The following is a 57,128-nucleotide window of genomic DNA, read 5'->3' as shown; positions in this document are numbered from 1 at the left end:
TCAATCCAGTAGCCAACCCCCATCAGGATCGCGGCGGCAGGCAATACCGCTACCGGCACCATCAGGGCACGGCCGATCTTTTGCAAATAACCGAGAATGTTCACGGTTCCTCTCCTTAGTTAATGTTTTTCTAGAAATTAAGTGCTTATCACGTTTGACGCATAAGCCATCAAGGCTTGATTGGCAGTCTAGGGCTTTTATTTCGCTGCGCAAATTAATAAACCTGTAATCGTGATCATTATCACCCAAACGAGATAAAGGTAGCGGATACATGTGGCTTAGTTCGCAATCTTTATTTACGCTATAAAACAACTTGAATCCGTCCTAGCATATTTGCCGCCGACACCCCGGCAGCAACCCGTACAGAGGTATCTACAATGCGCCTGATCCCGTTGAAATCTGCCAGCCAAGTGGGTCTGTGGTCTGCCCGTTACATCGTTGACCGTATCAATGGGTTCAAACCCACGGCCGATCGCCCCTTCGTACTGGGCCTGCCCACCGGCGGCACCCCGCTCAACACCTACAAGCGCCTGATCGAGCTGCATAAAGCCGGTGAAGTAAGTTTCGAGCACGTGGTCACCTTCAACATGGACGAATATGTCGGCCTGCCGGAAGATCACCCCGAGAGCTACCACAGCTTCATGCACAACAACTTCTTCTGTCACATCGACATCCGTCCGGAGAACATCAACATCCTCAACGGCAACGCCGAGGATCTGGTGGCCGAATGCAAGCGCTATGAGGACAAGATCAAGTCCTATGGCAAGATCAACCTCTTCATGGGTGGCGTCGGCAATGACGGTCACATCGCCTTCAACGAACCGGCCTCCTCCCTCTCCTCCCGCACCCGGGTCAAGACCCTGACCGAGGACACCCGTATCGCCAACTCCCGCTTCTTCGGCGGTGACATGGAGCAGGTGCCCAAGCTGGCGCTGACCGTGGGTGTCGGCACCCTGATGGACGCCGAAGAGATCATGATCCTGGTCACTGGCCACGGCAAGGCCCAGGCCCTGCAAGCAGCAGTGGAAGGCAGCGTCAACCACATGTGGACCATCTCCACCCTGCAACTGCATCCGAAGGGAATGATGGTGTGCGACGAGCCCTCCACCATGGAGCTCAAGGTCAAGACGGTGCGTTACTTCCAGCAGCTCGAAGCCGCCAACATCGGCCGTCTGTAAGGAGCCACCATGTACGCATTGACCAATTGCACCCTCTACACCGGCAGCTGTGTGCTGACCGGTTACGGGGTCGTGATCGAGGGCGACAAGATTGTCGCCATCCAGCGTCAGGCCGAGCTGCCTGTCGGCATAGAGCGACATGATCTGCATGGCGCCAACCTCTGCGCCGGCTTTATCGACGTGCAGCTCAACGGCTGTGGCGGCGTCATGTTCAACACCGACATCTCCACAGAGACACTGGCGATCATGCAGGCCGCCAACCTCAAATCCGGTACCACCAGCTTCCTGCCGACCCTGATCACCAGCCCGGATGCGGACATGAAGCGGGCCGTCGCCGTGACCCGCGACTACATGGCCGCGCACCCGAATGAAGTGCTGGGCGTGCATCTGGAAGGCCCCTACACCAACCTCAAGCGCAAAGGCATACACCCGGCCGCCCAGATCCGTCAGCCCGCCGACGAGATGATCGACTTCTTCTGCGCCAACAGCGATGCCATCGCCAAGATCACCCTGGCACCGGAGCGCAACAAGCCCGAGCACATCCGTCAGCTGGTGGAGGCAGGCATACTGGTCTCCGCCGGCCATACCGCCGCCAACTACGATCAGGCCATGGCCGGCTTTGATGACGGCATCCGTTTTGCCACCCACCTCTACAACGCCATGACCCCGACCGTGAACGGCCGCGAGCCGGGTGTGGTGGGTGCCATCTATGATCGCAAGGATGTCTATGCCGGCGTCATCGTCGATGGACACCATGTGCACTGGGCCAACGTGCGCCTGGCCCACAAGATGCTGGGGGAGCGGCTGGTGCTGGTCACCGACGCGACCGCCCCTGCCGGCGCGCCGGAAGGCTTTGAGAAGTTTGATTTTTGTGGCGCAACCGTCTATTTCCGCGATGGTCAGTGCGTCGACGAGAATGGTACACTCGGCGGCTCTGCCCTCACCATGATTGAGGGGGTGGAGAATCTGGTCAAACAGGTCGGATTACCGCTCGATGAAGCACTGAGAATGGCCACTCTTTATCCCGCTCGCGCCATTGGATGGGACTCACGTCTCGGTAGTATCCAGGTCGGAAAAATAGCCAACCTGACTGTCTTTGATCAGACCTTCACGGTCTGCGGGACCGTGGTTAACGGACACTACACAACACAGTGACACTATGACTGGCGGACAAATAGCAAACGTAGATCTTATCAAGCAGGTCAACAGTGCAGCCGTATATCGGCTCATCGACCTGCAAGGCCCCATCTCGCGGGTCAAAATTGCCGAGTTGAGTCAGCTGGCCCCGGCCAGCGTGACCAAAATAACCCGGCAACTGATCGAGCATGGCCTGATCAAGGAGACCTCACCGCAAGCCTCTACCGGCGGGCGGCGCGCCATCTCCCTGACCACCATCAAGCATCGCTTTCAGTTTGTGTCCGCCAAGCTCGGCCGCGGCTATCTGCAGCTGAGCCTGTACGATCTCGATGGCAAGGAGCTCGATCAGCATGTCACCCAGGTGACCGAGATCGATCAACAGCCCGTGGTCGACATGCTGCTGCGGGAAATTGGTGCCTTCATGGACTCCCAGCAGGAGCGCAACCGCAACCTGATCAGCATAGCGCTGACCATGCCGGGTCTGGTCAATCCGGAATCGGGTATGGTCATCTATACCCCCAAGTACCAGATCCGCAATCTGGCCCTGGCCAAGCTGCTGGAAAACCACTTCAACCTCCCCTGCTACGTGGGCAACGACACCCGCTCGCTGGCACTGGCCGAACACTTCTTCGGCGAGTCCCGCGACTGCATGGACTCCATTCTGGTGAGCGTGCACCAGGGTGCCGGCTCCGGCATCATCACCAAGGGCAAGGTGTTCCTCGGTCAGAACCGCAACGTCGGCGAGATCGGCCACATCCAGGTCGAACCGCTCGGCAAGCGCTGCCACTGCGGCAACTTTGGCTGCCTGGAGACCATCGCCTCCAACGAGGCCATTGTCGACAAGGTAAAAGAGCTGATCAGTCGCGGTCACCTGAGCTCGCTGCAGGAGAAGCACATCACCATACAGGAGGTGTGCAAGGCGGCCATGGCCGGGGATGAGCTGGCACGCAGCGTGATCGAGAACGTGGGTGAGCACCTGGGACGGGCGGTGGCCATCACGGTCAACCTGTTCAACCCGCAGAAAGTGCTGATCGCAGGCGAAATCACCGCCGCCGAAGAGATCCTCTTCCCGGCCATTCGCCGCTGTGTCGAACACCAGTCACTGCCGAGCTTCCACCGTGGCCTGCCCATCGTGAAGGCCCGCTTCCAGAACCAACCCACCATAGGCGGCTTCGCCCTGGTGAAACGGGCCCTGCTGGAGGGTGATCTGTTGCAGATCATCATGGAGCAGAAGTAAGGCGCTGGCCTTGCGAGACAAAAAACGGCAGCCACTGGCTGCCGTTTTTTATTGTGCGCTTTTCGCCGGTTTATCCCGCCCGACAGGGCTTGAACAAGTCCAACGCACCGTCATAGACGCTGGTCTGCACATCCATGATCCCCAGCATTGAGTGGAACAGGTTGTCGTGGGAGAAGCGCTTGCTGCTCGCCTCCTGCTGCAGGCAATCCATGTTCAGCCGGCGATCCGCCTGCAACTGGGGGGAGAGCCAGGTCAGCAGCGGCACCCGTGTCTGATCGTCCGGCGCAAACTTGTAAGGGGTGCCGTGCAGGTAGAGCCCCATGGCACCGAGGGATTCGCCGTGATCGGAGAGATAGACCAACCCCACGTTGTAGTCGTTCTGCAGCGTCTTGAGCTTGGCGATCAGCCGTGCCACCACCTTGTCGGTGTAGCGGATGGTGTTGTCATAGGTGTTGACCAGCTCTTCATTGGTGCAGTTTTCGATGTCGCTGCGCGGACAGTCCGGCACGAAGAAACGCTCGGACGCGGGATAACGGCGATAGTAGGTCGGACCATGGCTGCCCATCAGATGAAAAGCCACCAGCTTGTTGCCCTGCTTGCCCTTCATGTCGGCAATCTGTCGGTCCAGCCCTTCCAGCATCACCTCGTCGTAGCATGAACCCTGCTGGCAATACTGCGGGAAGGCCTTGGCTTCGATATCTATGGTGGGCACATTCTTGCACACCCCCTTGCAGCCGCCATCGTTCTCCTTCCAGAGCACAGAGACACCTGCGTGTTGCAGCACATCCAGCATGCCGTCCCGGGACTGGGCCAGGGTGTCGTCATACCCGCGTCGGGTGAGATTGGAGAACATGCAGGGCACTGAGACAGCCGTGGCCGTACCGCAGGAGCGCACGTCCTTGAAGGAGATGACTCCCGCTTCCTGATCGGTGAAGCTGTTGGTCTGCTTGCGATAGCCGTTGAGGGAGTAATTCTGGCTACGCGCCGTCTCCCCCACCACCAGGAACATCAGGGTCGGCTTGTTCCCCTGCCCCACCACCCTGGCGTCCGTCCCCAGCGGCTGATAAGGAATGGGGGTGGCAAACAGTATATCTCTGGCATAGCGATAGAAGCCGTGTACATAGTTGGCTGGCACTATCTCCTTGCCAAGAGACTTGTTGTTGCGCCCGACCGAGGCGTAATCCTGATAATAGAGCGCAGCCACACCCACCAGAAACAGCAGTGACAGGGCGATGGAGCCAAATCGCAGGCCAAACCCTCTATACCAGGGGCTGGGATATTCAATCTTGACCCACAACAAGGCCAGCGCCGGCAGCACACCGGTCAGCAGAAACCAGAGCGCGACCGAACCATTGAGGTAGGCGCTCACCTCCCCCGTATTGGTCGCAACCATGTTCTGTACCATGTCCCTGTCGAAGATGACGCCATATTTGAGCATGGCGTAGCTGACCACAGAGCCCATCAGGATCAACAGCACGAAGAAGGGCTTGAGCAGATAGCGGAAGGTGAAGGGCAGAAACACCGCATTGAGCGCGGCCAGCAGCACCAAGGGGATAGAGAGGGCAAAGCCCGCCTTGACGTGCTCCAACTGGGTGAGAATGTGGTAAAAGTGCAGGAAGATGGGCCAGTTGAACACCAGTGCAAACAGCAGCACCAGCAACAGATTCACCTTCATCACTCCCAGGGTGATGCGCATAACGATACTCCGACAAACCAGGCAGGACTGGGGCCCCTGCATGGGGGCACCCGTTGTGAGTGCTCGCTTGCCGCGCACCTCTTCCGGAGGGCAAGCGCGGCAAGGGGCTGGGGCGCCCGGACACAGCAGGCAGCTTAAGTCGCCAAACTTAAGGGAAAATTAAGGCGGGCAATGCCATGGTCGGCACGATTTTCAGGTGCCAGCTCATCATAAGAAAAACGGCAGCCGAGGCTGCCGTTTTAGCGGGGGCGAACAGAGCGTAGCCACCTGAGTGTTCACGGACCGGATTACAGGGTCGCGGCGACTTCGTCGGAGATGGAGCCGTTGTGGTACACCTCCTGCACGTCGTCCAGATCTTCCAGCATGTCGATGAGACGCATCAGCTTGGGGGCGGTTTCCGCATCCAGCTCGGCTTCGGTGGAAGGGATCATGGTCACTTCGGCGTTCTGGGCCTTGAAGCCGGCGGCTTCCAGCGCATCCAGCACGGTACCGAAGTCGTTCGGGGTGGTGTACACCTCGATGGAACCATCTTCCTCGGTCACAACGTCATCGGCGCCCGCTTCCAGTGCCGCATCCATCAGGGCATCTTCATCGACACCGACGAAGGTCAGCAGCCCTTTCTTGCTGAACAGGTAGGCAACCGAGCCATCGGTCCCCAGGTTGCCGCCGCTCTTGCTGAAGGCATGACGCACTTCGGCAACTGTACGGTTACGGTTGTCGGTCAGACACTCCACCATGACGGCGGAGCCTGCCGGGCCGTAGCCTTCATACACTATGGTCTCGAGCTGCTCGCCGTCGCCACCACCGGCCCCACGCGCGATGGCGCGGTTGATGGTTTCGCGGGTCATGTTGCTGGTCAGGGCTGCCGTCACCGCCGCACGCAGGCGCGGGTTGTTGGCAGGATCCGGATCACCAATACGGGCCGAGGTGGTGATTTCACGGATCAGCTTGGTGAAGATCTTGCCGCGCTTGGCATCCTGAGCTGCCTTGCGGTGTTTGATGTTGGCCCATTTACTGTGACCTGCCATAGAGACTCTCCGTTATATTTTTTAGATTTCAATAACACAAAGTGACCGGGTAGGCCGCGCTGGACGCGGCCGGGACTGTGCCGGATGCCGGCTTATTCATCACCCTTGACGGTCGTCGCAATCGCCAGTTCGCTCATCTGCGCCTGGTTGGCAAAGCTGGGGGCGTCTGTCATCAGACAGGCGGCCGCCGTGGTTTTCGGGAAGGCAATCACGTCCCGGATGTTGTCGGTACCGGTCAGCAGCATGCTCAGACGGTCCAGGCCGAAGGCCAGACCGGCGTGCGGCGGGGTACCGTACTTCAGCGCATCCAGCAGGAAGCCGAACTTGAGGCGTTGCTCGGCAGGTGTGATGCCGAGGATGTCGAATACGGTGGCCTGCATTTCGCTGTTGTGGATACGCACAGAACCGCCACCCACTTCGTAGCCGTTGATGACCATGTCGTAGGCGTTGGCATAGGCGCTGAGCGGGTTGGCTTTCAGCTCGCTCGGACCCAGGTTGCTCGGGGCGGTGAAGGGATGGTGCATGGCCGCCAGGCCGCCTTCGCTGTCTTCCTCGAACATGGGGAAGTCGATGACCCACAGCGGCTTCCAGCTGTTTTCCATCAGACCCAGATCGCGGCCCACTTTCAGACGCAGGGCACCGATGGCATCAGCCACCACTTTCTTGCTGTCGGCACCGAAGAAGATGATGTCGCCGTCGGCGGCGCCGGTACGGGCCAGGATCTCGCGCACTATCTCATCGGAGAGGAACTTGGCAACCGGAGACTGCACGCCTTCGAGGCCATTGGCCGCTTCGTTGACCTTCATCCAGGCCAGGCCCTTGGCACCGTAGATGCCGACAAACTTGGTGTACTCGTCGATCTGCTTGCGGGACAGCTCGGCGCCGCCCGGCACTTTCAGGGCTGCCACACGGCCTTTCGGGTCGTTGGCGGGGCCGGCGAACACGGCAAACTCGACGGCGGTCAGCAGATCTGCCACATCGACCAGCTCCATCGGCAGACGCAGGTCCGGCTTGTCGGAGCCGAAACGGCGCATGGCTTCGTCGAAGGTCATGACAGGGAAGTCGCCCAGATCCACGTCCAGCACGTGTTGCCACAGGTTGCGGATCATCTCTTCCATCAGCTCGCGCACTTGGGGCGCCGTCATGAAAGAGGTCTCCACGTCTATCTGGGTGAATTCCGGCTGGCGATCGGCACGCAGGTCTTCGTCACGGAAGCACTTGACGATCTGGTAGTAGCGATCGAAGCCGGACATCATCAGCAACTGCTTGAACAGCTGCGGGGACTGCGGCAGGGCGTAGAACTTGCCCTTGTGCACCCGGCTCGGCACCAGATAGTCACGGGCACCTTCCGGGGTGGCCTTGGTCAGCATAGGGGTTTCGATGTCGAGGAAGCCATGCTCGTCCATGAAACGGCGTACGAAGGCACTGGCCTTGGCACGGGTCTTCAGGTACTTGGCCATTTCGGGGCGACGCAAGTCCAGATAACGGAACTTGAGGCGCTGCTCTTCACTATTGATCTGATTGAAGTCCAGCGGCAACGGCTCGGCGCGGTTGATGATGGTGAGCTCATGGGCGAACACTTCGATGGCACCTGTGGCCATGTCGCTGTTGCGCTGGGAGTCAGGACGGGTACGTACCACACCTGAAACCTGAATGCAGAACTCGCCGCGCAGTTCGGAGGCAAGGGCGAAGGCGTCCGGCTTGTCCGGATCGAAGAACACCTGCACGATCCCTTCCCGGTCACGCATGTCGATAAAGATCAAACCGCCGAGGTCGCGACGACGATGGACCCAACCGCACAATGTAATGGTCTGCCCGGCATGGGCCTCATTGACCTGTCCGCAATAGATAGAGCGCATGGACTTCTTCCTTCGAAATTGTAGAGAGACGGTTAACCTGAGCCGCCGGGCACGACTGGCAGCACAGTCCGTCTCACAGCTGGCCAGAGTCTTGTTCTTGCCCGGTTTGAAATCTGTCTCGTACCGTCCGACCCCCTGGATCGGACACCTGCCACCGATATCGGCTCGACCAGAGGCGGCTGGCAAGCGGCCGGGCAGTCGGTCAGAGGGCATCGGAAAGCATTGTTGTTTGGCCAATTCATGGCCGCTACCGTCGCCACAATATGCGCACAGCGGGGCGAGTCACAACAAATTGGCAAACAAAAGGGCTGGCATTATAGAGGAAAACCCCCATTTGGGTAAAATGGCCAGCAGCCTCCTTTGCCCTGTTTTTTGCGTCTCAAGGCAAAAAATGGGCATAAACCGAGATAAACACGCAGACAGGATCCGCCATGAGCCTCTTTTTGGGCCTGCCACAATGGTCGCACCCGGCCTGGCCCGGTCAATTATTGGGCGTGGGCGCCAAACCCGCCGAACATCTCGCTCACTACGCCCGGGTGTTCAACACAGTGGAAGGCAACACCACCTTTTACGCCTCGCCCACCCCTGACACAGTGCAGCGCTGGGCCGATGCGGTGCCTGCCCACTTTCGTTTCAGCTTCAAGTTTCCGAAAGAGATCAGCCACCAGAGCGATCTGGTGAGCGTAGACAAGCAGGTGACCGAGTTCATTCGCCTGCTCACCCCACTGCACGACAAGCTGGGACTGCTCAAGCTACAGCTGCCCGCGCGCTTCGGCCCGAGCGGCCTTCCCCGCCTCGCCGAATTCTTCAATCGGCTGCCGGCAACGTTTCGCTATGCCCTTGAGGTACGTCATCCCGATTTCTTCGCCAAAGGGGAAGCAGAGCGTAGCCTCAACCGCATGCTGATGGAAAAAGGCATCAACCGCATCATGCTCGACAGCCGGCCACTGTTTTCTGTGCCAGCCACCACGGCAGCCATGATAGATGCCCAGGGCAAGAAGCCCAGACTGCCGGTGCATCTGCTGGCTACCGCCAGCGCCCCCGTGGTGCGGCTCATCGGTCTGCCGGAACCGGCCGCCAATCACCCCTTTCTGCCGGGCTGGCTGCCCCACTGGCGTCAATGGCTGGTAGAGGGAAAGGATCTCTACCTCTTTATACATACCGCCGACAATGCCCAGTCACCCGAACTGGCCCGCCAGATAACGCACCTGTTGGGGCATGAGATGGCACCCTGGCCGGGGGAAAACGATCGCGCACGCCAGGGCGTGCTGCGCTTTTAGGCAGCCATTTCAACGGCCCTTCATCAGCCACAAAAAAAGCCACTTTTTTGTGGCTGGACAGGGCTCGGCGTCAAGACAAACGCCCATCAATCCTCTACACTAGCGCCCCAAGCAAGGGTCCGGAACATGGCCCATACGAACTGGGACGGCCCCAAGGAGCTCAAGGCCCCTCACCCCGTTCGTAAACAGGTGATAACTCTGCTCTGATGGGTATCACCCAACGACTCAATTGAACAATACAGCCGGATTACACACCGGCTGTCAGGTTGCGTAAGCATGCATACCAAAGACCAAATTTTTGCTGCCCCTATCGCCCGATTGGGGGACTTCTGCTTTGACGAACAGGTCGTCGACGTCTTCCCCGACATGATCCAGCGGTCTGTACCGGGCTACAGCAACATCATCTCCGCCATCGGCATGATGGCTGCCCGTTATGCCCAGCCAGAGAGTCGTCTGTACGATCTTGGCTGCTCCCTCGGCGCCGCCACCCAGGCCATGCGTCGCCACCTGACTCAACCGGGTTGCCACATCACGGCGGTGGATCTCTCTCACCCCATGATAGAACGCGCCCGTGCCCACCTTTCGGGTTTCAAATCCGAGGTGCCGGTGGAGCTGGTCGAGGCGGACATCTGCGACATAGCGATCGAAAACGCCTCTGTGGTGGTGCTCAACTTCACCCTGCAGTTCGTGGACCCCGAAAAACGGATGGCCCTTATCCAGCGCATCTTTGATGGTCTGCGTCCGGGCGGCATCCTGATCCTGAGCGAGAAGTTCCGCTTCGAGGATGAACCGGTCAACGATCTGCTCATCGAGCTGCACCTAGACTTCAAACGCGCCAATGGCTACAGCGAGCTGGAGATCAGCCAGAAACGCAACGCCCTCGAGAACGTGATGCGTACCGACAGCCTGGAGACCCACAGATCCCGCCTGCAAAGCGCCGGCTTTGTTCATCAGGATCTCTGGTTCCAGTGCTTCAACTTCGGTTCCATGATTGCCATCAAATCCAGCGACGCCAACTAAGCCATGATCGACTTTGCCAATTTTTATCAACTGATCGCCAAGAACCGGCTGAGCCACTGGTTGCATACCCTGCCCGCTCAGCTGCATGCCTGGCAGCACGACAACCTGCATGGGGACCTGCCGCGCTGGAATCGCGCCCTCAACAAGCTGCCCACCACAGCGCCCGGCCATATCGAGCTGCAACGGGGCGTCGAGATAGGCAATAGCCAGAGCTTGAGTGAAGGGGAGCGCAAAAAAGTCGAGAGTCTGCTGCGCCAATTCATGCCCTGGCGCAAGGGGCCCTTCATGGTCCACGGTATCCACATCGATACCGAGTGGCGCTCCGACTGGAAGTGGGCACGGGTATTGCCCCACATCAGCCCGCTGGCTGGCCGCTATGTGCTGGATGTGGGCTGCGGCAGCGGCTATCACCTCTGGCGCATGGTCGGCGAAGGAGCCAAACTGGCCGTCGGCATAGACCCGAGCCCGCTGTTCTTGTGCCAGTTCGAGGCCATTCGTCACTTCACCGGTGGCGATCAGCGCGCTCATCTGTTGCCACTGGGCATTCAGGAGTTGCCTGACCTGCGTGCCTTTGACACCGTCTTCTCCATGGGGGTGCTCTATCACCGCAAGTCCCCCATAGAGCACATAGAACAGTTGCGCAACCAGCTGAAAGACGACGGCGAGCTGGTGCTGGAGACGCTAGTGATAGATGGTGGCGTCAATGAGGTGCTGGTGCCCACCGACCGTTACGGCAAGATGCGCAACGTCTGGTTCATCCCCTCAAGCGCAGCGCTCAAACTCTGGGTGGAGCGCTGCGGATTTACCGATGTGCGGATCGTAGACGAGAATATGACCAGCACCGACGAACAGCGTCGTACCGACTGGATGATCAATGAATCCCTGAGCGACTATCTGGATCCTGCGGATCCCGCGCTCACGGTAGAAGGACACCCGGCGCCGAAACGTGCCGTACTGATTGCCAGAAAGGCCAAAGACTAGCCGATGGCGCCAGCGGAAGTTACACTGACCCAATTCCAGGAAGCACAGTTAAATGAATGACATGAAAAGCAAATTAAAAGGAATGACCCTGCTCTCCCTGCTCAGTCTCGGCGGGTGTGTCAGTGTGGATAAAGCGCCTCCGGTACCAACCTTGACGCTGGCAGAGCTTCGCGGCGAGATAAGCTTGAGCGAGCAACGCCTGCAAACATCCATGGAGCAGCAACAGAAGCAGTATGTGCAGCAACAGCACCTGCTGGTTCAGCTCAACACCGATGTCAACAACATGAAAGAGTCCGTGAAAAAAGTCGACAGCAAGCTCGAAAACCTGGCTCCCGAGCCACCCAAACCCATGGCGATCCCGACCGAGAAGTGTCAGGCCCCGAGCCAGGGCCACACCGTCGACGGCAAACTGCTGGTGGGTGAAGCCGAGTGGATCTGGGTTGATGCCGCCAATGACGCCTTCCAGGCGCGGGTCGATACCGGCGCGACCACCTCTTCCATCAGCGCCCAGGACATCACCATCTTCGAGCGCAACGGCAAGAACTGGGTGCGCTTCTTCCTGAGCCACCAGGAGATGGACGACAAGATCCAGATCGAAGCGCCGCTGGTACGCCACGTTCGTGTGCGCCAGGCGTCTGCCGACGATCTCGACCGTCGTCCCGTGGTGCGTCTGGCGGTGCGGATCGGTGACATGACCGAAAAGGCTGAATTTACCCTGAAAGATCGCAGCGACATGACCTTCCCCGTGCTGCTGGGTCGTGAATTTTTGAAAGACATCGCTGTGGTTGATGTGGCCCGCGAATATATCCAACCAAAACCCACGCTCAAGGATGTGAAATAATCCATGGTTTCCCGTAAGCCGTTCTATTTGCTGGTCGCCCTGCTGTTCATTGTCGGCCTGGGGATGACGTTTTATCACCACATAGCGTTGGATGTACCGCTGACGCCGGGTGAAAAACGCCAGATCTGGTCCATCGAGGCCAAGCTCGAATTTGAAGCCACCGGTGAGCCGGTGATCGCCTCCTTGGCCATTCCGGGCACCCAGCCCGGTTTCACCCTGATGAACGAGAACGCCGCGAGCCCGGGCTACGGCCTGTCATTTGTCGAGAAGGACGGGGATGCCCGCGCCGAGTGGTCGATCCGTTCCGCCTCCGGCCGCCAGGAGCTCTACTACCGCGTCGACATGATGGCTGACGACCATGCCAAACCGGCTGCCCTGGCAAAGCCTCCCGTCATCGAGAAGCAGATAGAGAGCGAGCCTTACGCCACTGCCATGAAGCAGATCTCCGAACGGGCCCAGGAACGCTCCGCCGACGGTTACACCCTGACCCGCGAGATCATCAAGGAAATAGAGAAACAGGAGCAGAACGCCGAGCTGCTGAAATCTCACAAGAGCCGGGCCAGCCTGATTGCAGAGCTGCTGAGCAACGCTGACGTCCCGGCGCGGGTGGTCCATGCCCTGAGTCTGGAAGACGGCCGTCGTCGCCAGGAGCTGGTGGATTACCTGCAGGTGTTCAACAGCCCAACCGACTACAAGCTGTTCAACCCGCAAACCGGTGAGCAGGGTCGCCCTGCCAACCTGCTGCTGTGGGAATATAACTCAGGCGCCCTGCTGGATGTCACCGGCGGCCACAACTCCCGGGTCACCTTCTCGATGATCGAGCAGGAACAACCGGTCAACGTGGCGCTGGCGCAGAAGTTCGAAAAGTCCGAGATGCAGAACTTCTCCATCCACAGTCTGCCGCTGGAAGAGCAGGCGCTGTTCAAAGGCTTGCTGCTGATCCCCATCGGCGTGCTGATGGTGGTGTTCCTGCGGGTTATCGTCGGTATCAAGACCTCGGGCACCTTCATGCCTGTGCTGATCGCGGTCGCCTTCATCCAGACCTCGCTGGTTACCGGCCTGGTCGGCTTCCTGCTGATCGTCGGCACGGGTCTGGTCATCCGCTCCTATCTGTCGCGGCTCAACCTGCTGCTGGTCGCCCGAATATCGGCGATCATCATAATGGTGATCTCGATGATCGGTATCTTCTCCGCCTTCGCTTTCAAGCTGGGACTGACCGACGGCATGAAGATCACCTTCTTCCCGATGATCATCCTCTCCTGGACCATAGAGCGGATGTCCATTCTGTGGGAAGAAGAAGGTCCGAAAGAGGTGGTGCGTCAGGGCGGTGGTTCCCTGCTGGTGGCGGTTATCGCCTACCTGGCCATGGATAACGAGCTGATCCGTCATCTGACCTTCAACTTCCTCGGCCTGCAGCTGGTGCTGATGGCGACCGTGCTGCTGCTGGGCAACTACACCGGCTACAAGCTGAGCGAGCTCAAGCGCTTCAAGCCGCTGGTGAACGAGATCAAGTCTGGCGCCACCCCGGGTAAGGACAAGTAACAGATGTGGTTCTGGGAAAAATACACCAGCCCGTGGAGCCTGTCTCAGGCAGGCATCCTCGGCATGAACAAGCGCAACCACTCCTACATCAGCCGCTACAACCCGCGTCGACTCTACCCGTTGGTGGATGACAAACTGCAGACCAAGCGCATAGCGCTGGATGCAGGTGTGACAGTGCCCGAGCTTATCGGCACCATCCGCGAGCAGCATGACGTTGGCCGCATTACCGAACTGGTAAAAGATTGGCCGGGCTTTTGTATCAAGCCGGCCCGTGGCTCCGGCGGCAAGGGGATCCTGGTGATCCTCCGCCAGGAAGAGGGTCTCTTCTTCAAACCGAATGGCAGCGCGTCTACCGGTCAGGATCTGGAGCGCCATGTCTCCAACATTCTGGCGGGGCTCTATTCCCTCGGCGGCAAGCCTGACGTGGCACTGGTAGAAGGCCTCATCAACTTTGATGATGTGTTCGACGGTTACTCGTTCGAAGGGGTGCCCGATGCACGGGTGATCATCTTCAAGGGCTTCCCTGTGATGGCCATGATGCGTCTCTCCACCGCCGCCTCCGACGGCAAGGCAAACCTGCACCAGGGCGCCGTGGGTGTGGGCCTGTGCCTGCGCACCGGCCGGGCGTTGCGGGCGGTACAGTTTGGCAATCCGCTGCGTCATCATCCGGATACCGGCCTCGATCTGTACGATCTCAAGGTGCCTCACTGGGATACCTTGCTGACGCTGGCAGCCTCCTGCTACGAGATGTCGGGTCTGGGTTACATAGGTACCGACATGGTGCTGGACAAGTTCCGCGGCCCCATGCTGCTGGAGCTCAACGCCCGTCCCGGCCTTGCCATCCAGATCGCCAACGGTCGCGGCCTGGTGCCCAATCTCAAGACCATCGAGAAGCTGGGTCAGGTCAAGATGAACGTGGAGCAGCGGGTCAGCTTCGCCAAGGATCACTTCGGTATCTTTGACGAGTAGCCCCTACCACCCTGATAGCAAAAGCGCGCCCCGAGGCGCGCTTTTTTATGGCTGGCATTCGGCCTTTTACATGATTTGGCTGGCGGCAGGCAGAAAAAAACCGATGCCTTGGCATCGGTTTTTCGGTATCCGGTACGCAGACCCGATTACAGGGAGGCAGCGTTCTCGGACAGGTACTTGGCAACGCCATCAGCAGACGCGGTCATGCCTTTTTTACCCTTCTCCCACTGGGCCGGGCACACTTCGCCATGCTCTTCGTGGAATTGCAGGGCATCGACCATGCGCAGCATCTCGTCGATGTTGCGGCCAAGGGGCAGATCGTTGACCACCTGATGACGCACCATGCCGTGGCTGTCGATCAGGAAGGAGCCACGGAAGGCCACACCGGCTTCCGGGTGCTCAACGTCATAGGCTTTGCAGATTTCGTGCTTCACGTCGGCGATCAGCGGGTATTTCACCTGACCGATACCGCCATCTTCCACCTTGGTGTTACGCCAGGCGTTGTGGGAGAACTGGGAATCGATGGAAACACCGATCACTTCCACACCGCGCTTCTGGAACTCTTCATAGCGGTGATCGAAGGCAATCAGCTCGGACGGACAGACGAAGGTGAAATCGAGGGGATAGAAGAACAGGACGGCTGCTTTGCCTTTGATGTGGGACGCCAGGTTGAAGGAGTCAACAATCTGGCCATTGCCCAGAACGGCAGCAGCGGTGAAATCAGGTGCGGGACGGCCTACCAATACCATATTCAATTCCTCATTATGTGAAGTGAACAATCCTGTCAGGATTGGGCTACCTAGAGCCAAGTCCGTCTAATTCAAGCGACAAACCCTATACCCAGTGGTAGATTAGTTAAATCAAATTAAATAGATAGCATTCATCGGGTTTTCCTATGCAACGTTGGCCCAGCCTGAAACAGCTGCAATATCTGGTCGCTCTCGACGAGCACAAGAACTTCAATCGCGCCGCCAAGGCCTGTCATGTCAGCCAGTCCACCCTGAGTACCGGGATCCAGACGCTGGAAGACATGATGAACCTGCAACTGGTGGAGCGGGACCACAAGAGCTTCATTATGACCCCGGTCGGCATGGAAATCGTCGAGCGAGCTCGCAATTTACTCTCGGACGCGCGAGATCTGATGGAGCTGGGGCAACATCAGGGCGGCGTCATGCACGGTACAGTCCGGCTCGGCTGCATCCCCACCATAGCCCCCTTCCTGCTCAGCAAGCTGCTGCAGGAGTGCGGCAAGGCTTATCCTGAACTGGAATTGTTGCTGCGTGAAGACACCACCACCAACCTGCTCAAGCAGCTGGAGCAGGGTCAGCTCGACTTGCTGATCCTGGCGTTGCCGGTGGAGATCGGCGGCTTCCACTGCAAGATGGTCGGCCAGGATCCCTTCCACATGGTGATGCCCGCCAGCATGGCGGCCGGTCTGCATACGCCGTTCGACTACAAGGAGCTGCCCAATCAGAGCATCTTCCTGCTGGAACGGGAGCACTGCCTCACCGAACATGCGGTCAGCGCCTGTCGGCTGCGGGACAAGAGCAAGATAAACCCCTTTGCCGCCACCAGCCTGCACACCCTGGTGCAGATGGTCGGTGCCGGGCTTGGCACCACCTTCCTGCCCCAGATGGCAATAGATTCCGGCATTCTCGACAACACCGACCTGGTGGCCATTCCCCTGCCGGGTGAAAAACCGTATCGCGAGATAGGCCTGGTGTGGCGCCCCAGCACCACACGGGTACAGACCTTCTACAAGCTGGCCGAGCTGCTCACTCCGCTCATCGAGCCCAAGACCTGAGTCACGTTCTGACCTACAAAAACGCCGGCAGCTTGCCGGCGTTTTCATTGGTTCAGACACATCGGCAGATCAGTTGCCGGCCGGAGGTCCGAAGATGCGGGTATAGGAGGTCAGGGTCCGTACGCTCACATCCGCCGGATTGCCATTCTCGTCATAGAGCGCCAGCTCACCGGTCTGCTTGTTGTGGCCGAGCAGCTGATGAGCACTCAGGTTGCTCAATGCATCGCTGTCCGCCTTCCACTCCCAGCGCTGGCCCAGACTCAGGCTGCAGCTCTGCAACTGGCCCAGGTTGTTGCCATCCAGGCAGCGACGGGTATCCAGCGCACTGACATAACGGCCGTACTGGTCATAGATAAAGGACTGGGCAGCCGAAGTCTCGTCACAGGTCACGGCGCTCAGGCCATGCTCGGCGCCGGCGCTCAGGCAACGGTTGTCAAAGCCCCCCAGCTGCAAGTTGACCGGGCGTCCGCCGGTGAATACCGGATGGTTCCAATCCACCTTGAAGCTGGTTGAGGCTGTCACCCGTCTGCGCTTGTCGACATCCTCGAACCCCTGGAAGGAGATATGCCCCCCCACCACGTAGTAGTGCTTGTAGATACCAGTGTAGATGGGGCGGATGTTGACCGAAGAGTCGATCTTGAACTCGGTACTGCCCGTCTCGTCGGGCGCCGCCTTGTAGATGACATCCAGATTCGGCACGAAGCCCTTGTAACTCAGCGGCTGGATGCGGTTGTGATCCACATCGTACCCCATGCCCCAGACGGTGGCGGTCTTGGAGGAGAGCAGTGACTCCGCCGTCGCGTATTGATCCCGCACCCAGCTGAAACTCACCTTCTGGGCACTCGGCGCCGAGCGTTCGACCCGATAATCCTGGGTGTTGTAGGCTAGCTGACGCTGCTGGCTGAACTTGGCTGACGCCTCCAGCTTGGCCTTGGGCCCATCCTTGTTCACTTCAACCCCGCCGGTCACCCCTACCTCGAAACCCGAGATCTCGCGATGCTCATACTTGCTGTTGAGGTTCGTCGGCAGACTCTTGAGCACAGCCGCCTTGGTGTTGGAAGCGTCGATGGTGAAGCGATAATCCTGGGCGATGGCATCGGTGGCATAGTCCCGCGCCCAGCCATCGAGCAGCAGATAATCTGCGATGTTCTCGCTCCAGGTGAGGTCCTCATTGAGCTGAATACCGGCACCTGCCGACTCGTCATCCAGCGAGATCCGCACTATCTTGGCATCCGGCGTAGCTGACCCCGTGTTGCCAAATTGCAGGGAGCGCTCCAGATTCACCCGATAGACCAGCGAGATGTTTGGCGAGTCACAAAAGAGGCGATCCCCCCGATCCCAGGTGCGTGAGCGCGGGAAGGTACACTCGCCATCGCTGATCTTGCGATTGACGTTGAGATAAAAAGCCACGTGAGGCAGGCCCGCTTCCGCCGTCGCGGTTTTCGTCAGGGAGCGCTTGTGGCGTTTTCCCTGCCCTGCCAGGGTGTCGATTCGCTCCATCACCTGATAGAAAGCAGGATCATCCGCGCCCCCCAGCGGGGTAAACAGCAGCTCCCCCTTGTAGGCGGAGACCAGCACCCAATTGGCATCAAACGAGATGCCTGCCAGCTGCTCCATGGCTTTTCTGGCCTGTTGCCGCTCGACCTTGTCAGTGATGCCGCTGAAATCGATGAAGATACGCTCCCCCTGCCCCAGCACACGCTCGCGCAACTGGTCACGGGTCAACGCCTTGGCGGCCTGTTGTTCATCCAGCCAGCTGCTGGCGTTGAGGTAGACGAGTCCCTGCTCCGATTGCAGGCTGGCCAGCATGGCGGTGCCCTGATCGGTGCGTTCACCTATGTCTTCGGCATGAACGCTGCCAGCCAGCAAGGCCAGCGCGAGCAGACTGAGGGCGGGAATATGAGTGACTAATTTGCGTGGTTTATTGTTTTTCATTGTTATCTCCTGATCGAATCCCGCCAGACTATTTCCCCATGCAGTGAAATAGCATAACCCTGTTATCAATGGTTATATGGAGGCGTTATTCTCTTTGCCAGCCAAGCTGTATCTTCCATTTTTTTCGCTGTGAATTAACAACGGATTGATGGGTGATATTTCATATGGCAGAGCAAGGACCGCAATGCAGTCCAGGGTGGACGACTCGGCGTTCGCCGATGCTATTACACGGTTGTCGCGCTCTGGTGTGCGCCCCATTTATGATGCGGGTGACATCGGTCATGAATCTCGCCATCACAGGTATGACATACTGGCCTGACTCATATGTCTATCGTGTCTGCCTTGCCTGTAACCCGGATTGCACGGGCGACAGGGTGCGAGGAAACACTGACTGCTATGGGCTGGCGATCATGATGCTGCCCTCCTCTTTGCTGGTGGAATTATTCCTCTGGCGCCATAATTAATCAATGCAAGCCAGGGGTTAATATTATTTACAGCCTGTTACAAAATAATCCCCTATATATCCAGCTTGATACTGTCATTTCCTCATTCAGGTAATCAGCATGACTATATATATTACGCAGGAGCATCATAACGAATTAACCTGAAATCAGAACGTGACACAGATCACGCAGTGACGTCAACAAGGATAATAATAAACTTATTTAAATCGGATTAGAATAAACGCGTTAATATTGAAATACTCATTCAAGTAAGCCGGATGACATTATTCAATTAGTGGTACTTGATGGTATAAATGAAATCCATACGACCCCCTTTATACTCGACATGCCTTGTTAAAATGGGTTTTATCACGGCCAAGGCTATGTTCGAGCCCCAAACCCCGTTTATGATGAGCAGGTTGTCGCATCGAGGGAGCCCCTATGGATTGCAAGTTACTGCTGCCCCTGCTGGCCCTGTTGCTGGCCGCCTGTTCCAGCACGCCCGAACCGCCGCCACCTCGTCAGAGCAGTGCCTTCGACAGCTTTTATCAGCAGTGGCGTGGTGTGCCCTATCGCATGGGCGGATCCAGCCGGACGGGCCTCGACTGCTCCGCCTTCACCCAGCTTGCCTACAGCCAGGTACTGGGTTTCAACCTGCCCAGAACCACAGAATCCCAGGCCAGTCTCGGCACGCCAGTCGATCGCTACCGGCTGCAACACGGGGATCTGGTCTTCTTCAAGACCGGCTGGCAGCAGTACCATGTCGGTGTCTATACCGGTGCCGGTGAGTTTATCCACGCCTCCACCAGCAAGGGCGTGATCCGCTCGCGCCTCGACAATGTCTACTGGAACAGCCGCTACTGGCAGGCTCGCCGCCTGACGCAGTGAGCCCCGCTCACCATGAGAAATGAGAAAGGCCCGTCACGGGCCTTTCTCATTGTCTGTGTGCCGACTCAGTGCTTGCGATGCCAGCGCGGCGAGGTGGCTTTCTCACCCCAGGGGGTCACGCATGGCAAGAGTGCCCCCTCGATCACCACATCGCTGCTGGCCAGCGCCTCGGCAATCTTCTGGTGCAGCACCCGCAACAGACGCCCCTCCTGCTCGGCCAGGGAGTGGCCCGCGGCAAAGAACTCGCGCTGATGTTGCAGTGCCAGCTTCTGGGCAAACTCATAGGTATTGAAGCAATCCGGCATCCGCTCGACCACATCATCAAGCCGGGCCAACAAGCTGTTCAGTTCCCTGGTCATATCGCTCACTCCTTGTAGGTTGATAACCAAAAACTACCCCTTATTGGATAAACCACCAACCCTCAAACCCTGAAAGTGTGGTGGGTCGCACAGTTAACAGGTGAGTCATCCGCGACCCTGTACCAAGCCAGATGAGATAACTTTACAGCCGGTTAACAAGCCGCTAGATTTAGACCGACCAATCAGTCGGTCAATTAACAAGCGGGGTAGGCCATGGACCTGGTTCAGTTGCAAGAGAGCACCACAGACAAGTTGTCGCTACCAAACAAGCTGGCCAGGCTCAGACAAGCCTGTCAGGCCAATCCCATGCCTGGCCTGAGTGAACGCAGAGCCCATCTGAATCAGCTCAAGCGCGCCCTGCTCGACCACAAGCAGCAACTGTGCGACGCCCTGGCCCGGGATTATGGCCAGCGCAGCGACTACGACAGCCTGATCGCCGATATCCTGCCCTGTGTCATGCAGATCAACTACACCCAGAAGCGGATCAAACGCTGGATGCGCCCTCATCGCCGCCATACCGGTCTGCTGCTGGCACCGGCCAGAGTCGAGGTGTTCTACCAGCCCCTTGGCGTAGTCGGCATCATAGTGCCTTGGAACTTCCCCGTGATGCTGAGCCTGGGACCTCTCATCAGCGCCATCGCCGCCGGCAACCGGGCCATGCTCAAGCTCTCCGAATTCACCCCTCACACCAATGCCGTGCTGCGCGAGCTGCTGGACGGCGTGTTCGACGAAGAGGAGGTGACGGTCGTCGAGGGGGATGCGCAAGTGGCCGCCGCGTTCAGCGCCCTCCCCTTCGATCACTTGCTGTTCACCGGCTCAACCGCAGTGGGCAAGCTGGTGATGGCCGCGGCCGCCCCCCAGCTCACCCCGCTCACCCTGGAGCTTGGCGGCAAGAGTCCCTGCCTTGTCGCTCCCGACATGCCCATCGCACTCGCGGTGGAACGGATGATCTTCGGCAAGAGCCTCAACGCCGGCCAGATCTGCGTGGCCCCCGACTATGTGTTGCTGCCACGGGGCCAGGAGCAGGCCTTCATCGAGGCCTATCGCAACCACTTTGCTCGCATTTATCCCAAGGGACTGGCCAGCCCGGATTACGGCTCCATCATCAATGGGCGCCAATATGAACGGATCACCGGCTGGCTGGCCGAGGCCGAACAGGCGGGTGCCCAGGTGCACCCCTGCGGCAACCCGGCCCGGGACGACATAGCCCACCGGCTGGTGCCCCATCTATTGACCGAGGTACCCAACCACTGTCAGGTGATGCAACAGGAGATCTTCGGCCCCCTGCTGCCGCTGGTGCCCTATGACAGCATCGACGAGGCACTCGCCTACATAGGTGCCCGCCCCCGCCCCCTCGCCTTCTATTTGATGAGCCTGGATCCGGCCCTGCAAGCCAGAGTAACCCGGGAGACCCACTCCGGCGGCATGGCCATCAACGAGAGCCTGTTCCAGGTGGCGGCCGATGATGTGCCCTTTGGCGGCATAGGTGCCTCCGGCATGGGCCACTACCACGGCCATGAAGGCTTTCTCACCTTCTCCAAGGCCAAAACCGTGCTCAGCCGTGGCAAATTCAGTACCGGCTCCCTGGTTCATCCCCCTTATCGGCGCTGGCACCAGCGGCTGATGATGGCACTGTTTTTACGCTAACCGCCCGTGACGAGGCCTGCATGAGCAAACCCATGACCGACAAACGCCGCCAGATCCTGGATGCCGCCCTTGCCCTGTGTGCCGAGGATGGGCTGCAAGGCGCCGCCACCGCCCGTATCGCCAAGACGGCAGGGGTGGCCAATGGCACCCTGTTTCACCACTTCCCCAGCAAGGAGGTGCTGATCCAGTGCCTCTATCAGGACATCAAACTGCGCCTCGGCGCCGCCATCACGGAGGCGGACGCCGCCCTGCCCCTGTGCGAGCAGGCCCGTCATTACTGGCAGCAAGCCATGCAGTGGATGCAGGCCCATCCCAACGAGCTCAAGTTCGTGCTGGGCTTCTTCCACTCTCCCCTGCTGGCGCGCTCCCTGCGCAGCCAGATCCTGAGCGAGACCTTGCGTTTTCTGCCGCAACTGCTGACCCAGGGCCAGGCCAGCGGGGTGCTGATGCAAGCCCCGCCGGCCCTGATGCTGGAGGTATGCCAGAGCCAGTTTCTGGCGTGCGCCTCCCTGTTTGTCGATCAACCTGAACTGGGGCAGGACGCCCACTGGCAAGCCAGTGCCTTCGCCCTCTTCTGGTCTGCCATCTCGGGAGTGAATCCTCATGCAAAACCGGACGCTTGAATCCCTGGCAGCCCTTGGCCGCCGTCTCTGGATCGCCACCCTGCTCTGGGTCATAGGGCGCACCCTGTGCCGCGCCGCCCGGGTCGATGAGGCGGTGCGGCGTGAACTCGCCCCTCTGCCCGACGGCCTCACCATACGGCTGGAGGTAGCGGGCCTCACCCAGGCGCTGATCATCCATAAAGCAGCTGGTCGCTGGCAATGCGGCGTACCAGCTCACGCCAGCGGCGATCTGCACCCGCTGCGGGTGCGCTTCAAACATCCGGGTATCGCCTTTCGTGCCCTCAGCTTTCGGCTCGGTGTCAATCAGGCGTTCAGTGAAAACCGCCTGCTGGTGGAAGGGGATCTCACCGTCGCCATGCACCTGGTACGGGCACTGGAGCAATTGCAGGCCCTGATCCTGCCCGCCTTCATAGCGCGGCCGCTGCTGCGCCACTATCCGAGCCCGCGCAACAAGCTGGCGCGTGCCTGCCACATCTACCTGGGTCTGCTGACCGGCTGAATAAAAGGATGAACAACATGAGTCGCTATTACGATTTCTTCTGTCCGGTCAAACTGATGGCGGGCGAGCAGGCGCTGGAACAGCTGGCTGGCGAATTGGCGGGTCTGGGGGCACGCCGTCCGCTGCTGCTCACTGACAAGGGGGTCAGCGGCACAGGGCTCGCCACCCTGCTGGCCAATGTGCTGGCCGAGGGGGAGCTGCCGGTCGCCGACATCTGGGACGAGATCCCGGCCGACTCCTCCACCGCCGTGGTGGAGAGGATCGCGGCCCGCTATCGGGAGCTCGAATGCGACAGCCTGGTGGCGCTGGGCGGCGGCTCCGTCATCGACACCGCCAAGGCGGTCAACATCCTCGCCTCCATGGGCGGGGATCGGCTGCTGGATTACGCCGGTGCAGGCTGTCTGACCAGGCCCCTGCAGCCACTGGCGGTGGTGCCCACCACGGCAGGTACGGGATCCGAGGTGACGCTGGTGGCAGTGATCAAGGATGAGGCGAGCGGGCGCAAAGTGCCCTTCACCTCCCCCTTCCTGCTGCCCCAGCTGGCGGTGCTGGATCCGCGCCTCACCCAGGGCTTGCCCCTCAACATCACGGCCGCCACCGCCATGGATGCCATGACCCACGCCATCGAGGCCTTCATCGGCAATGCCAAGAATCCGGTCAGCGACGCCCTGGCCCTGATGGCGATAGAGAAAATCGCCAACGCCTTGCCCAAGGTGCTGCAAAGCCCGCAGGACAAGCAGCTGCGGCTGCAACTGGCGGAAGGATCCACCCTGGCGGGGATGGCCTTTTCCAACTCCATGGTGGGGTTGGTGCATGCCCTCGGCCACAGCCTGGGGGCCCGCTGTCACCTGCCCCATGGTCTGTGCATGAACCTCTTCCTGCCGACCGTGCTCGACTACAACCGCCCAGGCATAGACCCTGAGCTGGCCCGCCTGCTGCTGCCCCTGGTCGGTGCCGAGCGCTTTGCGGCAACCCCGGCCACAGAACGGGCCCAGGCGGCCATCCAGGCGCTGTGCGCCCTGCGCGATAGCCTGTGGCAGGCGGTGAAGCTGCCGCGCACCTTGCGTGAGGCAGGCGTCACCGACAAGGGGTTGCTGCCCGAGATCCGGGATCTCGCCATCAATGACGGCGCCCTGCTCTATAACCGCAAGGATGCCGACCGGGCTCAACTGCTCGACCTGCTGGAACGGGCGTGGGAGTAATCAGGCTGAGGGCCACGCATCGCAGGGCCCTCAGTTACCAGCGGATGGTGGCACCGGCGCCGTAGTTGCCGCTCTCTTCAGGCGTTTTTTCGCGCCAGATGGACTCCTTGTTGCGGCGGATGGCCTCTTCCCGCTCCTGGTTGCGCTCCCAGACGGGTTTCATCTCATCCTGCGGCCGCTCATGTTTCTCCCCCTTGTGATCGATGACGGAGCAGTGCTTTTCGCCGCACTGGTAGGCGTAGGGTTCGACGGCGCAGCCTGTCAGGGCCAGGCTCAAACCAATAAGGGAAATGCTCAGAGAGGAAGGCAAGATCATGTGACGCTCCTGTTTGCATCGGTGACGAGAGGGCGCCGAGTGTCAAACAGGAGAGAGAGGGATTCAAACTTGCGAACAGGATGGATTGTTACAAGTTGTACATGAAGAAAATTATCAGCAAGGTACTGATTAATAACATCTTGGTGTCAGGAAGCACCGAGCGCCACGCTAGGTGGCCACCTGCTCTGGCGGCGTGAAGACCCCAGTGGAGAGGTAGCGGTCCCCCCGATCACAGATGATGGCCACCACCACCCCCTGCTTGATCTCTGACGCCACCCGCAGGGCACCGGCCACGGCACCACCTGAGCTGACTCCGCAGCAGATCCCCTCCTCCCGCGCCAGTCGGCGCATCATGACCAGCGCCTCCTCTTGCGTCACATCCAGCACCCGATCGACCCTTTGTGGCTCGAAGATGGCGGGCAGATAGGCTGCAGGCCAACGGCGAATGCCCGGGATCTGGCTCCCCTCTGCCGGTTGCAGGCCTATCACCTGCACCGCCGGGTTCTGCTCCTTCAGATAACGGGAGACCCCCATTATGGTGCCAGTGGTGCCCATGGCGGAGACGAAGTGAGTGACCGCCCCCTCGCTCTGGCGCCAAATTTCGGGGCCGGTCGACTGGTAGTGGGCATCCGAGTTGGCCGGGTTGTTGAACTGATCGAGCACCAGCCCCTCGCCGCGGGCCTCCATGGCCAGCGCCAGATCCCGCGCCTCTTCCATGCCGTTCTCCACCAGCACCAGCTCGGCGCCATAGGCCTGCATGGCATCTCGCCGCTCCTGGCTCATGGTACGCGGCATAATGAGCCGCATCCGGTAACCTCGCGCCGCCGCCACCATGGCAAGGGCGATGCCTGTGTTGCCGGAGGTGGCCTCGATGAGCCGGGCTCCCGGCAGCAAGCGACCGCTCGCTTCGGCGCTCTTGATGAGGTTCAGCGCCGGCCTGTCCTTGACCGAACCGGCAGGATTGTTGCCCTCCAGCTTTACCAGCAGGGTGACGTCGGGCCAGGGATTGATGCGGCTCAGCGCCAGCAGGGGGGTATTGCCAATCAGATCTTCCAGCGTGGCGAAGGCCATAATGGGATCCATCCTCTGTTAACTGTTCTATACCTTGGCTAGCGGGTATGCACCCGATGGGGTTCGCAGTGTAAGCGAGCCCGCACAGTTGGCAAAGGGTTGCCAACATGGTCAGATAGCCCCATCCCCCGTATCGAGGAGCAAGCATGAGCGAGATCATTCATCAGGCCAACCAGCAACAATTCATCTGTGTGGTGGATGGCAAGGAGTCCAGGCTGCGTTACCGCCGGCTCGATGCCAAGACCATAGATGCCTACAGCACCTTTGTCCCGCCAGAACTCAGGATACAGGGCATCGCCGATCAGCTGGCGCGCACCTTCTACGACTGGACCCAGGCCGAGGGGCTCACCATAGTGCCCAGCTGCAGCTACATAGACGTCTGGCTGCGCCGCAATGCAGGTTGAGGCGCTGGCCCCGTTGGCACTAGACGACGCTGACTTGAAAGCGCAGACAGAACGCCTGCTGCGGGCCGATCGCCAGCGGATGGCATGTTTGCAGGCCGCCGCCGAGCTGGCCCTGCCCGACTGGGCGCTGGGGGCCGGTTTTATCCGCAACCTCATCTGGGATCACCTGCACGGCAAAGCCGTACCTACCCCACTCAACGATATCGATCTCATCTACCTCGACCCCCTTGACCCGCAAGGGTTGGCAGAGTCTGAACATGAGCAGTGGCTGACGGCCCGCCTGCCCGGCCAGCGCTGGGAAGTGCGCAATCAGGCCCGGATGCACCAGCGCCAGCGGGTTTCCCCCTTTGTCAGCAGTCTGGAAGCCCTCAGCCACTGGGTGGAGGTACCTACCTGCATCGGGGTCAGGCTGCTGCCAGACGAGGAGTTCGAGTGGCTGGCCCCCTACGGTTTTGCCCACAACTGGTCCCTGCAGGTGAGTGCCAATCCGCGCTGTCGTCAGGAGAGCCTGGTGTTTGTGCAGCGCATCCAGGAAAAACGTTGGCTGAGCATCTGGCCTGACCTTGTAGTGAACTGGCCATAACCGCATTGCAATGTTTCGGCAACCTTGGGCACACTAGGGAAAAGCTGTTTGTAACTCAATGGGTTAAATAATGCGCGACTTCTTCTCTCTCGAACGCTGGCTACCGGGCCTCGCCGCCCTGCTGCAATACCAGCGGGCCTGGCTGATGCCGGATGTGCGCGCTGGACTGTCGGTGGCGGCCGTGGCGCTGCCCGTGGCCATCGCCTATGCCGAACTCGCCGGCGTGGGGCCCCTGGTTGGCCTCTACTCCTGCATACTGCCCATGCTGGTCTATGCCCTGTTTGGCACCTCCCGCCAGCTCATTGTCGGCCCGGATGCCGCTACCTGCGCCGTCATCGCCGCCGTGGTGACCCCGCTCGCCGCCGGTGATGCTACCCGCCACTGGCAACTGGTGATGACAATGACCGCCATGACAGGCTTCTGGTGCCTCATCGCCAGCCGCTTCAAGCTGGGGGTGCTGGCGGACTTTCTCTCCCGTCCCATACTGATGGGGCTGCTCAACGGGGTGGCCATCACCATCATGGTGGGGCAGCTCTCCAAGATCTTCGGATTTACCTTCGATGAGCGTTACCTCATAGAGCGGATCGCCAGCGGGGCCTACTACATCACTCAAACCCATCTGCCGACCCTGGCCATGAGCCTGACCGCCTTGCTCACCCTGCTGCTGGCCAAACGTTACAAGCCTGCCTGGCCCTCCTCCATGGTGGCCATGGTGGTGACAGCGGGACTGGTGTGGGCGCTCGATCTCGGCCAGTTCGGCATCGCCACCCTGGGCGCCATCGGCTCGGGCCTGCCCGCCTTCCAGATGCCGGAGTTTCCCCCCGGTCTGATGCGGGAACTGGTGCTGCCGGCGCTCAACCTGGCCATGGTGAGCTTCGTCTCCATGATGCTGACCGCCCGCAGCTTTGCCGCCAAGAACGGCTACGAGATCGATGCGGACAAGGAGTTTCGGGCCCTCGGCATGGCCAACCTGGCGGCGGCGGCCTCTCAGGGCTTTGCCATCAGCGGTGCGGATTCGCGCACCGCGGTCAACGACGCCAACGGCGGCAAGAGCCAGCTGGTCTCCATCATAGCCGCCGCCGTCATCGCCCTGGTCACCTTCTACCTGACGGCGCCGCTGCAATACATCCCCACCGCCGCCCTCGGCGTGGTGCTGGTGATGGCGTCTTTGTCCCTCACCGACTTTCGCGGCCTGTGGGCCCTGCGCCACTCAGACAGCGCCGCCTTCTGGCTGGCGCTCATCACCTTCATCAGCGTGCTGGCCATGGGGGTCATTCCGGGCATCACCCTCGCGGTGCTGCTGGGGCTGTTCCAGTTCCTGCGCAACGTGATGCGCCCCACCGACCAACTGCTCGGCATGGATGACGAAGGGGTAGTGCGCACCCTGGGGGACAACGAACAGGCCAAGGCCATTCCCGGCATCCTGGTCTATCGCTTCAACTCGCCGCTCACCTACTTCAACGCCCCCTACTTCAAACGGCGGGTATTGGCGCTGCTGGTGCAGGATCCCCACAATCCCAAATGCCTGGTGGTGGATGCGGTGGCCTGTTTCACCCATCAGGACATCAGCGTGATGAGCATGGTGGGGGAGCTGCACAGGGATCTGAAACGGCGCGGCATTCACATGGTGATGGCCGGTCGCCACGGCCAGATGAGCCAGTGGCTCAAGCAGGCGGGGATCCGGGTGGGCGACGAGGGTGTCATCCTCTGCCCCGACATGTATCAGGCGCTGCGCATGACCCGCTGCTACCGCGAGCCCGTGTTCAAGGATGACACCGTGGTGGAGAGCACCACGGACGCCATCCTCTCCCACTGGCCCCAGGATGATGCCCTGCCCGATTCGGCGCGCCTCACCTTGCCAAGCGAACAAGAAGCGGGCGCCACCCCGGCCTGATCCCGAGCGGGCCCTGCCCATGGCGGCAGGGCCCGCGCTCTCTTCCCCTGCTTGGTCACCGCCACGATTGCGCCTCGCCCCCGCTTGGTGTTAAATGCCCGTCCAGATGGCGCTGACGAGGGCCATCCCCAGTATTTGGACATCCCATGCAAACTCAAACCCACGCGGGCCCGGGCACACTTTTCTCCCTGACCTGGCCGCTGTTTATCGATCTCGCCCTGCACTTTCTGACCGGGGCCCTCAACACCTTCATGGTGGGCCACGTCTCCTATCAGGGCGTCGCCGCACTGGCGGTCGGCAACCAGGTGTTCGATCTCGCCATCACCCTGTTCAGCTTCGTCAGCATAGGCACCAGCGTGGTGATCACCCAGTATCTGGGGGCTGGCGATCGGGAAAAAGCCCGCATCGTCATCCACACCGCCATCGGCTTCAACCTGCTGGTGGGGCTGGTGGCCGCGGTCGGCGTGCTCGCCGGTGCCAGCACCATGCTCTCCCTGATGAACCTGCCCGCCCACCTGATGGGCGATGCCACCCTTTACTTGCAGATCATAGGTCTGTGCCTGCTGCCGGAGGCGGCGGCGCTCTGTCTGGCCGCCACCCTGCGCGCCCACGGTCATACCCGTCAGGCCATGTACGTGACCCTGACCGTCAACCTCATCACCTTCGTCGGCAACCTGCTGCTGCTCTACGGCTGGTTCGGCCTGCCCCAGCTTGGGGTGGCCGGGGTTGCCATCAGCACTGTGGCGGGTCGCATCGTTGGCGTAGTGCTGCTGGTGTGGCTGGTGACGCGCAAGACAGGCATCCGCTTGCGTCTGCCCGAGATTGTCCGTCCCAGCAAGGTCATGCTGGACAAGGTGCTGCACATAGGCCTGCCGGCGGCGGGGGAGAACCTCTCCTGGATGCTGCAGTTCATGGTGGTCACCGCCTTCGTCGGCCTGCTCGGTGACAAGGCGCTGGCGACCCAGTCCTACTTCTTCCAGATCTGCCTGTTCATTCTGCTGTTCGGCCTCTCCATCGGCCTTGGCAACGAGATCATCATCGGCCATCTGGCGGGAGCGCGCCGCTTCGAACAGGCCTATAACCAGCTGATGAAGAGCCTCAAGTTGGGCCTCATCGTCACTACCCTGATCGCCATCGCCGCCGCCCTGAACGGCCGCGCCATCATCAGCCTGTTCACCGACGATCCGGACATCATCACCCAGGTGGCACAGCTGTTTCTCATCAGCCTCATCCTCGAACCCGGCCGCACCTTCAATCTGGTGGTGATCAACGCCCTGCGTGCCACCGGGGATGCCCGTTTCCCGCTCTACATGGCGCTCGTCTCCATGTGGGGGATTGCCGTTCCGCTCGCCTATTTCCTTGGTATCATGCAGGGTTATGGACTGGTCGGCATCTGGTTGGCGCTCGCCTGCGATGAGTGGGTGCGCGGACTGGCCATGTTCTGGCGTTGGCGCAGTCGTCGCTGGCAAAACAAAATTCTTGTTGAAACATAAGCGGAATCACAATGAAGAAAATCGGACTCTTGTTGGCTGCCATCCTGCTCAGCCCGCTGGCCATGGCGCAAACCGCGCCCGCGGCTCCCAAGGCGCAGGCCTCCAAAATCTGGTATGTGGCGCCCATCGCCATCGACGAGACGAGCGAAGCCCAGAAAGCATTGACCAAAGATTTTATGGCCCAGATGATCAAGACCATCAAGATCAACGAATACCAGACCGGCAAAGCGCTCGGCAAAATCAAGGATCCCAAGTGGCTTATCCGCACCAAGTTGATGCCTGCCAGCACGGAGCCGCTGGTCGGCAAGAAGCACCCGCAGGGTCTCACCTACGGCAAGGGCGTCCCCACCCAGGAAATCGTCGGCGAGCTCATCATGAACGGCATGCTCGTCGCTCATGTGGGGCAGGGCTGGCGTGAGCCCATAGTGCCGGGCACCCCGGTAGCCGAGAAGATCACCATAGCCAACTACCAGTACGCCATCGGCAACGAAGCCAAGGCGCCGGATCTGGAAGAGCTGGCGGCGCAGATAGGCTTCGAAGTGGGCAAGGTCATCGCCCGCGATGGCAAGCCGCTGCCCGAGAAGAAAAAGAAAAAAGAGTAAACGCCATACCCGTTACGAAAAGGGGCCTTGCGCCCCTTTTTGCTGCCCCCTTGCCAGCCCGCCGCCGTCATCAAACCGTCACAACTGTGATCGAGATTCCAGTTTGAAGCTCAAATTCTTACTTACGAATGACTTATCAGCTTGTGATTCAATGAGTTAAAAATGATCTTCCCCATGCAGCAAATCATTGGTTCCGAATTCGATCGGGATCACATTTATCTCTGGGGGGAAGGGGTACTTTGGTTTTGAAGGCACAATCAAACGAAACCAAGGAGGCTTCATTACATGTTCCCAGAGTACAGAGATCTCATCTCGAAACTGAAGAGCAGTGATGTCCATTTCCAGAAGAAGTTTGACTTGCACAACGACCTGGATGCGGAGATTAGAAAGTTGGAAAAGCATCACGCCAGCGACTACAGCTCCGAGGTGAAGGATCTGAAAAAACAGAAACTCAAACTGAAAGAGGAGATATACGACATCCTCAAACAACATCCACATTAGACGCCTCGACGAATACCCGGATAAGCAACTTATCCCTCCAGCCCGGCTCAAGCCGGGCTTTTTATTGCCCGCTCACGACGGAGCGGCGCAGGCCATATCAGGCCGACACCGCCTGCGGATCATTGTCGGTCTTGCTGGGCGGTACGCAGATAACCAGCGATTCGCAGGGGATGGGCCACGGCTCCTTTTTATCAGCGACGGGCATCTCGGCAGAGCCCATGTTGGCAGAGATGGTCAGCGGATGGGCGTTGATCCCCTCCCCCTGCAAACGGGCCGCCTTCTCGGCGCTATTGACCGTCACCGCCACCGACTTGCCTGCCGCCAGCAGGGCCCGCGCCAGCGGCAGCCCCAGCCATCCCGCCCCCAGAATGCCGATCGTCCCGGCGATATGTTGCTCTGTCATCGTCCCTTCTCCTGCTTGACGCTATTTGCCCCGCAGCTTACCTGCCGTTACATAAAAAGAAAAACACAATAGGTACGAAATACTGACGGAATATATGGCACCTCTGAGAATGAAACTGCAATGTAAAAACACATAACGTAAAATAAAATAGAACCGACAAAAAATACATTTACAGGTCTATCATTCCATCAAAGTCACTTAACAATAAAAACTGCTAAGTTATCTAAGGGCAATTGTGATGTTTCGTTATAATGACTTAAGCTTTTTCCTAACCACCTTTAATTCATTGTTTGCAATTTCCAACCAAGACGGTGAAGATATTGCCGAATTTTGATAGATATAGTTTAAGTATTTTAAAACCTGCTCCGGCCCATTTAAAGCACTAATCTTGTATAGTTTTACGGCATAACTAACCCTATCTAACTCCATATTATTTATGGACAAGCTAGATTGCATATGCATTACAATATTTCTCTCATCTACAATATCGGCAACAGCATTTCTTAAAGTGCTATGAGTTTTAAGAGGCTGGACATTGAAGATCTGTGGAGCGAGTTGGAAAATTTTTGGCCTAATAGGTATTGATAGATCAGATGCAATTTTGTCAGCTGCAATAATTCTATCCGGCTTGCCAGGTCGCTCTAGTTTCAGTTGTGAAACCTTGCCATTTTCTGTTCCGTATAAAATAAATGACTTGTTAACCCATGACTCTATAGCTCCGATTGAAAATGTGATAGCAGCCATTGCTTGCTGACACATTGCGAAAAATAATTTCATATTTTCTCCCGAAGAGTCCACTTCAGGAATTTTGTCAAAATTTGATTTTTGTACTTTAATACCTTTCTTTAATATTTCTGCTTTTACAGCCGCATCAAGAGAATTGAAAAACATAAGAGCTTCAAACTCTGGAGGTGGAACTCGCATATTGTAGCCATTAAAGCAACCTTGAGAGGATAGAATCGTAATCTTACTTCCCCCTTCAGCCAACTGCCCATTGGGTAATATCACGTCATGTGCCAACGATATATTCTTATCTTCTAATAAATGTTCCATTTTTACCTTGCGTGATAATGTTAAGCTTTCCGGTTTTAAGTTAAAGAATTAATGTAATGGCCTGTTTTTTCTGAATATATCCTGCCCAGCTTCCTCTAACATATCAACACATCATTTTTGATTTCACCAACACAACGCCTGTTGTTGCTATCAGATAGTGAGGAGTGACATCCAATTGTCGCCCGGTATAAAAAGCGGGCCAATGGCCCGCTTGGTTATATTTCACTCACACCTATCCTCACACCGGCGGATGGAAATGGCTGGCCTCACGGGTGGCCATCTCCTCGTAGGTGGCCCACTTCTGCCACGCCACTTTTTGCGCTACCTGCATCAGCCGCTCTGCCTCCTCCGGATGGCTCTGGGCCAGCACCCGATAACGGGTCTCCTCCTGCCGATATTCAGCAAGGGGAATGGAGGGACGCAGGCTGTCGAGACTGAAGGGGTTCTGCCCCGCACTGCGCAATACCGGGTTGTAGCGCATCAGCGGCCAGTGACCGGAGGCCACGGCCCGTTTTTGCTGGGTCAGGCCAAACTCCATGTCAATGCCGTGGGCGATGCAGTGGCTGTAGGCGATGATAAGCGACGGGCCCGGATAGGCCTCGGCTTCACGCAACGCTTGCAGCGCCTGTTGCGGGTTGGCACCAAAGGCGATGCGGGCAACATAGACGTTGCCGTAGGAGATGGCTTGCAGCGCCACATCCTTCTTGGCCAGCGTCTTGCCCCCCGCCGCGAACTTGGCGACGGCGCCGAGCGGGGTCGATTTCGACATCTGGCCGCCGGTGTTGGAGTAGACCTCGGTATCCATCACCAGCACGTTCACATCGCGCCCGGAGGCGAGCACATGATCGAGCCCCGCCGAGCCGATGTCATAGGCCCAGCCATCGCCGCCGATGATCCAGACCGAACGGCGCACCAGCTGATCGATGAGTGACAGCAGCTCGCGGGCCTTGCCGGATTTCACCTCCTCCAGCCGCTCGCGCACTTGCGCCACTCGGGTGCGCTGGGCGCGGATCTCCGACTCCAGCCGCTGCGGGGCGTTGATAAGCGACTCGACCAATGCCTCACCCAACTCCCCCTTCATCGCTTCGAGGGCCGCCACCGCCTGACCGTGATGCTGATCGGCGGTGAGACGAAAACCAAAGCCAAACTCGGCGTTGTCCTCAAACAGGGAGTTGGACCAGGCCGGCCCCTTCCCTTCGCCGTTCTTGGCCCAGGGGGTGGTCGGCAGGTTGCCGCCATAAATGGAGGAGCAGCCGGTGGCGTTGGCAACCAGCATACGATCGCCAAACAGCTGGGTCAGCAGCTTGAGGTACGGGGTCTCGCCACAGCCGGCGCAGGCACCGGAGAACTCGAACAGGGGTTCGAGGAACTGGGCACCGCGCACCGTGGAGAAATCCACCCGCTCGCGGGCAGGCCAGGGTAGGCTCTCGAACCAGCGCAGCGCCTGCTTCTGGCCAGCCAGATGCGGCGCCTTGTCCATCATGGTGATGGCGCGCTCGCCCTCGTGTTCCTCATCTGCTCCTGCCCGCACCGGACAGGCCTGCACGCACTGGCCGCAGCCGGTGCAATCCTCCGGATAGAGCTGCAAGGTATAGCGGCTGTCGGGGAAGCCCTTGGCAGTGACGGGCACCGACTGCGCTGCCTCGGGGGCGGTCGCCAGCCAGTCCTGATGGTAGAACTTGGCCCGCAGCGCCGCGTGGGGGCAAACAAAGACACAGTTGCCGCACTGGATGCAGATATCGGAGTGCCAGATCGGGATCTCGCGGGCGATATCCCGCTTCTCGAAGCGGCTGGTGGCCGTGGGGTAAGTGCCATCCACCGGTAGCATGGAGACAGGGATCAGATCGCCGCGCCCCGCCAACATCTCGCCTGTGACCCGCTGGACAAACTCGCTGCCGCCCGGCGCCAGTGGCAGCGGATAGTCGCTGATCTGCTCGTCACCGGCCGGGATCGCCACCTTGCTCAAGTGAGCAAGGGTATCGTCCACCGCGGCGAAGTTGCGCGCCACCACCTCGGGCCCCTTGCGGGCATAGCTCTTCTCGATGCTCTCCTTGATCAGCGCAATCGCCTCATCCCGCGGCAAGACTCCGGCCAGCGCGAAGAAGCAGGTCTGCATGATGGTGTTGATGCGATTGCCCATGCCGTTTTGCTCGGCCACCCGATCCCCGTCGATGCAGTAGAGCTGGATATTGAGGGCGCGAATACGGGCGCGCAACCGCTCGGGCAGCTGGCCCCACACCTTGTCCGCCTCATAGGGGGCATTGAGCAGCAGGGTCGCCCCTTCGGCGGCGTGTTCCAGCAGATCCACCGACTCGACAAAGCCCCACTGGTGGCAGCCGATAAAGCTCGCCTGCTCGATAAGCCAGGGGGCATCGATGGGCTCGGGGCCAAAGCGCAGGTGGGAGACGGTGCGCGAGCCCGACTTCTTGGAGTCGTAGACGAAGTAGCCCTGGGCGTGGAAGCCCTCCAGCTCACCGATGATCTTGATGCTGTTCTTGTTGGCGCCCACAGTGCCGTCGGCACCGAGGCCGAAGAAGAGCGCCCGCACCCGGCTGGCGGGCTCCAGATCGCCGATGGGGTGCCAGGCCAGACTGAGGCCCGACACGTCATCGACAATCCCCACGGTAAAGCGCGGGCGCGGCGCATCGGATGCCAGCTCCTCGAACACGGCCGCGCACATGGCGGGGGTGAACTCTTTGGAAGAGAGGCCGTAACGGCCGCCACTGAGCCAGGGCAGCCGCTTGATAAGGCCGCGTTGCAAGCCGTCGATAAGGGCACTCTGCACATCCAGCAGCAGCGGCTCGCCGCCCGCCCCCGGCTCCTTGGTGCGATCCAGCACGGCGATGCGCCGCACGCTCGCGGGCAACGCATCGAGCAGCGCCTGTACCGGGAAGGGGCGATAGAGGCGCACCACCAGCACCCCTGTCTTGCGATCCTGCCGGTTGAGCCAGTCGACCGTGGTGCGGACGGTGGCCGCTCCCGACCCCATCAGCAAGATGACGTCAGTGGCATCCGGGGCACCGTGGTACTCCACCAGCCGGTAGTGGCGACCGGTAAGGGATCCCAACTTGTCCATGCACTGCTGCACCCGGGCAGGCACAGCCTCGTAGAAGGGGTTGACGCTCTCGCGGGACTGGAAATAGGTATCGGGGTTCTGGGCCGTGCCGCGCATCACGGGGTGATCCGGGTTGAGCGCCCGGGCGCGGTGGGCCCGCACCCAGTCGTTGTCGATGAGGGCACGGATCTCGTCCCTATGCAGGGCCGTGATCTTGTTCACCTCGTGAGAGGTGCGAAAGCCGTCGAAGAAGTGGATGAAGGGCACCCGGCACTGCAGGGTGACGCTGTGGGCAACCAAGGCCAAGTCCTGCGCCTCCTGCACAGAGCCGGAGGCGAGCATGGCAAAGCCGGTGCTGCGCGCCGCCATCACGTCCTGATGGTCGCCAAAAATCGAGAGCCCCTGGGCCGCCAGCGATCGGGCCGCCACATGGAACACGGCAGCGGTCAATTCCCCGGCGATCTTGTACATGTTGGGCAGCATCAGCATCAGCCCCTGACTGGCGGTGAAGGTGGTGGCGAGCGCCCCCGCCTGCAGGGCGCCGTGCACAGTCCCGGCCGCCCCTCCTTCGCTCTGCATCTCCACGACTGTGGGGATGTTGCCCCAGAGGTTGGTCTGCCCTTCATCCGCCCAGGCGTCAGCCAGCTCCGCCATGGTCGAGGAGGGGGTGATGGGATAGATGGCGCACACTTCGCTCAGCTGGTACGCCACCCGGGCCGCGGCTTCGTTGCCGTCGACCATGATCAATTCATGTTTCATTGGGACTCCTCCGGTTGGCGCAACTCGATGGCGTGGCAGGGGCATTGATCGTGGCAGGCACCGCAGCCGGTGCAACGATCCGCATCCAGCCGATAGCCGTGGCCCAGCCCCAGCTTCTCGATGGCCTGCTCGGGGCAGCTGCCATAACAGCCGTCGCACTCGAAGCAGTTGCCGCAGGAGTAGCAGCGCGCCGCCTCGTAGCGGGCCGCCGTCTCGTCCAGCCCACCTATGATCTCGCCAAAGTCGTCCCGCGCCCACGCCGGTTTGACCGGCTGACTGCTGGCGGGCGCATGGGTCTGGAACCAGAGCTGCAGCTGCTCAGGCCCCACCAGCGGGTAGGAGAGCGGTTTATGGTAGTGGCGACCGCGCAGCCAGGCATCCATGTGGCGCGCCGCCTTCTTGCCGTGGCCGGTGGCTATGGTGACTGTGCGCTCCGAGGGCACCATGTCGCCGCCGGCAAACAGCCTGGGCACGTCTGTCATGAGATTGTCCGCCACCTGCACCACCCCCTCCTGGCTGACCCGCACGCCGGGAATGCTCTCCAGCACGCTCAAGTCCACCTCCTGACCGAGCGCCAGAATGAGGGAGTCTGCTTCGAGTGTTTCGAACTGGCCGGTGGGCACAGGCTTGCCCTGCTCATCCAGCGCCATCACCTCCACCTCGATGCTGGTGTTGTCGAGCTGGCGAATGCTGCGCAGCCAGTTGATCTTGATCCCCTCCTCCTCGGCCTCAAGGGCCTCGAAGGCGTGGGCCGGCATATGATCCCGGTCGCGGCGGTAGATGATCATCGCCTCCTCGACCCCGAGGCGGCGAGCGGTGCGGGCCGCGTCCATGGCGGTGTTGCCGCCGCCATAGATGGCCACCCGTCGTCCCAGTTTGGGTGGCGGCAAGCCCTGCTCCTCGGCCAGGCTCGCCTGCTCGAGGAAGCTCACCGCATCGAGGATCTTGCCCGCTTCGCGGGCCGGAATGTCGACCCGCTTGGCCAGATGGGCACCGATGGCCATGAAGACGGCGTCAAAGCCCCCTTCGTCACGCGCCTTGAGCACGTCTTCCACCTTGTGGTTGAGGGTAAGGGTGACACCGGCAGCGACGATGCGGGCCACCTCCCGATCCAGCATGTCGCGGGGCAGGCGGTAGGCGGGAATGCCGAAGCGCAGCATGCCGCCGGCGAGCGGGCCCGCCTCGCGGATCTCTACCTGATGGCCGAGCCGGTTGAGGTGCCAGGCACAAGAAAGGCCGGAGGGGCCGGCACCGATCACCAGCACCTTCTTGCCGCTGGCGGGCGCGGGCGGCGCAGGCTGCCAGCCACGGGCCAGCGCCTCGTCGCCGAGGAAGCGTTCGATGGCGTGAATGGAGACGGCATCATCCACCTGGGCACGGTTGCAGGCCGTTTCGCAGGGGTGATAACAGACCCGCCCGTGGACTGCAGGCAGGGGATTTTCTTCGATCAGTCGTTGCCAGGCCGCCTCAAAGCGGCCCGCTTCGGCCAGGGCAAGCCAGGCCTGGATGTTCTCGCCAGCCGGGCAGGCATGGTTGCAAGGTGGCAGGGCCGGCCGCCAAACGGGTAGCCGAGTACGGACCGGGCCTGTTCCCGTTTTCTGGGAGAGATCCGGCTGTGGGGTCATATCCAGTTGTTTGCTCATACATTGCTTTCTTCTTTTTGTGTGACAGGCCCCATCCGATGGCGCTTGATACCGTTTTGCCTGGGCAGACGGTGGCCGGAGGGGGAAGAAGCGAAAGCGTTAGAAACTGGAAGCTGACTCGATAATGGACTGATTTGTGTACTGAATGGCGGATCAGGATCAAAAAATGTTGCACTTTATGGGGTCTGGAGCCCGGAACGTGACCCCTGTAACATCTTGCCCAATTGCACACAGGATGGCGTTGACCGGCTTATCCAACCGAGGCGGTCAGCGCCGGATTGCCATATGAGGGCGGCACAGGGCGGCAACCATGCAAGGATTGCTGCACGGGGTGGGAACCGTTATCTTGCCTCCTCTTCATCTGCACAGGCCACTGCACAAGGACTCGGACATGCCAACACTCGACAGCATTCATCTCTACCCCATCAAATCGACGGCAGGCATGCCACTGGCCCGTGCCCGGGTGACCGAAGAGGGCCTGCTGGGGGATCGCCGCTACATGGTGGTCAAACCGGACGGCAGCTTCATCACGGCCCGCACCCATCCCCAGTTGCAACAGGTAGTGGCCACCCCCATGGCCGGCGGCCTGCAGTTGCGCTATCCGGGTCTTGAGCCACTCACACTGCGAGAGCAGGATTTTTCCCGCACGCCCAAGACCACAGGGGTCTGGGGCGACAGCTTCACCGCCCTGCAGACCCTGCCCCGGGCCGATCACTGGCTGAGCCAGGTGACGAGGGAGCCGGTGCAGCTGCTCTGGCTTGGCGAAACATCAGACCGCTTTCGGGAGAAGACAGGCACCCGGGTCAGCTTTGCCGACGGTTATCCGCTGCTGCTCATCAGTCAGGCCTCGCTTGAGGATCTCAACCTGCGCTCCGATGCCCTGCACCAGATGAGCCAGTTTCGCACCAACCTGGTGGCGAGCGGCACCCGTCCGTTCGAGGAGGACGGCTGGGTGTGCATCCGCATCGGCGAGGTGGAGTTCAGGGTCGACAAGCCCTGCAGCCGCTGCATCATGACCACGGTGGAAGCGGGCACGGATCGCTTCAATGCCCTCAAGGAGCCGCTCGCCACCCTCACCCGCTATCGCCGCGGCGAGGATGGGGATGTCTATTTCGGCCAGAATCTGGTGGCCCTCAACGAGGGCTGGATTGAGGCGGGCAGCGAGATAGAGGTGCTGGAGACGACCCGTCCCCGGGTCTACCCCAATGCGGCGCCCAGGAAGCGGGCGCTGGTGTGCGTGGCCCGCGAGCCGCTGGCACGGGATCTGGAAACCTTCTGGTTCGAAGCGACCGATGGCGAGCCGCTGCCCGACTACCTGCCGGGCCAGCACCTGCCCATCAGCCTCGACCTCAAGGGTGAGCGGCTGCAGCGGCGCTATACCCTGAGCTCAAGCCCGGATCTGCCGGATCGCTACAGCATCAGCGTCAAGCGCCTCGGTGAGGGGCGCATCTCTCCCTGGTTGCACCAGCAACTGCGGGTGGGTGATACCCTGCTGGCATCCGCCCCGGCGGGCGAGTTTCACCTCGGCACCGAGCGCAGCCTGCTACTGCTCTCGGCCGGCTCGGGCGTGACTCCCATGCTCTCCATCGCCCGTACCCTGGCCCTGCGCGGCGAGCTGGAACAGGTGCACTTTATGCACCTGTGCCGCAGCGAAGCGGACATTCCCGCCGCCAGCGAACTGCACGCCATGGCGCAGCAAGGCATGACTCTTACCCTGATCCTGAGCCAGCCGGACAGCCACTGGCAGGGACTGAAAGGGCGACTCAAGGATGAACATCTCAAACTGGTCAAAGGGCTGGCCGGGAAAGAGGTCTTTATCTGCGGCCCCCACGGTTTTATGGCCGATGTGGCGGCCAGATTGTGCGCACTCGGCGTGGCTGCGGATCGCATCAGGCAGGAGAGCTTTGGCGGCGCCATTCTCTCGGTGACTCGCCCCCATCAGGCGGTGCAACTGCGTATCGGTGAAGAGGCCTTTGCCGGCAACAATCAGGGCACCATACTGGATCAAGCCCACAAGCAGGGAGTGGAGCTGCCCTGGAGCTGCCGCGCCGGCATCTGCGGCAGTTGCAAGCAGACCCTCGTCTCGGGAGAAGTGGATCACCCGGATGCCCCGGCCATCACGGCAGCCGAGCGGGCCGAAGGCAAGATCCTCACCTGCTGCGCCGTGCCCTTGACCGATCTGGTGATCGGGCCGCGATAAGAGTGCGGGCCGGGAGCATCATGGGTTAAGCGCCCCCGGCCCTTATTTTCCCCACTGTTTTTACCCCCGTCCCTTTTCTCGGCATACCCGAGCCATGCTGCCTCTCCGGCCCCCTATACTCACTGCAGAACAATAAAAACCCTCAGAAGTACCGGCCTTCGCCGTGTGACAAAGGGGGTTATTCTGGTGAGAATAAGGACGCTCAAACCATGGAACAGAACAGACCTGCCTTTCAACTCAATCTCTTGCTCTCCGTTGTCACCCTGATCCTGCTATCGCTGGTATTTTTTGCCTACACCTGGTCAGGGACAAAACTCGAGCAGAGTTATCAACAACGCTACCAATCCTATCTGCTGGCCGATGAGCTAAGGCAATCCTCCGACGATCTGACCCGGCTCGGTCGCACCTATGTGATCACCAAGGATCCCGCCTATGAGCAGCAGTACATGCGGATCCTGGCCATACGCAACGGCGAACAGAACAGACCGGAAGGCTATAACCGCATCTATTGGGATTTCGTGGCGGCCAGTGGTCAAAACCCCAGACCCGACACTTCGCTGCGGCGTGGCCTCATCGATCTGATGAAGGATGCCGGCTTTACCGATGGTGAGCTGGCCAAGCTCAACGAGGCCAAGAACAACTCGGATGCCCTGGTCAGTACCGAAGTCGCCGCCTTCAAGCTGGTACAACAGCAGGAGGGGGATCTCGCGGCCAACCAGCAAAAAGCCATCGCCATGATGCATGACAAGGCCTATCACCAGAACAAGGGGCGCATCATGGCCCCCATCGATGACTTCTACGTCATGATGGAGACCCGCACCCAGCAGGCGGTGGACGATGCCACCAGCCAGTCTGCCATGTTGCGCTATCTGTTTATCGCCCTGGGCCTGATATTGATGTTCTTCCTGTGGCGCACCTATCGTGCCCTGCTCGACTTGACCGGCACCTCGGTCAGCCAGCTCAGAAGCGATCTCAACAGTCTGGCGCAAGGGGATTTCTCCCGTCAGATCCAGGTACCCGTTGGCGCACAAGAGAGCCTGATCGGCCTGCTGGCCACCATGCAGTCAACCCTCAAGGGGATCATCGCCCAGGTCTCCCACTCCAGCGAGGAGCTGTCAGGATCGGCCGACAGCATAGCCCAGATAGCGGAGCAGACAGCCCAGTTTGCCACCTCCCAACAGACCAGTACCCAGACAATGGCGGCAGCCATCGAAGAGCTGGTAGTGAGCATCAGCCACCTCTCCGACAACGCCACCCATGCCGACGAATTGAGCAAGGTGTCGGCCAACACCCTGGAAGAGGGTTCCGGCGTCATCAAGCAGACCCTGGACAGCATAGAGAACATCTCCAGCACGGTGGGGGATGCGGCCAGCAGCCTCTCCGAGCTCAACAGCCACACCCAGCAGATTTCGGACATCATAGAGGTGATCCGCGGCATCGCCGATCAGACCAACCTGCTGGCCCTCAACGCCGCCATAGAGGCAGCGCGGGCGGGAGAACAGGGGCGGGGCTTTGCGGTGGTGGCCGACGAGGTGCGCAATCTCGCCAGCCGCTCGGCGGCCTCGACCCAGCAGATCACCGGCATGATCAGCAAGATCCAGAGCGGGGCGGATGCCTCCATCCGCAGCATGGAAAATACGGTCAACAACGTCTCTCGCGGCGTGAGTCTGGCCAACCAGACCGGCGAGGCCATCACCAGCATCAAGAGTCATGCAGCCAACCTGACCGGATTGATGGGGGAGATAAGCCACACACTGCGCGAGCAATCCACCGCCGCCAACGAGGTGGTTTCCACCGTCGGCCACATTACCTCCCTCTCCGAACAGTCGGGGGATGCGGCCCGTCATGTATCGCAGGAGGCCGCCAAGCTCAAGCAGCTGTCACAGCTGCTGCGCCAGGAGATGGGTCGCTTCAAGCTTTAAAGAACGCTGAAAAGCAAAACGGCTGCCCAAGGGCAGCCGTTTTTTTAGCAAGGTCTTTTTCAAGACCGGATAGCATCAACCACGCAGGGCGGCGATGCGCTGTTCGATGGGCGGGTGGCTCATGAACAGCTCGCTCATGGAGCGCTTGCCGTTGATGCCAAACGCCATCATGGAGCCTTCCATCTGTGGCTCGGCACCGCGAGAGAGGCGCTCGAGCGCTGCAATCATCTTGTCACGACCCGCCAGCTTGGCGGCACCTGCGTCGGCGCGGAACTCACGCTGACGGCTGAACCACATGACGATCATGGAGGCCAGCACACCGAATGCCATCTCCAGCACGAACACGGTGATCATGTAGGCAAAGCCGCCGGAACTGCTGCTCTCTTCGTCGCTGTTGGAGCTGAAGAAGTTGCTGATGACACCGGCCACGATACGGGCGAAGAACATCACGAAGGTGTTTACCACCCCCTGGATCAGGGTCAGAGTCACCATGTCGCCGTTGGCCACGTGGCTCACCTCGTGAGCCAGCACGGCTTCCGCCTCGTCGCGGCTCATGCTGTAGAGCAGGCCGGACGAAACCGCGACCAGGGAATCGTCACGACGGGCACCGGTCGCAAAAGCGTTCATCTCCGGCGAGTCGTAGATCCCCACTTCCGGCATCTTGATACCCGCTTCACGGGCCTGACGGGCAACGGTGCTGACCAGCCAGTGCTCTGTCTCGTTACGGGGTTGCTCGATGACCTGGACGCCATAGCTGCGCTTGGCCATCCATTTGGACATCAGCAAGGAGATAAAGGAACCCCCAAAACCGAACACGGCACAGAACATCAACAGACCGGAAATGCTGGACTTGTTGATTCCCAGAACCGAGAACAGGATATTGAGTACCACCCCCAGCACCAGCATGACGGCCAGGTTGGTCACCAGGAATAGCATAATTCGCTTCATATAGACTCCTTGTGAGATATGGATAGGTGCCTCCCGTTCCGGTTCACAGCCGGTCGGTATCACACCTGTTCCGCATAATAGATAGATTCGATGAATGTTCGCTGAATGTCGGGTTCAGAGCAGAGGGGATATATCGAGACGCCCGCGCAAATCAGCCTCAAGTGGATTGTTTACAAAGGGTATTTCACCCAAAAACGGCGCGGGGAGCAAGCCCCGCAGGGTGTCCAGGTTTTCCTGGTAATGACTCATGGATCCGTACAGCCGATTCATGACCCAGCCTGCCACCGGCAGATTGTCGTTTCGAATGGCGGCGAAGGTGAGCAGCGCATGGTTGAGACAACCCAGCTTGGCCCCCACCACCATGATCACCGGTATGTTCTCCTGTTTGACCCAATCCGACAGCAGATGCTTGCGATCCAGCGGCAGAAACCAGCCGCCCGCCCCCTCTACCACGACAAGCTCGGCCCCCGCCTGCTCTATCTGGCGCAGACCGTCGGACAGTCCCTTCAGGGTAATGGCATCACGGGCCTCGCTGGCAGCGATATGGGGCGCAATAGGCGGTTCAAAGGCATACGGATTGACCATATCGTAAGGCAGCGACAGGCTGGCCGCCTCTTGCAGCAAGACGGCATCCAGGTTGCGCAACCCATCCGGGGTGCGAGCGCAGCCAGCGGAGATCGGCTTGTAACCGGCGCACTGAATGCCATGGGCGGCAAATTCCAGCAGCAGGGTGCGGGCGACCAGCGTCTTGCCCACATCGGTATCTGTGCCGGTGATAAAGAAGGATTTAACCATGATGACTCCTCAACACAAATCAGGCGACAGCCCGCCGTTTATAGGGGCAGATCACCTGCATATCAAGTATCCGGGACAGAAGATGAGTTCAGCCCGACTTGTTCGCACATTGCGTCCCCCGGACAGACCCGGCAAAGGGCGACTCAGGCCAGCTATCGGCGGATCAGGCGCCCCAGGCACACCTGATAGCTGGCGGCCAGCAGGCCATCCGGCTGACGGTAGGCTTCATAAGCCTCCGTCAGGCGCTGCAAGCGCAGCCGACTGCTCAGACCTGATTGACGCGCATCGTTAAGCTGGCTGGCGCCTATGCCCTTGAGGTCGCGCAGCAGACCGCTCAACTCGTGATAGGAGAGCGACCAGGCCAGACTCTCGAGGCAAGGTGCTGTGAAGCCACCTGCGGCAACGGCATCTTGCAATTGTGGCAGGCTGAGGAAGCGATTGACATGGGGATGGTCGTCAACCGTGCGCCAGGCCTCACGCAACTGCCAGAGCGAATCGACAAGCAGGGTCGAGAACAGCAGTTGTCCACCGGGTTTGAGTACCCTGTGGAGTTCGGCAAACGCCTGCGCCGGTCGTTCACACCACTGCAGGGCGAGGCTGGAGAAGACCCAGTCCAGGCTCCCGTCGGCAAACGGCAGACGCTCGGCATCGCCGCACACAAGTTGCGCACCGCTGCCACGCAGAGCCGCCTGCTGCAACATGCCGGGGGCAAGATCCAGTCCATGCAACTGGTGGCAACGACTGGCGAGGTGGGGCAGGAAAAATCCGGTACCACAGCCCAGATCCAGCCCGGATATGGGAGAGGTTGACAGGGAAGCGGGAGTCACTGGCTCCCCGGGCATACGATCCAATAGCGCCAGACCGACTTCCTGCTGAAAACGGGCATGGGCATCGTAGTGACGAGCCGCCGCCCCGAAACGACGGGCGAGCTGGGCCTTGTCGACCTGCTGAAAGCGCTCATCCATGGCGAACACCTCTCGGCTCTGCGGCAAACTCGCTCCTGCTGGCCGTCAGGGTGCAAGGGCCGAGGGCCTCGAGCAGGCGGTCCACATCCTGCTCGCAGTGGGCCGCGCTTAACGTGATGCGCAGCCGCGCCGTGCCCGCCGGCACAGTGGGCGGGCGGATGGCGCTCACCCAGACGCCGCGATCCCGCAGCCGCGCAGCCAGTTGCAAGGCAGCACAGCTCTCCCCCACCAGCAGCGGCTGTATGGGGGTGTCGCTTGCCCCAAGCTGCCAGCCCTGCGCCTGTGCCCCTTGCCGGAAACGGGCGATCAGCTGGCCAAGATGAGCGCGGGCATCGTCGGCGACCCGCACCAGTTCGATACTCTTGCTGACCGCGCACGCCTGGGCGGCGGGCATATGGGTGCTGTAGACATAGTGACGGGCAAAGTTGACCAGATAATCCACCAGCTCGCGGCTGCCGCCGACAAAGGCGCCGGCGACGCCAAGCGCCTTGCCAAAGGTCCCCATCTGGATGTGTACGGATGCCGGAGCCACCCCTTGCGCCGCCAAGGTGCCGCGCCCCTCGGGCCCCAGCACGCCAAGGCCGTGGGCATCGTCGATCATCAGCCAGTTGCCGCTCTGGGCGGCCAGGCGGGCAAGCTCAAGCCAGGGGCCCTGATCCCCATCCATGCTGAACACCCCCTCCGAGACGATCAAGCCCCGGTTTGGTTCGAGTTGGCGCGCGAGAGCAGTCATATCGTTGTGACCAAAGCGCTGCATCTTGCAGGGGAGCTGGCTGCCCATCTCCTGCAGGGAGGCGTGGTTGAGCCTGTCCTGCCACAGCAGATGCTCCTTGCCGAGCAGGGCTTTGAGCACAGCCTGATTGGCAGAAAAACCGCAGTTGAACAGCAGCACCGCCTCCACCCCCAACCAGTCAGCGAGCGTCTCTTCCAGCTGCTGGTGAGCACGGCTGTAGCCGGTCACCAGGGGCGAGGCGCCAGATCCCGTGCCATAGCAGTCAATCCCCTCTTTGAAAGCGGCTTTGATGGCGCTGTGATCCGCCAGCCCCAGATAGTCGTTGGCACAGAAGTTGAGGTAGTCGCGGCCATCGACCTGCAGCCTCCCCCCCACGCTGCCATCGGTGGCAGTGCGGCGGCGAAGCAGCGCTGCCAGCTCTCGCCCGGCCAGAGCCGCGCCCAACGCAAAGGGGCCCGTTACCACGGGGCTCTTCATGGACGTACGACGCCTGCACGGGGACGGGTGGCATCGTAAAATATCTCATCCGGCGCGTTCTGGCGGCTCACCTCGGCCAGGATCTCTTCTTCCTGAATCTGATCCGGCTTTTGGGCTCGCTGGGCGGGGCGAATGCCGAGCCGTTTGAACAGCTGCATGTCGCTGTTCTCATCCGGGTTTGGCGTGGTCAGCAGCTTGCAGCCATAAAAAATCGAATTTGCACCTGCCATAAAGCACATGGCCTGCATCTGTTCGTTCATCTTCTCCCGCCCGGCGGAGAGGCGCACATGGGAGGCAGGCATCATGATCCGTGCCACGGCTATGGTGCGGATGAATTCGAACGAATCGAGATTCGCTTCGTTTTCAAGCGGCGTCCCTTTCACCTTCACCAGCATGTTGATGGGCACGCTCTCCGGGTGGCGCGGCAGGTTGGCCAGTGCCATCAAGAGGCCCGCCCGATCTTTTGCCTGCTCACCCATACCGACGATGCCGCCGGAGCAGACCTTCATGCCGGCGCCGCGCACATGCTCCAGGGTATCGAGCCTGTCCTGATAGGTGCGGGTGGAGATGATCTCGCCATAGAACTCCGGCGAGGTGTCGAGATTGTGGTTGTAGTAGTCAAGACCTGCGGCACCGAGGCGGGCGGCCTGATCCGCGGTGAGCATCCCCAAGGTCATGCAGGTCTCCATGCCCAGCCCGCGCACCTCCTCAATCATCCGGATGACGTAGGGCATGTCTTTTTCTTTGGGGTTGCGCCAGGCTGCCCCCATGCAGAAACGGGACGAGCCGTTGGCCTTGGCTTCACGGGCCCGTTCCAGCACCTTCTCCACCTCCATCAGCCGCTCTGTCTCGAGCCCGGTGTGATAGCGGGCGCTCTGGGGACAGTATTTGCAATCCTCCGGGCAGGCACCCGTCTTGATGGAGAGCAGGGTGCTCACTTGCACCTCGTTGGGATCGAAATGGGCGCGGTGTATCGTCTGAGCCTGGAACAGCAGATCGTTGAATGGCAGGGCAAACAGGGCCTGAACCTCGGCGAGGGTCCAGTCGTGACGAAGGGCGTGGCCGCCCGCTGTGTAAGCATTCATACATGGCTTCCGGTTGTTATAAGTGGGATCCTGCGCCCGCCATCCTAGATGGCCGAGCCCCGGACCCGCCACTTTGCTCCCGCGCCATCCAGCGAGTGAGGAGCCAAGTGGCTGAAATTGTTGGCTAGTGTAGAGAGCGCGCGTAGACTGTCAACACCGACCAGATCAAACCCATTGACAACAGAACACAAAATGACCAACCAAGAATTCGACCTGAACCACATCTGGCACCCCTATACCTCTCTCACCCATCCCCTGCCCTGCTATGAAGTGGCCAGCGCCAAAGGAGTCACCATCACTCTCGCCGATGGTCGCGAACTGGTGGATGGCATGAGCTCCTGGTGGGCTTGTATCCACGGCTATCAGGTGCCTGAACTCGACGCGGCCGCCACCGCCCAACTCGGCAAGATGTCCCATGTCATGTTTGGCGGCCTGACCCATGCCCCGGCGGTCGAGCTGTGTCGCAAGCTGGTGGAGATCACACCGGCAGGGCTGGATCGGGTGTTTCTGGCCGACTCGGGATCAGTGGCGGTGGAAGTGGCGCTCAAGATGGCCCAGCAGTACTGGCACGCCAAAGGCACCCCCAGAGCCAAGTTCGTCACACTGCGCGGCGGCTATCACGGCGACACCTTCGGTGCCATGAGCGTTTGTGACCCGGATGGCGGCATGCACGAGCTCTACCAGGGCTTCCTGCCCGAGCACTACTTTGCCCCGGCCCCCAGCTGCCGTTTCCACGCCCAGTGGGACGAAGAGTGTGTGGTGGATCTCGCCACGCTCGTCGCTGACCATCATGAAGAGATCGCAGCCATCATCCTCGAACCCATAGTGCAGGGAGCGGGCGGCATGCGCTTCTACCACCCCCGCTATCTGCAATGGGTACGCGCTTTGTGCGACGAGTTCGGCCTGCTGCTGATTGCCGACGAGATTGCCACCGGGTTTGGTCGCACAGGCCAGCTGTTTGCCTGTGACTGGGCTGGCATCAGCCCCGACATCATGTGCCTTGGCAAGGCGCTCACCGGCGGTTACATGACCCTCTCTGCCACCCTCACCACTGAGCATGTCGCCCGCACGATTTGCGACGGGAAAGCGGGTGTCTTTATGCACGGACCCACCTTTATGGGCAATCCGCTGGCCTGCGCCGTGGCCTGTGCCTCCATCGATCTGCTGCTGGCCTCGCCGTGGCAGGAGCGGGTGCAGGCCATCGAGCATCAGCTCAAAACCGAGCTGGTGCGGCTGACCCTGAACCCTTTGGTTGCCGATGTGAGAGTGCTTGGCGCCATCGGCGTGGTGGAGATGAAGGAGCGGGTAGATGTGGCCCGTATCCAGCGCAAGTTTGTGGAGTTGGGTGCCTGGATCCGGCCATTTGGCAAACTCATCTACCTGATGCCCCCCTTCGTCATCACACCGGCACAATTGAGTGTGCTAACCCAGGCCATCCATGAAGCCATCGCCAGCGGCGAGTTCTAAGCCGGCATGAAAAGGCCCTGCATGAGAATGCAGGGCCTTTTGGCTCTTTTTTATCAGAATGTGAGCAAGACACCAGACCCGGGCGACCATGACGAGTAGACTGCGCGGGTTTTACCCAACAGATGTACTGCTCCCATGCGCCTCTCCATTGCTGCCAAAATCAACTTCTTCCTGCTGTTCATCTTCTCCATGGTGCTGGTCTTTTCCGCGGCCTATCAGGCGGTGCGTGAGCGCGACCTCATCCTGACGCTTATCAAGGAGCAGAGCCGCGAGCAGACCGAAGCCTATTTCGATGGCCTCAACATGCTGATGCTGACCGGCAAGATGGACGCTCGCGACACACTGCGAAACAAGTTTCTCGATCACGCCCACGTGGAAGATGCCCGCATCGTCCGCGGTGATGCAATCAGCAAGCAATACGGGCCGGGCCGCGAGACAGAGCAGGGCAAGGATGAGTACGATCGACTGGCGCTGGCGGGCAAGGGCAGCCTGGAGGTGGTGCACGACGGCATGCACAGCAAGCTGGTGGTAACCCGACCCCTGTTGGCCAAGAAAGATTTTCGCGGCACAGACTGCACCAGTTGCCATCTGGTACCGGAGAACACTGTGCTGGGGGCGGTGCGCTTTGACTACTCCCTCGACACCCTCTTTACCCGGGTCGAGCAGAACATTCTCACGTCGGCACTTATTCTCACCGGTATCTTCGGGCTGGGGCTGCTGTTGACCCTCTGGGTCATTCGCACCTGGATAGTTCGCCCCCTCAACCAGCTGACCCGTTCCATGGAAGAAGCCACCGACCTGCATGACTTCGGTCACCGATTGGAAGGGGATGAAGGGGACGAGATTGGCCGGGTGGCACTGGCTTACAACCAGATGCTCGACAGTGTGGAACGCCAGCTCGGCAAGCGCCCTGCCACGCAGGCGAAGCCGGACAAAAAGCAGGATTAGCCCGCATAGTAGAACAGCAAACTGGCGATGAAGATCAGCAGCAGTATGGTCAGATTGACGTGCAGTGAGTCCTCCCGTCGTCGGCTGCGTTTACGCTCCAGCAAAAACACCGCCAGGGTCAACAGGCAACAACCCCAGAGCCAATACACCAGCCAGGGAGTCAGTACGGGATCCCAATAATCGCGAACTGCTATCCCCCCGTAGACCAGAAAACCGTACGCCACTTCCGGGCGCGCATAGTGATAGAGGGAGAGCAGCACGATAAAGCCCGCCCAGCAGAGGATCACCAAGCCCTGCAGCCCTCTGGTCAACCAGTCCGGTCCCTGTCGCCGCTCTTTCACGTCCATCCCCTGCCCCACTGGCCCGGCCATGAGGTGATCCGGGCATAAATCCCCTCCAGAGTCCGACATTTTTGCTTGTTTATCAAACCCGCGCGGGTAAGATTGTCGGCTTAGTCTGCCATGATGGGCCAGTGAATGCCCGGGCCAGACCCCTAGTGTTGCAAATAGCGCTGCAAGAACAAGCTGGAGACAATATTTCGATGACGCACGCATCCGTAGTAGATGTGCTGACCGGTAAATATGCGGTTGGCACCACCCAGACAGTAAAAGGGTGGATCCGGACTCGCCGTGATTCCAAGGCGGGGATCTCATTTTTGGCCGTATCCGACGGCTCCTGTTTCCATCCGGTACAGGCAGTTGTCCCCAATACCCTGGCCAATTATGAGAATGAAGTGCTGCGTCTGACCACAGCTTGCTCCGTGGAAGTGACCGGTGTGGTTGCCGCCTCCCAGGGCAGCGGTCAGGCTTTCGAACTGCAAGCCACCGACGTCAAGGTCGTAGGCTGGGTCGAAGATCCGGACACCTACCCCATGGCCGCCAAGCGCCACAGCATAGAGTACCTGCGTGAACAGGCCCACCTGCGTCCGCGCACCAACATAGTCGGCGCCGTGACCCGGGTGCGCAACTGCCTGGCCCAGGCCATCCACCGCTTCTTCCATGAAGAGGGTTATCTGTGGATTGCGGCTCCGCTCATCACCGCCTCTGACACCGAAGGTGCCGGCGAGATGTTCCGCGTCTCCACCCTGGATCTGGAAAACCTGCCGCGCACCGACGCTGGCAAGGTCGATTACGACAAGGACTTCTTCGGCAAAGAGACCTTCCTGACCGTTTCCGGTCAGCTCAACGTCGAAACCTACGCCTGTGCCCTCTCCAAGGTCTACACCTTCGGGCCCACCTTCCGCGCCGAGAATTCCAACACCAGCCGCCATTTGGCCGAGTTCTGGATGGTTGAGCCGGAAATTGCCTTCGCCAACCTGGACGATAACGCCGCCCTGGCCGAAGCCATGCTCAAATACGTCTTCAACGCCGTACTGGCAGAGCGCCGCGACGATCTGGAGTTCTTTGCCCAGCACGTCGACAAGGATGCCATCGGTCGTCTGGAACGCTTCGTCTCCTCCGACTTTGCCCAGATCGACTACACAGATGCCATCGAAGTGCTGAAAAACTGTGGCAAGAAGTTCGAGTTCCCTGTCTCCTGGGGCATCGATCTCTCCTCCGAGCACGAGCGCTATCTGGCCGAGGAGCACTTCAAGTCTCCTGTGGTGGTGAAGAACTACCCGAAAGACATCAAAGCCTTCTACATGCGTCTCAACGATGACGGCAAGACAGTTGCCGCCATGGACGTACTGGCCCCCGGGATCGGCGAGATCATCGGCGGCGCCCAGCGTGAAGAGCGCCTCGAGGTACTCGATCAGCGCATGGCCGAAATGGGTCTGAACAAGGAAGATTACTGGTGGTATCGCGATCTGCGCCGCTTCGGCACAGTCCCTCACGCCGGTTTCGGCCTCGGTTTCGAGCGTCTGGTGGTCTACGTGACCGGTATGGGCAACGTCCGTGACGTTATCCCCTTCCCCCGTACACCCCGTACCGCCGAATTCTGATAACGGCCCTCTGCCGACAAAGCCGACCTCAGGGTCGGCTTTTTGTTGCCCGCACCACGGCATTCGCCACTCGCAGCCACCACAATTAATCACACTTCCCCTTCTGGCTGCAGCCTTGCTGCACTGCACCTCAAGATACCAGCCCCGTATGATACCAACCAGAACCCCTTCAAATAACAATCATGTTAATACGTGGTTTTTATGCAGTTAAATCAAAAACCGATGAGTTATTGAAGTACCTCAATTTTTTGCCCCTTTGACAAGGGCACAATACCCACTAACCCTTTAGGGCTAAATAAAAACAGACAATCCCGGTCCATGAGCTCAACACAGCACAGATATGGATTAAATCACGCGAGGTAATGGAATGATCTTGATGGAATTTATGGTGGTACTCGGCTGCTTGTTGCTGGGTACCCGATTTGGGGGCATGGGACTGGGTCTCATCAGTGGCATAGGCCTGTTCCTGCTGACCTTCGTGTTCGGCCTGGCACCGGGCGAACCGCCGGTGCAAGTCATGCTGACCATACTCGCGGTGATCGGCTGCGCCGCCACCCTGCAGACCGCCGGCGGCCTCAACCTGATGATGCAGGTGGCCGAGCGTCTGCTGCGCCGTCACCCGCAATACATCACCATACTGGCCCCGCTCACCACCTGGACCCTCACCTTCCTGTGCGGTACCGGCCACGTGGTTTACACCATGTTCCCCATCATCTCCGACATAGCGCTGCAAAAGAACATCCGCCCGGAACGGCCGATGGCGGTCGCCTCCGTCGCCTCCCAGATGGCGATTTGCGCCTCGCCAGTCTCGGTCGCCGTGGTCTCCATGGTCTCCATACTGGCAGCTGGGCACGGTATAGGTGAGGCTTACGGCCTGCTGGATATCCTGATGATTGCCATCCCCTCCTCATTGACCGGCGTGATGATGGCGGCCCTGTGGAGCCTGCGTCGCGGCAAGGATCTGGACAAGGATGAAGAGTTTCAGGCCCGGATCAAGGATCCGGAGCAGCACGCCTTCATCTATGGCGGCGGTGAAACCCTGCTCAACACCAAGTTCCCGAAAGAGGCCTACTGGTCTACCTGGATCTTCTTCGCCGCCATCGCTGCCGTAGTATTGCTTGGCGCCAACGAAGGGCTGCGCCCCGTCTTCACCATCAAGGACAAGACAGGCCCTCTCTCCATGAACCTGGTGATCCAGATGATGATGCTGATCGCCGGTGCCATCATTCTGATGCGCTGCAAGGTCAAACCGGGCGAGATCGCCAACGGGGCTGTCTTCAAGGCCGGCATGGTCGCCATCTTCTCCGTGTTCGGGGTTGCATGGATGAGCGAAACCTTCTTCCAGGCCCACATGCCGCTGCTCAAAGAAACCCTGTCCCACGTGGTACAGGCCCAGCCCTGGACCTACGCCCTGGTGCTGTTCCTCATCTCCAAGCTGGTCAACAGCCAGGCTGCCGCCCTGACCGCCATCGCCCCCATGGGTCTGGCGCTGGGGGTGGAGCCCAAGCTGCTGATCGCCTTCCTGCCGGCCAGCTACGGTTACTTCGTGCTGCCGACCTACCCGAGCGATCTGGCCTGTATCGGTTTCGACCGTTCCGGCACCACCCGCATCGGCAAGTTCATCATCAACCACAGCTTCATCATTCCGGGGCTGATCGGGGTGAGCAGCTCCTGCGCCCTGGGTTACGTACTGACCAGCATACTGCTCTAATCGCAGCGGCGTTTATCACGCCATTGCCACACAGGCCCCCAACGTCGGGGGCCTGCTCTTTTCTCCCCCTGTCTATTCCCGTTACGATTTCACACCACGGCTTTACCTGCGACCCCGCCACTGGGTAGCATGCTCCCTCTTTCACCATCGGAATCGACTCCATGTCTCGCGTCATCCTGCTCTGGAGCGGCGGCAAAGATGCCATGCAGGCCCTCTGTCATGCCCGTGAGCAGGGGCATCAGGTGGTGGCACTGGTCACCTTTGCCCCCCCTGCGCCCCGTTTTCTGGCTCATCCCTTGCCGCTGGTGCTCCGTCAGGCCGAGGCGCTGGGCCTGCCCCATCAGCTGGTCACCATCGAGGCGCCATTCGATCAGAGCTACGAAAGGGCACTGGCCGACTTGCGGCAGGAGTGGAAACTCGATGGGGTGGTGACCGGCGATATCGACAGCGTGGGGGGCGCCAGCAACTGGATCCGCGAACGCTGCCGCCCGCTGGGGCTTGAGGTACACACACCGCTCTGGCAGCAATCTCGCGAAGCGCTGCTGAGCGACATGCTCGGGCGCGGCATCGTCGCCCGCCTCTCCTGCGTCGATACCCGCACGCTGGCACCCGGCTGGGTCGGACGAGTGCTGGACGCATCCGCCATCACTGAATTGAAGGCGCTGGCGAACCGGCAGGGGTTCGATCTGTGTGGGGAACAAGGGGAATACCACACCATGGTGACCGACGGCCCGGGCTTTGCCGCCCCTCTTGGGCTCGATGGCTGGCATCTGGCAGCGCAGGCACACCTGGCCTACCTAGCAAAAGAGGAGGAGTAGCCGGGCGGCGGTGAAGGCAGGCTCTTCTGCTAGCGGCAAACAAGCGGGTTCAATCGTTGGTCCGGTCGCTGTTTGGTCAAGGGCCATATGAGCCAGCAACAGGAGGATACAGACATAGACGGCACCGTTTTTCCTTGCTCCTGGTCGCCAACCATGACGGAGCCTCACTTCGCCAGAACAAAACTCCAAAAAAACAATAAAAAATGGAAATTTAAACTAATAGCAAAGCTTTAGAATCCCTTTGCCAAGCATTCTGGCGAGGAACCTCAGGCTTTTTTGCTCTGGATCAACGTCAGGGGCCAGTGAACTGGCCAAGATGCCCATCGACATACAGCGACCATTTCGCGCCGGAGAGAGTTATGACAAACCAAGCCACTGCAGGCACCACAACCTGCGACTACAAGCTATGGGACATCCTCGTCGAGTCAGCAAAGGAACGCACTACCATTCGTTACTCCAAACTGGCCAGGCAGGCCGGGCTGGAGAATAGCCAGGATGAGCTGCGCACCCTGCTGCAACGCATCCGCATGTACTGCACCGAACACCAGTTGCCGATCCTCTCCACCATAGTGGTGGACGATGTGGGCAAATACACCGGCCTCTCCTCCGGCCTGCCGGACGCTCCCTGGGAGCGTGCCAGGGTGTTTGACTACCAATGGCCTGTTGCCCCCTGATCCAGACATTCATCACCATAACGCGCCCGCTGGCGCGTTTTGTACTTCTTCGGGCCCGCTTTCCTGAACCGCAGGCAAAAAAAACCCGCCTCAAAGGCGGGTACTAAGCAAGCAACGCTCTGGATGACCAGAGTAAAGAGTTCAGGCTGTCGAATCTTGCCACCCCCGGCACCACGCGAAAGAGGTAACAGGACAACATGGGTTTGTATAAATCGCTGATTTATCCAAGCTTCATGCTGACCATCGACGGGGAGTGAGACTAAAGTGAAGGCCCTGCTTAAGGAAATGATTTATTAGTATTCCATTATGCACAGAATGAATTTACGAGGCGTCGACCTCAACCTGCTGGTGGTGCTCAAGGCCCTGCTGGAGGAACGCAACACCACCAAGGCCGCCGAGCGACTCGCCATGAGCCAGCCAGCCGTCAGTCGGGCTCTGGCCCGCCTGCGACTGCTCTATGACGATCCCCTGCTGATCCGCACCCCCCTGGGAATGGAGCCTACCGCAAGGGCACAGGCACTCTTGCTGCCACTGCGGGAAATACTGCACGACATAGAGCAGACCTTCAGCCAGCCCGAACAGCACGACCCGAGCCAGTTCGAGGGAGTGCTGCGCATCGGCGCCCACACCTATGTGGAATATGTGATGATGCCAAGCCTGCTGGGGCGCCTGCAGCAGCAAGCGCCCAACCTGCGCATCCACATGGTGCCCCTCAATGCCGATTACGAGGACCAGCTCGACGAAGGGGTTGTCAGCATGGTGATCAGCAAGCAGGACGAGGTACCCGGTCGCTTTCGCCGCATCCCGCTGTTTGAAGACAAGCTGATCTGCGCCGCCCACAGCAGCCATCCCTTTCAGGGTCAGGTGCTCTGCATAGAGTCTTTCGCCAAGGCCCAGCATCTGTTGGTCGCCCCCCGTGGCAGCGAAGGGGGCATAGTCGATGACCTGCTTGCAGCGCACGGCATGACCCGCCATACCCCCTTGATAGTGCAGAGTTTTCTGGCTGCGCCCTTCATACTGCCCTATGCCCCCCTGCTGCTGACCTCGCCAGCCAGGGTGCTGCGTCCACTGATGCCGCTGCTGGATCTGGTGGAGTACGAGACCCGCTTTACCCTGCCGACCTTCGAGGTCAGCCTCATCCGCCATCGCCGCGACGACAACCACGCCATGCTCAACTGGTTCGAGTCAGAATTGCATCTCTGGTGCCAATCCCTCTGCGAGCTATGATCCCCTCCGGCGCCCCGTGCGCCGGGCTCTTTTCCCCTCGCCACTGCATTTGACTCTTCCCCTTTGGCTGGCGACTCCCCTGGTAAAATCCCCCGAGTCGCAGCGCCAGCGTTGCCTTGAGATCGCCACAATGCCAGAATCGGGCCTTTCCTTGATTTCATGTTCAGATCTCAAGTTTCAGCTTTCAGGGCCCACGCCCGCAGACAAGGACTCCCCATGGCCACCACCCTCTATGGCATCAAAAACTGCGACACCATCAAGAAAGCCCGCAAGTGGCTGGACGAGGCTGGCATCGACTACCGCTTTCACGACCACAGGGCCGATGGCCTGGATCCCGCCGTGCTGGATAGCTGGCTGGCAAAGCTTGGCTGGGAAGCTCTGCTCAACAGCCGTGGCACCACCTTCCGCGCCCTGCCGGATGAAACAAAACAGGGGCTGGATACCGCAAAAGCGCGCGCACTGCTGCTGGAACATCCTGCCATGATCAAGCGCCCACTGCTGGATCGGGACGGCGAGCTGACCCTGGGTTTCAAGGCTGATCACTATCAATCCCTCTTCTCTCGTTAAACTTTTTTAAGGAACGCTGATGTCGGACGTCATCGCACTGGCCAAGGATCTGATCCGCCGCCCCTCCGTTACCCCGCAGGATGAAGGGTGTCAGACCCTGATGAGCGAACGCCTGGCGCGTCTTGGCTTCGTCATCGAACCCATGGTGTTTGAAGACACCACCAACCTCTGGGCGCGCCGTGGCAGCGAAGGCCCCCTGTTCTGCTTCGCCGGCCACACCGACGTGGTACCGGCCGGGCCGCTGGAGAAGTGGCACACACCGCCCTTCGAACCGACCATCCAGGATGGCGTGCTCTACGGTCGCGGCGCCGCCGACATGAAGGGATCCCTCGCCGCCATGGTGGTGGCCGTCGAACGCTTCGTGGCAGAGCATCCGGATCACAAGGGGTCCATCGCCTTTCTCATCACCTCGGATGAAGAGGGCCCCTTCATCAATGGCACAGTGCGTGTCATCGACACCCTTGAAGCGCGCAACGAGAAGATCCGCTGGTGCATCGTCGGCGAGCCCTCCTCCACCCATGTGGTGGGAGACGTGGTAAAGAACGGTCGACGTGGCTCCATCACAGGGGATCTGCTGGTGCGTGGCGTGCAGGGGCATGTGGCCTATCCCCACCTGGCGGCCAACCCCATCCACAAGGCGGCGCCGGCATTGACTGAGCTCGCCGCGACTGTATGGGATGAAGGCAACGCCTACTTCCCCCCCA

The 57,128-nt window shown here is 60.1% G+C and carries 50 protein-coding genes and 1 pseudogene (2 of these 51 only partly in view); 32 read left to right on the top strand and 19 right to left on the bottom strand.

Going from position 1 to position 57,128, the window contains the following annotated elements; all coding sequences use genetic code 11:
- A protein-coding gene (gene nagE, locus GWQ29_RS17860; RefSeq protein ID WP_059112559.1) for an N-acetylglucosamine-specific PTS transporter subunit IIBC crosses the window boundary here: on the bottom strand, nt 1-104 show its 5' portion. 1,372 nt of this gene lie to the left of the window's left edge; the window shows 104 of its 1,476 coding nt (coding positions 1-104); it begins with the start codon at nt 102-104; its stop codon lies beyond the left edge, outside the window.
- 273 nt (nt 105-377) lie between these two features.
- On the opposite strand from nagE, the gene nagB reads away from it, so the two are divergent.
- From nagB to GWQ29_RS17845, 3 genes are read left to right on the top strand one after another with little or no spacing between them, the layout of a single operon-like run.
- Nucleotides 378-1,178 carry a glucosamine-6-phosphate deaminase gene (gene nagB / locus GWQ29_RS17855; RefSeq protein ID WP_021137914.1) on the top strand — a complete coding sequence of 267 codons (801 nt, stop codon included), beginning with the start codon at nt 378-380 and terminating at the stop codon, nt 1,176-1,178.
- Between the two features lie 9 nt (nt 1,179-1,187).
- Nucleotides 1,188-2,333, top strand: coding sequence for an N-acetylglucosamine-6-phosphate deacetylase (gene nagA / locus GWQ29_RS17850; RefSeq protein ID WP_275919978.1), 1,146 nt, complete (start codon nt 1,188-1,190; stop codon nt 2,331-2,333).
- 4 nt (nt 2,334-2,337) lie between these two features.
- Nucleotides 2,338-3,552 carry an ROK family protein gene (locus GWQ29_RS17845; RefSeq protein ID WP_005309674.1) on the top strand — a complete coding sequence of 405 codons (1,215 nt, stop codon included), beginning with the start codon at nt 2,338-2,340 and terminating at the stop codon, nt 3,550-3,552.
- A gap of 70 nt (nt 3,553-3,622) precedes the next feature.
- Here the strand turns inward: GWQ29_RS17845 and GWQ29_RS17840 are convergent, their stop codons facing one another.
- From GWQ29_RS17840 to aspS, 3 genes are all read right to left on the bottom strand, one after another.
- Entirely contained in the window at nt 3,623-5,248 is a 1,626-nt protein-coding gene (locus tag GWQ29_RS17840; protein ID WP_275919977.1) for a phosphoethanolamine--lipid A transferase, read from the bottom strand.
- Between the two features lie 287 nt (nt 5,249-5,535).
- Complete coding sequence (locus GWQ29_RS17835) at nt 5,536-6,276, bottom strand: YebC/PmpR family DNA-binding transcriptional regulator (protein WP_005313105.1); 741 nt, start codon at nt 6,274-6,276, stop codon at nt 5,536-5,538.
- A 92-nt stretch (nt 6,277-6,368) separates the two neighbouring features.
- The gene (aspS, locus tag GWQ29_RS17830) at nt 6,369-8,135 is read right to left on the bottom strand and encodes an aspartate--tRNA ligase (RefSeq protein WP_265461240.1); all 1,767 of its coding nucleotides are present in this window, start codon (nt 8,133-8,135) and stop codon (nt 6,369-6,371) included.
- A 431-nt stretch (nt 8,136-8,566) separates the two neighbouring features.
- Here aspS and GWQ29_RS17825 point away from each other — a divergent pair, with 431 nt between their 5' ends.
- The 6 genes from GWQ29_RS17825 to GWQ29_RS17800 all read left to right on the top strand — a co-directional run bounded on the left by GWQ29_RS17825 (nt 8,567) and on the right by GWQ29_RS17800 (nt 14,768).
- A complete protein-coding gene (locus GWQ29_RS17825; RefSeq protein WP_275919976.1) occupies nt 8,567-9,415 on the top strand; it encodes a DUF72 domain-containing protein in 849 nt (282 codons plus the stop codon).
- A 276-nt stretch (nt 9,416-9,691) separates the two neighbouring features.
- The gene (gene cmoA, locus GWQ29_RS17820; RefSeq protein WP_275908603.1) at nt 9,692-10,435 is read left to right on the top strand and encodes a carboxy-S-adenosyl-L-methionine synthase CmoA; all 744 of its coding nucleotides are present in this window, start codon (nt 9,692-9,694) and stop codon (nt 10,433-10,435) included.
- Between the two features lie 3 nt (nt 10,436-10,438).
- Nucleotides 10,439-11,416, top strand: a complete 978-nt coding sequence (gene cmoB, locus GWQ29_RS17815) for a tRNA 5-methoxyuridine(34)/uridine 5-oxyacetic acid(34) synthase CmoB (protein WP_265461237.1) — start codon at nt 10,439-10,441, stop codon at nt 11,414-11,416.
- Between the two features lie 82 nt (nt 11,417-11,498).
- Nucleotides 11,499-12,257, top strand: coding sequence for an ATP-dependent zinc protease (locus tag GWQ29_RS17810; protein ID WP_021137920.1), 759 nt, complete (start codon nt 11,499-11,501; stop codon nt 12,255-12,257).
- A 3-nt stretch (nt 12,258-12,260) separates the two neighbouring features.
- Nucleotides 12,261-13,799, top strand: a complete 1,539-nt coding sequence (locus tag GWQ29_RS17805; protein ID WP_059112566.1) for an inactive transglutaminase family protein — start codon at nt 12,261-12,263, stop codon at nt 13,797-13,799.
- A 3-nt stretch (nt 13,800-13,802) separates the two neighbouring features.
- On the top strand, nt 13,803-14,768 hold the full coding sequence (locus tag GWQ29_RS17800; RefSeq protein ID WP_021137922.1) for an alpha-L-glutamate ligase-like protein: 966 nt from the start codon (nt 13,803-13,805) through the stop codon (nt 14,766-14,768).
- Between the two features lie 146 nt (nt 14,769-14,914).
- On the opposite strand, the gene GWQ29_RS17795 is transcribed toward GWQ29_RS17800, so the two are convergent.
- Nucleotides 14,915-15,517, bottom strand: a complete 603-nt coding sequence (locus GWQ29_RS17795) for a peroxiredoxin C (protein WP_005313082.1) — start codon at nt 15,515-15,517, stop codon at nt 14,915-14,917.
- A gap of 146 nt (nt 15,518-15,663) precedes the next feature.
- On the opposite strand from GWQ29_RS17795, the gene GWQ29_RS17790 reads away from it, so the two are divergent.
- Nucleotides 15,664-16,572, top strand: coding sequence for a hydrogen peroxide-inducible genes activator (locus GWQ29_RS17790; RefSeq protein WP_005313062.1), 909 nt, complete (start codon nt 15,664-15,666; stop codon nt 16,570-16,572).
- A gap of 69 nt (nt 16,573-16,641) precedes the next feature.
- Here GWQ29_RS17790 and ahh1 read toward each other — a convergent pair whose 3' ends face one another.
- The gene (ahh1, locus tag GWQ29_RS17785; protein WP_275919975.1) at nt 16,642-18,507 is read right to left on the bottom strand and encodes a hemolysin Ahh1; all 1,866 of its coding nucleotides are present in this window, start codon (nt 18,505-18,507) and stop codon (nt 16,642-16,644) included.
- An 884-nt stretch (nt 18,508-19,391) separates the two neighbouring features.
- On the opposite strand from ahh1, the gene GWQ29_RS17780 reads away from it, so the two are divergent.
- The gene (locus GWQ29_RS17780) at nt 19,392-19,838 is read left to right on the top strand and encodes an NlpC/P60 family protein (RefSeq protein ID WP_111589139.1); all 447 of its coding nucleotides are present in this window, start codon (nt 19,392-19,394) and stop codon (nt 19,836-19,838) included.
- Between the two features lie 65 nt (nt 19,839-19,903).
- On the opposite strand, the gene GWQ29_RS17775 is transcribed toward GWQ29_RS17780, so the two are convergent.
- Nucleotides 19,904-20,197, bottom strand: coding sequence for a hypothetical protein (locus tag GWQ29_RS17775; protein WP_005313055.1), 294 nt, complete (start codon nt 20,195-20,197; stop codon nt 19,904-19,906).
- A gap of 213 nt (nt 20,198-20,410) precedes the next feature.
- Here GWQ29_RS17775 and GWQ29_RS17770 point away from each other — a divergent pair, with 213 nt between their 5' ends.
- Genes GWQ29_RS17770 through GWQ29_RS17755 form a run of 4 tightly spaced genes read left to right on the top strand, consistent with a single transcriptional unit; the run spans nt 20,411 to nt 24,168 of the window.
- Nucleotides 20,411-21,844: a coniferyl aldehyde dehydrogenase gene (locus GWQ29_RS17770; RefSeq protein ID WP_275919974.1), complete on the top strand. Its 1,434-nt coding sequence runs from the start codon at nt 20,411-20,413 to the stop codon at nt 21,842-21,844.
- A 20-nt stretch (nt 21,845-21,864) separates the two neighbouring features.
- Entirely contained in the window at nt 21,865-22,467 is a 603-nt protein-coding gene (locus tag GWQ29_RS17765; RefSeq protein ID WP_275919973.1) for a TetR/AcrR family transcriptional regulator, read from the top strand.
- On the top strand, nt 22,448-22,966 hold the full coding sequence (locus GWQ29_RS17760; protein WP_265461232.1) for an SCP2 sterol-binding domain-containing protein: 519 nt from the start codon (nt 22,448-22,450) through the stop codon (nt 22,964-22,966). Before GWQ29_RS17765 ends, GWQ29_RS17760 begins: the two co-directional genes overlap by 20 nt.
- A gap of 17 nt (nt 22,967-22,983) precedes the next feature.
- Nucleotides 22,984-24,168 carry an iron-containing alcohol dehydrogenase gene (locus GWQ29_RS17755; RefSeq protein WP_111589136.1) on the top strand — a complete coding sequence of 395 codons (1,185 nt, stop codon included), beginning with the start codon at nt 22,984-22,986 and terminating at the stop codon, nt 24,166-24,168.
- A 34-nt stretch (nt 24,169-24,202) separates the two neighbouring features.
- On the opposite strand, the gene GWQ29_RS17750 is transcribed toward GWQ29_RS17755, so the two are convergent.
- Together GWQ29_RS17750 and cysM are read right to left on the bottom strand one after the other, a co-directional pair.
- Nucleotides 24,203-24,484, bottom strand: coding sequence for a hypothetical protein (locus GWQ29_RS17750; RefSeq protein ID WP_059112574.1), 282 nt, complete (start codon nt 24,482-24,484; stop codon nt 24,203-24,205).
- Between the two features lie 168 nt (nt 24,485-24,652).
- On the bottom strand, nt 24,653-25,567 hold the full coding sequence (gene cysM, locus GWQ29_RS17745) for a cysteine synthase CysM (protein ID WP_275919972.1): 915 nt from the start codon (nt 25,565-25,567) through the stop codon (nt 24,653-24,655).
- A 134-nt stretch (nt 25,568-25,701) separates the two neighbouring features.
- Between cysM and GWQ29_RS17740 the strand changes: the two genes are divergently transcribed.
- The 6 genes from GWQ29_RS17740 (at nt 25,702) to GWQ29_RS17715 (ending at nt 31,032) form a co-directional block, all read left to right on the top strand.
- Nucleotides 25,702-25,959 (top strand): GNAT family N-acetyltransferase, encoded by a 258-nt coding sequence (locus GWQ29_RS17740; protein WP_005313036.1) that lies wholly within the window; start codon nt 25,702-25,704, stop codon nt 25,957-25,959.
- Nucleotides 25,949-26,542 (top strand): nucleotidyltransferase family protein, encoded by a 594-nt coding sequence (locus GWQ29_RS17735; protein WP_275919971.1) that lies wholly within the window; start codon nt 25,949-25,951, stop codon nt 26,540-26,542. Before GWQ29_RS17740 ends, GWQ29_RS17735 begins: the two co-directional genes overlap by 11 nt.
- Nucleotides 26,543-26,612: 70 nt before the next feature.
- Nucleotides 26,613-28,436, top strand: coding sequence for a SulP family inorganic anion transporter (locus tag GWQ29_RS17730; RefSeq protein ID WP_275919970.1), 1,824 nt, complete (start codon nt 26,613-26,615; stop codon nt 28,434-28,436).
- 146 nt (nt 28,437-28,582) lie between these two features.
- Nucleotides 28,583-29,929 (top strand): MATE family efflux transporter, encoded by a 1,347-nt coding sequence (locus tag GWQ29_RS17725; protein ID WP_169046452.1) that lies wholly within the window; start codon nt 28,583-28,585, stop codon nt 29,927-29,929.
- Between the two features lie 11 nt (nt 29,930-29,940).
- Complete coding sequence (locus GWQ29_RS17720) at nt 29,941-30,531, top strand: hypothetical protein (protein WP_265422429.1); 591 nt, start codon at nt 29,941-29,943, stop codon at nt 30,529-30,531.
- Nucleotides 30,532-30,816: 285 nt separating this feature from the next.
- Nucleotides 30,817-31,032 carry a DUF465 domain-containing protein gene (locus GWQ29_RS17715; protein WP_005313020.1) on the top strand — a complete coding sequence of 72 codons (216 nt, stop codon included), beginning with the start codon at nt 30,817-30,819 and terminating at the stop codon, nt 31,030-31,032.
- 103 nt (nt 31,033-31,135) lie between these two features.
- Here the strand turns inward: GWQ29_RS17715 and GWQ29_RS17710 are convergent.
- From GWQ29_RS17710 to GWQ29_RS17695, 4 genes and pseudogenes are all read right to left on the bottom strand, one after another.
- Nucleotides 31,136-31,435: pseudogene (locus GWQ29_RS17710) on the bottom strand (NAD(P)-binding domain-containing protein); the annotation flags it as partial.
- Between the two features lie 246 nt (nt 31,436-31,681).
- Nucleotides 31,682-32,488 (bottom strand): hypothetical protein, encoded by an 807-nt coding sequence (locus GWQ29_RS17705; protein WP_275919969.1) that lies wholly within the window; start codon nt 32,486-32,488, stop codon nt 31,682-31,684.
- A 238-nt stretch (nt 32,489-32,726) separates the two neighbouring features.
- Entirely contained in the window at nt 32,727-36,302 is a 3,576-nt protein-coding gene (gene nifJ, locus GWQ29_RS17700) for a pyruvate:ferredoxin (flavodoxin) oxidoreductase (protein WP_275919968.1), read from the bottom strand.
- Nucleotides 36,299-37,945 carry an NAD(P)-binding protein gene (locus GWQ29_RS17695; RefSeq protein WP_275919967.1) on the bottom strand — a complete coding sequence of 549 codons (1,647 nt, stop codon included), beginning with the start codon at nt 37,943-37,945 and terminating at the stop codon, nt 36,299-36,301. Before GWQ29_RS17695 ends, nifJ begins: the two co-directional genes overlap by 4 nt.
- A 391-nt stretch (nt 37,946-38,336) precedes the next feature.
- On the opposite strand from GWQ29_RS17695, the gene GWQ29_RS17690 reads away from it, so the two are divergent.
- Nucleotides 38,337-40,145, top strand: a complete 1,809-nt coding sequence (locus GWQ29_RS17690) for an MOSC N-terminal beta barrel domain-containing protein (protein ID WP_275919966.1) — start codon at nt 38,337-38,339, stop codon at nt 40,143-40,145.
- A gap of 209 nt (nt 40,146-40,354) precedes the next feature.
- The gene (locus tag GWQ29_RS17685) at nt 40,355-42,067 is read left to right on the top strand and encodes a methyl-accepting chemotaxis protein (RefSeq protein WP_275919965.1); all 1,713 of its coding nucleotides are present in this window, start codon (nt 40,355-40,357) and stop codon (nt 42,065-42,067) included.
- A 75-nt stretch (nt 42,068-42,142) separates the two neighbouring features.
- On the opposite strand, the gene htpX is transcribed toward GWQ29_RS17685, so the two are convergent.
- The 5 genes from htpX to bioB form a co-directional block, all read right to left on the bottom strand.
- Nucleotides 42,143-43,015, bottom strand: coding sequence for a protease HtpX (gene htpX / locus GWQ29_RS17680; RefSeq protein ID WP_275919964.1), 873 nt, complete (start codon nt 43,013-43,015; stop codon nt 42,143-42,145).
- 114 nt (nt 43,016-43,129) lie between these two features.
- Nucleotides 43,130-43,810, bottom strand: a complete 681-nt coding sequence (gene bioD, locus GWQ29_RS17675) for a dethiobiotin synthase (RefSeq protein ID WP_059112585.1) — start codon at nt 43,808-43,810, stop codon at nt 43,130-43,132.
- 152 nt (nt 43,811-43,962) lie between these two features.
- The gene (bioC, locus tag GWQ29_RS17670) at nt 43,963-44,775 is read right to left on the bottom strand and encodes a malonyl-ACP O-methyltransferase BioC (RefSeq protein WP_275919983.1); all 813 of its coding nucleotides are present in this window, start codon (nt 44,773-44,775) and stop codon (nt 43,963-43,965) included.
- Entirely contained in the window at nt 44,768-45,985 is a 1,218-nt protein-coding gene (gene bioF / locus GWQ29_RS17665; protein WP_275919963.1) for an 8-amino-7-oxononanoate synthase, read from the bottom strand. Before bioF ends, bioC begins: the two co-directional genes overlap by 8 nt.
- Entirely contained in the window at nt 45,982-47,070 is a 1,089-nt protein-coding gene (bioB, locus tag GWQ29_RS17660; RefSeq protein WP_275919962.1) for a biotin synthase BioB, read from the bottom strand. The genes bioF and bioB overlap by 4 nt, the downstream gene beginning before the upstream one ends.
- 192 nt (nt 47,071-47,262) lie before the next feature.
- On the opposite strand from bioB, the gene bioA reads away from it, so the two are divergent.
- Nucleotides 47,263-48,537 carry an adenosylmethionine--8-amino-7-oxononanoate transaminase gene (bioA, locus tag GWQ29_RS17655; protein ID WP_087756060.1) on the top strand — a complete coding sequence of 425 codons (1,275 nt, stop codon included), beginning with the start codon at nt 47,263-47,265 and terminating at the stop codon, nt 48,535-48,537.
- Between the two features lie 135 nt (nt 48,538-48,672).
- Nucleotides 48,673-49,485 (top strand): HAMP domain-containing protein, encoded by an 813-nt coding sequence (locus GWQ29_RS17650; RefSeq protein WP_169046462.1) that lies wholly within the window; start codon nt 48,673-48,675, stop codon nt 49,483-49,485.
- Here GWQ29_RS17650 and GWQ29_RS17645 read toward each other — a convergent pair.
- Nucleotides 49,482-49,832, bottom strand: coding sequence for a hypothetical protein (locus GWQ29_RS17645; protein ID WP_011898929.1), 351 nt, complete (start codon nt 49,830-49,832; stop codon nt 49,482-49,484). The genes GWQ29_RS17650 and GWQ29_RS17645 overlap by 4 nt on opposite strands.
- Before the next feature lie 194 nt (nt 49,833-50,026).
- Between GWQ29_RS17645 and asnS the strand changes: the two genes are divergently transcribed.
- The 7 genes from asnS to dapE form a co-directional block, all read left to right on the top strand.
- Entirely contained in the window at nt 50,027-51,427 is a 1,401-nt protein-coding gene (asnS, locus tag GWQ29_RS17640; RefSeq protein WP_059112591.1) for an asparagine--tRNA ligase, read from the top strand.
- A gap of 367 nt (nt 51,428-51,794) precedes the next feature.
- A complete protein-coding gene (locus GWQ29_RS17635) occupies nt 51,795-53,138 on the top strand; it encodes an anaerobic C4-dicarboxylate transporter (RefSeq protein ID WP_017411707.1) in 1,344 nt (447 codons plus the stop codon).
- Between the two features lie 161 nt (nt 53,139-53,299).
- Nucleotides 53,300-53,956, top strand: coding sequence for an adenine nucleotide alpha hydrolase (locus GWQ29_RS17630; protein WP_265434626.1), 657 nt, complete (start codon nt 53,300-53,302; stop codon nt 53,954-53,956).
- 359 nt (nt 53,957-54,315) lie between these two features.
- Entirely contained in the window at nt 54,316-54,630 is a 315-nt protein-coding gene (locus GWQ29_RS17625; RefSeq protein WP_005312982.1) for a hypothetical protein, read from the top strand.
- A gap of 315 nt (nt 54,631-54,945) precedes the next feature.
- On the top strand, nt 54,946-55,857 hold the full coding sequence (locus GWQ29_RS17620) for a LysR family transcriptional regulator (RefSeq protein WP_011898932.1): 912 nt from the start codon (nt 54,946-54,948) through the stop codon (nt 55,855-55,857).
- Between the two features lie 216 nt (nt 55,858-56,073).
- Nucleotides 56,074-56,424, top strand: coding sequence for an ArsC family reductase (locus GWQ29_RS17615; RefSeq protein WP_275919961.1), 351 nt, complete (start codon nt 56,074-56,076; stop codon nt 56,422-56,424).
- Between the two features lie 19 nt (nt 56,425-56,443).
- Nucleotides 56,444-57,128, top strand: the 5' portion of a protein-coding gene (dapE, locus tag GWQ29_RS17610; RefSeq protein WP_275919960.1) for a succinyl-diaminopimelate desuccinylase. The gene runs 443 nt beyond the window's last position; 685 of the gene's 1,128 nt are visible here — the first part of the coding sequence; it begins with the start codon at nt 56,444-56,446; its stop codon lies off the right edge, out of view.

It is taken from the genome of Aeromonas sp. 2HA2, from assembly GCF_029237345.1.
GTDB classification, from domain to species: Bacteria; Pseudomonadota; Gammaproteobacteria; order Enterobacterales; family Aeromonadaceae; genus Aeromonas; species Aeromonas salmonicida.
Note: the sequence above shows the minus strand (reverse complement) of the source record. Positions and strands in the feature narration are given on the sequence as shown.

What these genes read in the sequence shown, in the direction of transcription:
- GWQ29_RS17835 (WP_005313105.1), bottom strand. Translation starts at nt 6,276, where the DNA reads ATGGCAGGTCACAGTAAATGGGCCAACATCAAACACCGCAAGGCAGCT.
- GWQ29_RS17750 (WP_059112574.1), bottom strand. Translation starts at nt 24,484, where the DNA reads ATGATCTTGCCTTCCTCTCTGAGCATTTCCCTTATTGGTTTGAGCCTG.
- GWQ29_RS17720 (WP_265422429.1), top strand. Translation starts at nt 29,941, where the DNA reads ATGAAGAAAATCGGACTCTTGTTGGCTGCCATCCTGCTCAGCCCGCTG.
- GWQ29_RS17715 (WP_005313020.1), top strand. Translation starts at nt 30,817, where the DNA reads ATGTTCCCAGAGTACAGAGATCTCATCTCGAAACTGAAGAGCAGTGAT.
- GWQ29_RS17790 (WP_005313062.1), top strand. Translation starts at nt 15,664, where the DNA reads ATGCAACGTTGGCCCAGCCTGAAACAGCTGCAATATCTGGTCGCTCTC.
- GWQ29_RS17620 (WP_011898932.1), top strand. Translation starts at nt 54,946, where the DNA reads ATGAATTTACGAGGCGTCGACCTCAACCTGCTGGTGGTGCTCAAGGCC.
- GWQ29_RS17770 (WP_275919974.1), top strand. Translation starts at nt 20,411, where the DNA reads ATGGACCTGGTTCAGTTGCAAGAGAGCACCACAGACAAGTTGTCGCTA.
- GWQ29_RS17690 (WP_275919966.1), top strand. Translation starts at nt 38,337, where the DNA reads ATGCCAACACTCGACAGCATTCATCTCTACCCCATCAAATCGACGGCA.
- bioB (WP_275919962.1), bottom strand. Translation starts at nt 47,070, where the DNA reads ATGAATGCTTACACAGCGGGCGGCCACGCCCTTCGTCACGACTGGACC.
- GWQ29_RS17775 (WP_005313055.1), bottom strand. Translation starts at nt 20,197, where the DNA reads ATGACCAGGGAACTGAACAGCTTGTTGGCCCGGCTTGATGATGTGGTC.
- GWQ29_RS17695 (WP_275919967.1), bottom strand. Translation starts at nt 37,945, where the DNA reads ATGAGCAAACAACTGGATATGACCCCACAGCCGGATCTCTCCCAGAAA.
- bioA (WP_087756060.1), top strand. Translation starts at nt 47,263, where the DNA reads ATGACCAACCAAGAATTCGACCTGAACCACATCTGGCACCCCTATACC.
- GWQ29_RS17795 (WP_005313082.1), bottom strand. Translation starts at nt 15,517, where the DNA reads ATGGTATTGGTAGGCCGTCCCGCACCTGATTTCACCGCTGCTGCCGTT.
- GWQ29_RS17630 (WP_265434626.1), top strand. Translation starts at nt 53,300, where the DNA reads ATGTCTCGCGTCATCCTGCTCTGGAGCGGCGGCAAAGATGCCATGCAG.
- GWQ29_RS17730 (WP_275919970.1), top strand. Translation starts at nt 26,613, where the DNA reads ATGCGCGACTTCTTCTCTCTCGAACGCTGGCTACCGGGCCTCGCCGCC.
- cmoA (WP_275908603.1), top strand. Translation starts at nt 9,692, where the DNA reads ATGCATACCAAAGACCAAATTTTTGCTGCCCCTATCGCCCGATTGGGG.
- GWQ29_RS17740 (WP_005313036.1), top strand. Translation starts at nt 25,702, where the DNA reads ATGAGCGAGATCATTCATCAGGCCAACCAGCAACAATTCATCTGTGTG.
- GWQ29_RS17840 (WP_275919977.1), bottom strand. Translation starts at nt 5,248, where the DNA reads ATGCGCATCACCCTGGGAGTGATGAAGGTGAATCTGTTGCTGGTGCTG.
- GWQ29_RS17705 (WP_275919969.1), bottom strand. Translation starts at nt 32,488, where the DNA reads ATGGAACATTTATTAGAAGATAAGAATATATCGTTGGCACATGACGTG.
- GWQ29_RS17645 (WP_011898929.1), bottom strand. Translation starts at nt 49,832, where the DNA reads ATGGACGTGAAAGAGCGGCGACAGGGACCGGACTGGTTGACCAGAGGG.
- GWQ29_RS17800 (WP_021137922.1), top strand. Translation starts at nt 13,803, where the DNA reads ATGTGGTTCTGGGAAAAATACACCAGCCCGTGGAGCCTGTCTCAGGCA.
- GWQ29_RS17810 (WP_021137920.1), top strand. Translation starts at nt 11,499, where the DNA reads ATGACCCTGCTCTCCCTGCTCAGTCTCGGCGGGTGTGTCAGTGTGGAT.
- asnS (WP_059112591.1), top strand. Translation starts at nt 50,027, where the DNA reads ATGACGCACGCATCCGTAGTAGATGTGCTGACCGGTAAATATGCGGTT.
- nifJ (WP_275919968.1), bottom strand. Translation starts at nt 36,302, where the DNA reads ATGAAACATGAATTGATCATGGTCGACGGCAACGAAGCCGCGGCCCGG.
- aspS (WP_265461240.1), bottom strand. Translation starts at nt 8,135, where the DNA reads ATGCGCTCTATCTATTGCGGACAGGTCAATGAGGCCCATGCCGGGCAG.
- GWQ29_RS17805 (WP_059112566.1), top strand. Translation starts at nt 12,261, where the DNA reads ATGGTTTCCCGTAAGCCGTTCTATTTGCTGGTCGCCCTGCTGTTCATT.
- htpX (WP_275919964.1), bottom strand. Translation starts at nt 43,015, where the DNA reads ATGAAGCGAATTATGCTATTCCTGGTGACCAACCTGGCCGTCATGCTG.
- bioC (WP_275919983.1), bottom strand. Translation starts at nt 44,775, where the DNA reads ATGGATGAGCGCTTTCAGCAGGTCGACAAGGCCCAGCTCGCCCGTCGT.
- GWQ29_RS17725 (WP_169046452.1), top strand. Translation starts at nt 28,583, where the DNA reads ATGCAAACTCAAACCCACGCGGGCCCGGGCACACTTTTCTCCCTGACC.
- GWQ29_RS17780 (WP_111589139.1), top strand. Translation starts at nt 19,392, where the DNA reads ATGGATTGCAAGTTACTGCTGCCCCTGCTGGCCCTGTTGCTGGCCGCC.
- GWQ29_RS17735 (WP_275919971.1), top strand. Translation starts at nt 25,949, where the DNA reads ATGCAGGTTGAGGCGCTGGCCCCGTTGGCACTAGACGACGCTGACTTG.
- GWQ29_RS17760 (WP_265461232.1), top strand. Translation starts at nt 22,448, where the DNA reads ATGCAAAACCGGACGCTTGAATCCCTGGCAGCCCTTGGCCGCCGTCTC.
- bioD (WP_059112585.1), bottom strand. Translation starts at nt 43,810, where the DNA reads ATGGTTAAATCCTTCTTTATCACCGGCACAGATACCGATGTGGGCAAG.
- GWQ29_RS17845 (WP_005309674.1), top strand. Translation starts at nt 2,338, where the DNA reads ATGACTGGCGGACAAATAGCAAACGTAGATCTTATCAAGCAGGTCAAC.
- GWQ29_RS17625 (WP_005312982.1), top strand. Translation starts at nt 54,316, where the DNA reads ATGACAAACCAAGCCACTGCAGGCACCACAACCTGCGACTACAAGCTA.
- GWQ29_RS17635 (WP_017411707.1), top strand. Translation starts at nt 51,795, where the DNA reads ATGATCTTGATGGAATTTATGGTGGTACTCGGCTGCTTGTTGCTGGGT.
- ahh1 (WP_275919975.1), bottom strand. Translation starts at nt 18,507, where the DNA reads ATGAAAAACAATAAACCACGCAAATTAGTCACTCATATTCCCGCCCTC.
- GWQ29_RS17755 (WP_111589136.1), top strand. Translation starts at nt 22,984, where the DNA reads ATGAGTCGCTATTACGATTTCTTCTGTCCGGTCAAACTGATGGCGGGC.
- GWQ29_RS17825 (WP_275919976.1), top strand. Translation starts at nt 8,567, where the DNA reads ATGAGCCTCTTTTTGGGCCTGCCACAATGGTCGCACCCGGCCTGGCCC.
- bioF (WP_275919963.1), bottom strand. Translation starts at nt 45,985, where the DNA reads ATGAAGAGCCCCGTGGTAACGGGCCCCTTTGCGTTGGGCGCGGCTCTG.
- nagB (WP_021137914.1), top strand. Translation starts at nt 378, where the DNA reads ATGCGCCTGATCCCGTTGAAATCTGCCAGCCAAGTGGGTCTGTGGTCT.
- GWQ29_RS17650 (WP_169046462.1), top strand. Translation starts at nt 48,673, where the DNA reads ATGCGCCTCTCCATTGCTGCCAAAATCAACTTCTTCCTGCTGTTCATC.
- GWQ29_RS17765 (WP_275919973.1), top strand. Translation starts at nt 21,865, where the DNA reads ATGAGCAAACCCATGACCGACAAACGCCGCCAGATCCTGGATGCCGCC.
- nagA (WP_275919978.1), top strand. Translation starts at nt 1,188, where the DNA reads ATGTACGCATTGACCAATTGCACCCTCTACACCGGCAGCTGTGTGCTG.
- cmoB (WP_265461237.1), top strand. Translation starts at nt 10,439, where the DNA reads ATGATCGACTTTGCCAATTTTTATCAACTGATCGCCAAGAACCGGCTG.
- GWQ29_RS17615 (WP_275919961.1), top strand. Translation starts at nt 56,074, where the DNA reads ATGGCCACCACCCTCTATGGCATCAAAAACTGCGACACCATCAAGAAA.
- cysM (WP_275919972.1), bottom strand. Translation starts at nt 25,567, where the DNA reads ATGGATCCCATTATGGCCTTCGCCACGCTGGAAGATCTGATTGGCAAT.
- GWQ29_RS17685 (WP_275919965.1), top strand. Translation starts at nt 40,355, where the DNA reads ATGGAACAGAACAGACCTGCCTTTCAACTCAATCTCTTGCTCTCCGTT.